Source organism: Streptomyces griseoruber (assembly GCF_001514205.1).
Lineage (GTDB): Bacteria > Actinomycetota > Actinomycetes > Streptomycetales > Streptomycetaceae > Streptomyces > Streptomyces griseoruber.
Window position 1 is genome coordinate 1 of the sequence record NZ_KQ948795.1, and the last position, 40,982, is coordinate 40,982.

Annotated in this window: 31 protein-coding genes and 1 pseudogene; 17 read left to right on the plus strand and 15 right to left on the minus strand. The window is 72.4% G+C overall.

Annotated features, from left to right (window positions below; translation table 11 throughout):
* Positions 1-380: 380 nt before the first annotated feature.
* Positions 381-743: a bifunctional 3-phenylpropionate/cinnamic acid dioxygenase ferredoxin subunit gene (locus tag AQJ64_RS43505; RefSeq protein ID WP_059203530.1), complete on the minus strand. Its 363-nt coding sequence runs from the start codon at positions 741-743 to the stop codon at positions 381-383.
* Positions 744-941: 198 nt separating this feature from the next.
* On the opposite strand from AQJ64_RS43505, the gene AQJ64_RS43510 reads away from it, so the two are divergent.
* Positions 942-1,442 (plus strand): lamin tail domain-containing protein, encoded by a 501-nt coding sequence (locus tag AQJ64_RS43510; RefSeq protein ID WP_059203531.1) that lies wholly within the window; start codon positions 942-944, stop codon positions 1,440-1,442.
* Between the two features lie 59 nt (positions 1,443-1,501).
* Here AQJ64_RS43510 and AQJ64_RS43515 read toward each other — a convergent pair whose 3' ends face one another.
* Together AQJ64_RS43515 and AQJ64_RS43520 are read right to left on the minus strand one after the other, a co-directional pair.
* A complete protein-coding gene (locus AQJ64_RS43515) occupies positions 1,502-2,563 on the minus strand; it encodes a PQQ-dependent sugar dehydrogenase (RefSeq protein ID WP_211286536.1) in 1,062 nt (353 codons plus the stop codon).
* A 5-nt stretch (positions 2,564-2,568) separates the two neighbouring features.
* Complete coding sequence (locus AQJ64_RS43520; protein WP_059203532.1) at positions 2,569-3,603, minus strand: glycoside hydrolase family 5 protein; 1,035 nt, start codon at positions 3,601-3,603, stop codon at positions 2,569-2,571.
* Between the two features lie 483 nt (positions 3,604-4,086).
* On the opposite strand from AQJ64_RS43520, the gene AQJ64_RS43525 reads away from it, so the two are divergent.
* The 3 genes from AQJ64_RS43525 to rsgA all read left to right on the plus strand — a co-directional run bounded on the left by AQJ64_RS43525 (position 4,087) and on the right by rsgA (position 8,455).
* Positions 4,087-5,562, plus strand: a complete 1,476-nt coding sequence (locus tag AQJ64_RS43525; RefSeq protein ID WP_059203537.1) for a glycosyltransferase family 2 protein — start codon at positions 4,087-4,089, stop codon at positions 5,560-5,562.
* Positions 5,563-5,740: 178 nt separating this feature from the next.
* Positions 5,741-7,267 (plus strand): APC family permease, encoded by a 1,527-nt coding sequence (locus tag AQJ64_RS43530; RefSeq protein WP_079062311.1) that lies wholly within the window; start codon positions 5,741-5,743, stop codon positions 7,265-7,267.
* A 78-nt stretch (positions 7,268-7,345) separates the two neighbouring features.
* Positions 7,346-8,455, plus strand: a complete 1,110-nt coding sequence (gene rsgA, locus AQJ64_RS43535; protein ID WP_055633123.1) for a ribosome small subunit-dependent GTPase A — start codon at positions 7,346-7,348, stop codon at positions 8,453-8,455.
* Positions 8,456-8,466: 11 nt separating this feature from the next.
* Here rsgA and AQJ64_RS43540 read toward each other — a convergent pair whose 3' ends face one another.
* Together AQJ64_RS43540 and AQJ64_RS43545 are read right to left on the minus strand one after the other, a co-directional pair.
* The gene (locus AQJ64_RS43540; RefSeq protein ID WP_055633122.1) at positions 8,467-9,111 is read right to left on the minus strand and encodes a histidine phosphatase family protein; all 645 of its coding nucleotides are present in this window, start codon (positions 9,109-9,111) and stop codon (positions 8,467-8,469) included.
* A gap of 37 nt (positions 9,112-9,148) precedes the next feature.
* Positions 9,149-9,901: an SDR family NAD(P)-dependent oxidoreductase gene (locus tag AQJ64_RS43545; RefSeq protein WP_055633121.1), complete on the minus strand. Its 753-nt coding sequence runs from the start codon at positions 9,899-9,901 to the stop codon at positions 9,149-9,151.
* A gap of 176 nt (positions 9,902-10,077) precedes the next feature.
* Here AQJ64_RS43545 and AQJ64_RS43550 point away from each other — a divergent pair, with 176 nt between their 5' ends.
* From AQJ64_RS43550 to AQJ64_RS43570, 5 genes are read left to right on the plus strand one after another with little or no spacing between them, the layout of a single operon-like run.
* Positions 10,078-11,394: an aspartate aminotransferase family protein gene (locus AQJ64_RS43550; protein WP_063788694.1), complete on the plus strand. Its 1,317-nt coding sequence runs from the start codon at positions 10,078-10,080 to the stop codon at positions 11,392-11,394.
* A complete protein-coding gene (locus tag AQJ64_RS43555; RefSeq protein ID WP_055633119.1) occupies positions 11,391-12,905 on the plus strand; it encodes a class I adenylate-forming enzyme family protein in 1,515 nt (504 codons plus the stop codon). The genes AQJ64_RS43550 and AQJ64_RS43555 overlap by 4 nt, the downstream gene beginning before the upstream one ends.
* Positions 12,902-13,954, plus strand: a complete 1,053-nt coding sequence (locus tag AQJ64_RS43560) for a ketoacyl-ACP synthase III family protein (protein ID WP_055633118.1) — start codon at positions 12,902-12,904, stop codon at positions 13,952-13,954. Before AQJ64_RS43555 ends, AQJ64_RS43560 begins: the two co-directional genes overlap by 4 nt.
* Positions 13,951-19,170: a type I polyketide synthase gene (locus AQJ64_RS43565; protein WP_059203533.1), complete on the plus strand. Its 5,220-nt coding sequence runs from the start codon at positions 13,951-13,953 to the stop codon at positions 19,168-19,170. The genes AQJ64_RS43560 and AQJ64_RS43565 overlap by 4 nt, the downstream gene beginning before the upstream one ends.
* Positions 19,157-19,921 (plus strand): alpha/beta fold hydrolase, encoded by a 765-nt coding sequence (locus tag AQJ64_RS43570; protein WP_244902734.1) that lies wholly within the window; start codon positions 19,157-19,159, stop codon positions 19,919-19,921. The genes AQJ64_RS43565 and AQJ64_RS43570 overlap by 14 nt, the downstream gene beginning before the upstream one ends.
* Here the strand turns inward: AQJ64_RS43570 and AQJ64_RS43575 are convergent.
* From AQJ64_RS43575 to AQJ64_RS43605, 7 genes are read right to left on the minus strand one after another with little or no spacing between them, the layout of a single operon-like run.
* Complete coding sequence (locus tag AQJ64_RS43575; protein WP_055633931.1) at positions 19,867-20,841, minus strand: Gfo/Idh/MocA family protein; 975 nt, start codon at positions 20,839-20,841, stop codon at positions 19,867-19,869. The genes AQJ64_RS43570 and AQJ64_RS43575 overlap by 55 nt on opposite strands.
* Positions 20,842-20,845: 4 nt before the next feature.
* The gene (locus AQJ64_RS43580) at positions 20,846-22,582 is read right to left on the minus strand and encodes a B12-binding domain-containing radical SAM protein (protein WP_055633932.1); all 1,737 of its coding nucleotides are present in this window, start codon (positions 22,580-22,582) and stop codon (positions 20,846-20,848) included.
* A gap of 50 nt (positions 22,583-22,632) precedes the next feature.
* The gene (locus tag AQJ64_RS43585) at positions 22,633-24,360 is read right to left on the minus strand and encodes a B12-binding domain-containing radical SAM protein (protein ID WP_055633933.1); all 1,728 of its coding nucleotides are present in this window, start codon (positions 24,358-24,360) and stop codon (positions 22,633-22,635) included.
* Positions 24,353-26,035, minus strand: coding sequence for a beta-ketoacyl synthase N-terminal-like domain-containing protein (locus AQJ64_RS43590; protein ID WP_059203535.1), 1,683 nt, complete (start codon positions 26,033-26,035; stop codon positions 24,353-24,355). The genes AQJ64_RS43585 and AQJ64_RS43590 overlap by 8 nt, the downstream gene beginning before the upstream one ends.
* Positions 26,032-26,958 (minus strand): glycosyltransferase family 2 protein, encoded by a 927-nt coding sequence (locus AQJ64_RS43595; RefSeq protein WP_055636269.1) that lies wholly within the window; start codon positions 26,956-26,958, stop codon positions 26,032-26,034. Before AQJ64_RS43595 ends, AQJ64_RS43590 begins: the two co-directional genes overlap by 4 nt.
* Positions 26,955-27,230, minus strand: coding sequence for an acyl carrier protein (locus tag AQJ64_RS43600; RefSeq protein WP_055636270.1), 276 nt, complete (start codon positions 27,228-27,230; stop codon positions 26,955-26,957). Before AQJ64_RS43600 ends, AQJ64_RS43595 begins: the two co-directional genes overlap by 4 nt.
* A gap of 32 nt (positions 27,231-27,262) precedes the next feature.
* Positions 27,263-29,164 carry a KedN5 family methylcobalamin-dependent radical SAM C-methyltransferase gene (locus tag AQJ64_RS43605; protein WP_157881040.1) on the minus strand — a complete coding sequence of 634 codons (1,902 nt, stop codon included), beginning with the start codon at positions 29,162-29,164 and terminating at the stop codon, positions 27,263-27,265.
* A 487-nt stretch (positions 29,165-29,651) separates the two neighbouring features.
* Here AQJ64_RS43605 and AQJ64_RS43610 point away from each other — a divergent pair, with 487 nt between their 5' ends.
* From AQJ64_RS43610 to AQJ64_RS49475, 3 genes are read left to right on the plus strand one after another with little or no spacing between them, the layout of a single operon-like run.
* Positions 29,652-30,623: a PIG-L deacetylase family protein gene (locus AQJ64_RS43610; protein ID WP_055636272.1), complete on the plus strand. Its 972-nt coding sequence runs from the start codon at positions 29,652-29,654 to the stop codon at positions 30,621-30,623.
* A gap of 36 nt (positions 30,624-30,659) precedes the next feature.
* Positions 30,660-31,295 (plus strand): hypothetical protein, encoded by a 636-nt coding sequence (locus AQJ64_RS43615; protein ID WP_055636273.1) that lies wholly within the window; start codon positions 30,660-30,662, stop codon positions 31,293-31,295.
* A complete protein-coding gene (locus AQJ64_RS49475) occupies positions 31,295-31,822 on the plus strand; it encodes a hypothetical protein (RefSeq protein WP_055636274.1) in 528 nt (175 codons plus the stop codon). The genes AQJ64_RS43615 and AQJ64_RS49475 overlap by 1 nt, the downstream gene beginning before the upstream one ends.
* Before the next feature lie 269 nt (positions 31,823-32,091).
* Here the strand turns inward: AQJ64_RS49475 and AQJ64_RS43625 are convergent, their stop codons facing one another.
* The gene (locus tag AQJ64_RS43625) at positions 32,092-33,171 is read right to left on the minus strand and encodes a methyltransferase (RefSeq protein ID WP_055636275.1); all 1,080 of its coding nucleotides are present in this window, start codon (positions 33,169-33,171) and stop codon (positions 32,092-32,094) included.
* A complete protein-coding gene (locus AQJ64_RS43630) occupies positions 33,171-34,250 on the minus strand; it encodes a radical SAM protein (RefSeq protein WP_240512781.1) in 1,080 nt (359 codons plus the stop codon). Before AQJ64_RS43630 ends, AQJ64_RS43625 begins: the two co-directional genes overlap by 1 nt.
* Positions 34,251-34,486: 236 nt before the next feature.
* Between AQJ64_RS43630 and AQJ64_RS43635 the strand changes: the two genes are divergently transcribed.
* From AQJ64_RS43635 to AQJ64_RS43650, 4 genes are all read left to right on the plus strand, one after another.
* Entirely contained in the window at positions 34,487-36,193 is a 1,707-nt protein-coding gene (locus AQJ64_RS43635) for a carbamoyltransferase family protein (protein WP_055636277.1), read from the plus strand.
* Positions 36,190-37,389: a DegT/DnrJ/EryC1/StrS family aminotransferase gene (locus AQJ64_RS43640; protein ID WP_055636278.1), complete on the plus strand. Its 1,200-nt coding sequence runs from the start codon at positions 36,190-36,192 to the stop codon at positions 37,387-37,389. The genes AQJ64_RS43635 and AQJ64_RS43640 overlap by 4 nt, the downstream gene beginning before the upstream one ends.
* A 37-nt stretch (positions 37,390-37,426) precedes the next feature.
* Positions 37,427-37,915: a glutathione peroxidase gene (locus tag AQJ64_RS43645; protein WP_055636279.1), complete on the plus strand. Its 489-nt coding sequence runs from the start codon at positions 37,427-37,429 to the stop codon at positions 37,913-37,915.
* Positions 37,916-38,140: 225 nt separating this feature from the next.
* Entirely contained in the window at positions 38,141-39,415 is a 1,275-nt protein-coding gene (locus AQJ64_RS43650; RefSeq protein ID WP_055636280.1) for an MFS transporter, read from the plus strand.
* Positions 39,416-39,530: 115 nt separating this feature from the next.
* Here AQJ64_RS43650 and AQJ64_RS43655 read toward each other — a convergent pair whose 3' ends face one another.
* Positions 39,531-40,463 (minus strand): LysR family transcriptional regulator, encoded by a 933-nt coding sequence (locus tag AQJ64_RS43655; RefSeq protein ID WP_055636281.1) that lies wholly within the window; start codon positions 40,461-40,463, stop codon positions 39,531-39,533.
* 123 nt (positions 40,464-40,586) lie between these two features.
* On the opposite strand from AQJ64_RS43655, the pseudogene AQJ64_RS43660 reads away from it, so the two are divergent.
* Positions 40,587-40,982: pseudogene (locus AQJ64_RS43660) on the plus strand (fumarylacetoacetate hydrolase family protein); the annotation flags it as partial.

Below are 40,982 nucleotides of genomic sequence, written 5' to 3' on the forward strand. Positions count from 1 at the left end.
GCGTCCTCGGGCACACCCCGCCGCTGGGACACCTCGGTCTGTGTGGGGGTCACGATCGCCCTCTTTTCGGCGTTCAGCCGCGGAACCAGTGCTGCGGCCGAGGATGGATGTTCTGCCAGATGTGTTCGGGCCACACATGATGTGTTGCGCATCGCGCATTGAATTGCTTGTGGTGGAACACCCTGGCCGCCGCGCGGACAGGCGTCAAGGGTTTGGCGGATGACGATTTGACAAGGGGCCGATCAGCCCTTGCCTCCTGACCGGCAGTACAAAAAAGCCACCCCGAACCCGGGGCGGACCTCGGCGAGTTCGGGATGGTGACGGGCTTCAGCGGCGGCGGGCGGATCAGCGGGCGGGGCGCCGGCCACGGCCGCCACGCCTCACGCGGGTCCCCCTGCCGGCCGGGACGCCGCACACGGCGGAAGGTTGGGAGCCGCCTCCGACACCTTGACGTAGACCGTGCCGTCCTCGACCACGACCTCGTGGGTCCGCACCGGCAGCTTGGCCGGCGGGGCGTCCACCGCGCCGGTGCGCAGGTCGAACCTGGAGGCGTGCAGCGGGCACTCCACCTCACAGCCCTCCAGCCAGCCGTCGGCGAGCGAGGCGTCCTGGTGGGTGCAGGTGTCGTCGATGGCGAAGAGCTCGCCGTCGTCGGTGTGGAACACCGAGACCGGCGGGTCGATGTCGAGCCGGACGGCCTCGCCCCGCGGGAGATCCTCGAGACGGCACGCGGGAATCATCATGACACCTCGATGCGCACAGCGAAACGGATTGCGGAAAGCGCAACGTCAGTCTGAGGTCGCCCAGAACCCCTGTCAAGGCCTCCGAGCGGCCGCCTCGGGCCCGGCACCTCTTCACGGAATGAACACGCAGAGCACACGCCTCCCTCACATTCGGTATGCTCCAGGCGCTCCAATCGCACCATTGAGGGGGGATTCCTCATGCCCGCGCGCATGCGTCACATCCTGGCCGCCGTGTCCCTGGCGGGCGCGCTCGCCGTGTCGACCGCCGGTCCGGCCCAGGCCACCGAGTACACCTCCGCGCTGAAACTCAAGGGCGTGCAGTACGACGCGCCCGGCGCGGACTCGAACCGCTGCTCCGGCGGCAACACCAAGGACGAGTACCTGACGATCAAGAACTACTCCCGGACCGCGACCGTCGATCTCCGGGGGTACGTCGTCAAGGACGCCACGGGCAACAAGTTCACCTTCCCCGCGAGCCACAGGCTCGAGCCCGGTGACCATGTGAAGCTTCGGGGCGGCCGGGGCACCGACTCCGACGCCGGGAACGTCGTCTACCGCCAGAACTGCAACTTCATCTGGAACAACGACAAGGACACCATCTACCTCGTGAAGCCCAACGGCTCACGGGCCGACGTCCACTCCTACACCAAGCGCGCGAACGACGCGGACGGCAACGGCTACATCAATTTCCACGGCTGACGCCCCGGGGTCCCCGGAGCCGGGTCGGTACGGCTCGGGGGACCCCGTTCGGAGCGCGGTCAGCCGAGGTCGACCTGGAGGACCCGGTCCTTGCCCGGGCCCGCCTTGTCGGTGGTGACCCACAGGGCCTGCCTGCCCGGGACCTTCACGACGTCCCGGAGCCGGCCGAAGCCGCCCGCGTAGTACGCCACCGGGGTGCCGAGGCTGGTCCCGTCGACCGGGACGCGCCACAGCCGCCGGCCGCGCAGCGCGGCCACGTACAGGGCGCCGTCGACGTGGACGAGGCCGCTCGGCACGCCCTTGACGGGGTACCACATGCGCTTGGGGTCGGTCATGCCGGCGGTGGAGCAGACACCCTCGCAGGAGGGCCAGCCGTAGTTCCCGCCGGCCTGGACCAGGTTCAGCTCGTCGTGGGTGTCCTCGCCGATCTCCGTCTCCCACAGGTTGCCCTGGTCGTCCCAGTCGATGCCTTCCGGGTTGCGGTGGCCGTAGGAGTAGACGAGGGTGCCGAAGGGATTGCCCGGGGCGGGCTTCCCCTCCTTGGTCATGCGCAGGATCTTGCCGTTGAGTGAGTTCCTGTCCTGCGCCGAGCCGGGGGTGTCGGCGTCGCCGGTGGTGGCGTAGAGGTAGCCGTCGGGGCCGAACTTGATACGGCCGCCGTTGTGCAGCCCCTTCTCGATACCGGTGACGAGCGGGGTGTACCCGGTGAGCCGGGAGCCGTCGAACATCATCCGGGCGATGCGGTTGCCGTCCTTCGCCTGGTGATAGACGAAGATCTGGTGGTCCTGGCCCCAGTGGGGGGACAGGGCGATCCCGAGCAGGGTCTCCCCGCTGCCGGGGACGGCGATCGGGGGTTCGGCCGTGACCTCGGTCCTGGCGCCCGCCGGGGTGACCTTGAAGACCTTGAGGGTGTCCCGTTCGTTGATGAGTGCCGTACCGTCCGCCAGCCAGTTCACACCCCAGGGGTTGGTCCAGCCGGACGAGACGGTCCTGATGCCCGAGGGGACCGTCGGTGACGCGGCCGCACCGCTTGCGGCCGTCGTGAGCAGCAGTGCGGCCACCGCGGTCGCGGCCGAGGCGGTGCGGGCCGCGACCCCGCGGCGGGTCGGGGCGACGTACACCGAGATCAGCCTCTGATCCGGTCGCGGACCCAGACGCCGTTGGGCGAGAGCGCGTCGGTGCCGAACTTGCCCGTGCTGCAGGCGCCCTTCTTGAACACCGACAGGTCCTTGTGGTTGTCGGAGAGGCTCCAGTTCGTCCAGCCGATCTTCTTCTTGGCCATGAGGTCGACGAACTTCTGGGCCATCGGGTAGTCGGTGCCCCAGCCGTTCCAGGAGGCGACGGCCCACTCAGTGACGAAGATGGGGAGCTTGTCCGAGGCGCGGTCCAGCAGCTTCAGGAACTGCTCCCGCCCGGCCGTCGCATAGAAGTGGTAGGTGTACATGACGTTCTTGTCGCGGACGGGGTCGGCGATGATGATCTTCTCGTTGGTGGCCTCGGCCGCGCCGAGCGTGGCCCAGCCGCGCGTCGGGACGAGGACGACGCTGCCGGGGGCGCGGGAGCGGATCACCGGCATGATCTTCGCGGCGTAGTCCTTGATGGTGGACCAGCTCACGCCGTGGGGCTCGTTGGCGATCTCGTAGATCACGTTGTTCTTGTTCTTGTGCTTCTCGGCGATCGCCTTGAAGAACGCGCGGGCGTTGTCGAGGTCCTCGTGGGGATCACCCGGGTGGATGGTGTGCCAGTCGACGATGACGTACATGCCGCGGGCGCTCGCCATGTCGACGAGCTTGCTCGCCAGTTCGGTGTATTTCTTCGGATCCGCGCGATAGGCGCCCTCGCGGGCGTACGTCGAGACCCGCAGCACGCTCGCCTTCCAGTCCCGGGCGACGGCGTCCAGCGCGGCGCCGGTGAGACACTGCGGATACCACTGGGTGCCATGGGTGCTCATGCCGCGGAGCTGGACCGGCTGGTCGGACTCGCCGCACAGCTGGGTGCCGCAGACATGGAGCTTGCCGTAGGTCTGCACCGGGGTCTTGGCCTTGGGAGCCGTTCCGGATCCGGCCGCGTGCGCCGGGCCGGCGGGGAGGAAGCCGACCGCCGCCGCGAGAACCAGCGAGGTCCAGGCGACGCGACGGGTGCGGGAATGCGTTGAGGGCATGGGTGCCTCCAGTTCCTGAGGGTGGGGACCAAAGGCAAATATGACGATACGACGGCGCGGAGGTGAGGGACCGTCACCGCGATTCGTCCGAGCTCCGGTCAAGGTTCACCCGAGTGCAGAGACTGCGTTCCGCCGCCCCCGCCGAGGCCCTCGCGGCCGCTGTTCAGCCGCTCCTCGCCGGGCGCCACTCCGGCGCATCCTTCCTTCGAGGGACCGGTGCAGCAATCAGCCCAGCGGAAGGCGCGGGTCACACCCTCCGTGGCTATCGGTTGGAGGTGACCGACCCCCTTCAAGGAGCACACCTTGAGCCTGGATTCCTTTGACCTCGCACTGGAGACCGACCGACGGCAGTCCATCCCGCGCATAACTCCCCGGTCCGGGCAGCAAGCCGGCGCCGTGCTGCCCCAGCCCCCGGACGACGAGGAGAAGTACTCCTACGCCAGACGTCGTCTCTGGGTGCTCACCGGCGCCTCGCTCCTCAGCATGGGCTGTCTCGTCTACAGCCAGTTCCGGCTGATCCAGTCGTCGCCCTGGCTGTTCGTCCTGCTGCCGTGCCTGGTCTTCAGCATCCTCTACTACCTGGCCTCGCTGCGGGTGAACGGGTTCACCCGTGACTTCGACCTGGCGGCCCACCGCGACCTGGTCCGGGACTGGCGCCCCGGGACCCATCCGACGGTCGCCGTCTTCCTCCCGGTGTGCGGAGAACCCGCCGACGTCCTGGAGAACACCTGGCGGCATGTGCGCCGGCTCGCCGACCACTACCCCGGCCGGGCCACCGCGTATGTGCTCGACGACTCCGCCTCCGCCGAACTCGCCGCGATGGCGAAGGAGTTCGGCTTCGAGTACGGGAGCCGGCCCAACCGGGGCTGGTTCAAGAAGGCGGGCAATCTGCACTACGGGCTCGGTATCTCCGACGAGGAGTACGTCCTCATCCTCGACGCCGACTTCGCCCCGCGGGCGGATCTGCTGGAGGAACTCCTGCCGTACATGGACCACGACCCGAAGACCGGCATCGTCCAGTCACCGCAGTACTTCCGCGTGGCCCGGCGGCAGACGTGGATCGAGCGCGGCGCGGGTTCCGTGCAGGAGCTGTTCTACCGGGCCATCCAGGTGTCCCGGCAGCGCCACGGCGGCGCCATCTGCGTGGGCAGCTGCGCGGTGTACCGGCGGGCGGCCCTGGAGGACAACGGCGGTACGACGCTGATCGAGCACTCGGAGGACGTGCACACGGGCTTCGACCTCGGGCGCCTGGGCTGGAAGCTGCGCTATGTGCCGATCCCCCTCGCCACCGGCAACTGCCCCGACAACGTCAGCGCGTTCTACCACCAGCAGTACCGCTGGTGCTCGGGGTCGATGAGCCTGCTGGCCAGCAAGAAGTTCTGGAGCACCAAGCTCCGGCTCACCACCCGGCTCTGCTACTTCTCCGGCTTCCTCTACTACATCCACACGGCGGTCTTCACGTTCGTGGCGCCGCTGCTGCCGATCGTGCTGCTGGTGGCCATGCCGGAGAAACTCAAGGTCGGCTACACGCTGCTGGTGCTGCCCAGCGTCGTCTACACCCTGCTGGTCTTCCCGTTGTGGCACCGGTGTCCGTACCGGATCGAGGCCTGGGCCGTACGGCTGCTGTACGGCTGGGCCCATCTGTTCGCCATCTGGGACATCGCCCGGGGCCGGCGCCAGTCCTGGCGGCCCACCGGCTCGGCGTCCGCGGGCCGCAACACCCATCTGCGCCTGCGCATCGGCGTCCGGGCGTGGAACGGCGGTACGGCGGTGCTGTGGGTGGGCGCCGCGGCCTGGCGCATGATCACCCTGTACCCGCCGGACTTCGCGCTGGTCATGGCCTGCGGTCTGTTCTACGCCGTGGTCGTGGGCCGGGTCCTCGTGCCGCACCGGGCCCCGCGGGAGGAACCCGTCGCCCCGGTCGCGCGCCGACGGCTGGAACCCGCGGAGGGCCACTGAGGCCCGCGCGACACCCGAACGAGGTCCTCGCAGCCCGGCCGACGCGGCTGCGGGGACCTCGTTCATGAGCCTGTGTAAGTAATCGTCAAGACTTGCTCTCGAACACTTGTGGGCATTTGGGGCGGCGGCCCATCATTGGCCGGATCCCGCCCGTACCACGAGCATCCAGGAGCCCCCGGTGGCCGCTGGCCAGATCCTCTCCGAGCCGGCCGGCATGCCGGCGGCAGCCCAGGCCGAGCGGCGGAAACTGCGCAAGCACTTCGGCCGCTTCGACATCCTCTTCTTCCTCCTGTGCACCATCGTCGGCGTGGACACGATCGGCACGGTGGCCTCCTCCGGCGCCGAGGCGTTCACCTGGCTCATCGTGCTGGCCGTCGTGTTCTTCGTGCCGTCCGCGCTGCTGATCGCCGAGCTGGGCGCCGCGTTCCCCGACGAGGGCGGCCCCTACATCTGGACCAGCCGGGCCTTCGGGCGCCTGGCCGGCGCCGTCAACAACTTCCTGTACTGGATCACCAATCCGGTGTGGCTCGGCGGCACGCTGTCGGTGTCCGCGGTCACCGCCTTCACCGCCTTCTTCCACGACGGCAAGGACCTGAGCACCCCGGCGTTCTACGTCTTCACCCTCGCGTTCGTCTGGGTGGGCGTGCTCGCCGCGATCCTCTCCTTCGACGTCGGCAAGTGGATCCCCACCATCGGCGCCTGGAGCCGTTTCGTCCTCCTCGGCCTGTTCACCGTCACCGTCGTGCTCTACGGCGTCCGGCACGGCCTGCACGGCTTCGGGCTCGGCGACTTCTCCCCGACGTACGCCGGATTCGTCGGCCTGGTCCCCGTCCTGATGTTCAACTACGTCGGCTTCGAGCTGCCGAACACCGCCGGCGAGGAGATGACGGACGCCCAGCGGGACGTGCCCTTCGCCATCTTCCGCAGCGCCCTCCTCGCCGTCCTGCTCTACGCGCTGCCGATCCTCGGCATCCTGCTCGTCCTCCCGGTCAAGGCCGTCACCGGGCTCGGCGGGTTCATCGACGCGATCCGCCAGGTCTTCACCGTCTACGGCGGCTCCGTCGCCGGCGACGGCACCGCCACCCTCAGCGGCGCGGGCAGTGTGCTCGGGGACCTCGCCGCGATCCTGTTCATCCTCACCGTGCTGTCCTCCGGCGTCACCTGGGTCATGGGCTCCGACCGCGCCCTCGCCGTCTCCGGCTACGACGGCGCGGCGCCCCGCTTCCTCGGCGTCATCTCCAGCCGGTTCGGCACCCCGGTACGGGTCAACATCCTCAGCGGACTGGTCTCCACGGTCGTCCTGGTCCTGGCCCACCAGCTGACCGGCGGCAGCGCCGCCAAGCTCTTCGGTGCCGTCCTCGGCCTCGCCGTCTCCACCACCCTGGTCAGCTATCTGGGCATCTTCCCGGCCCTCGCGGTCCTGCGCCGCAAGGCCCCCGACACCCCCCGCCCCTACCGGGCGCCCCTCGCCCGCACGATCAGCACGGTGCTCACCGTGCTCGTCCTGTTCGCGAGCGTGCAGCTGATCGCCCCCGGCCTCGGCGACCACTGGTTCGGCCCCGCCTACGCCCCGGACGGCTGGACCCACGCCGAACGCTGGAAGTACCTGCTGACCGAGGCCGTCCCGCTGGCCGGTTTCATGCTCCTCGGCGTCCTCTTCTGGGCCCTGGGCACACCGACCCGCACCGCGGCCGCCAAGCGCTGACCCACCCGACGGGGAAACCCGGGGGTCAACGGCCGAGCGGCCGGCTGTTTGGGCAGGGTCGGCCGGTACAGTGGTGGCTTGACCTCCTCCCCCGCCGCCCCGCACCCGCTCCTCCCCTACGGCTGGAGCGACGCCGTCGCGACCGGATTCGCCCGAGCGGCGGCACAGGGGCTGAGCCCCGGCCGGGTGGTGCGGGTGGATCGCGGGTCCTGCGAGGTGGTGACCGTCGGCCCGGGCGGGCGGGCGGAGTGCGTGCGGGCGGGTACCGGGGCGCCGGCCTCCGCCGATTCCACGGGCCATCCCTGTACCGGTGACTGGGTGGCGGTCGACGGGGAGCAGCACGTCGTGCGGGCGGTGCTGCCGCGGCGTACGGCGTTCGTGCGGGCCGTCTCCTCGCAGCGGTCGGACGGGCAGGTGCTGGCCGCGAACATCGATCAGGTGCTGATCGCCGTGTCCCTGGCGGACGAGCTGGACCTCGGGCGCGTCGAGCGGTTCCTGTCCCTGGCGTGGGAGAGCGGCGGACAGCCGGTGGTGGTGCTGACCAAGGCCGATCTGGTGCCCGACGCGAGGACCCTGTCGTATCTCGTGGAGGACACCGAGCGGGTGGCCCCCGGGGCGCGGGTGCTGCCGGTCAGCGCGGCCACCGGGCAGGGGATGGACCTGCTTGCCGCCCTGGTCCGCGGCGGCACGGCCGCGCTGCTCGGCCTGTCCGGTGCGGGGAAGTCCACGCTGGCCAACGCGCTCACGGGGACGGACGGGCAGCGGGTGGACGCCACCCGGGACGGCGACGGCAAGGGGCGGCACACGACCACGACGCGTGATCTGCTGCCGCTGCCGGGCGGCGGGGTCCTCATCGACACGCCGGGGCTGCGCGGTGTGGGACTGTGGGACGCGGACGGCGGTCTCGCCCAGGCCTTCACCGATGTCGAGGCCCTCGCCCGGGACTGCCGCTTCCACGACTGCTCGCACCGGACGGAGCCCGGCTGCGCGGTGCTCGCGGCCGCCGAGGACGGGACCCTCCCGCTGCGGCGGCTGGAGAACTACCACAAGCTGGCCCGGGAGAACGAGCGGATCGCCGCCCGCAGCGACGCGCGCCTGAGCGCGGAGCTGCTGCGGGACTGGAAGCGGAAGAAGGCGCTGGGCCGTCACATGATGGAGCGCAAGCGGGGGCCCCGGCAGGACGGTTGAGGCGGGCGCGCTCAGGCCTCGTCGAGATGCCGTGCGTCGTCGAAGCGGCCCAGTCTCCACCGGGTACCGTCGTGGACGAACTCGTTGATCGAGGTCACCGCCGGGGTCGCGTCGGTGAACAGCGTCTGCGGCACCACGTCCAGCAGCGCGGACATCACCGCGACGATGAGACCGGCGTGGCAGACCACGACGGCGGACCCGCCCCGGTGCCGGGACAGCAGCGTGTCGGCGGCGCGGCCGGCCCGGATCCGGAACTGGTTCCAGGTCTCCCCGCCGGGCGCGAAGGGCCGGTCGGGATCGGCCGTCATGTCGAACGAGCCGTGGCGGCGCAGGTGTTCCTCGACGGACAGCCCGTCGGCGGCCCCGAAGTCGAGTTCCCGCACCTCCCGTTCGACGTCCGGCGCCCCGACGCGCAGCCCCCTGGCGAGGATGTCGGCGGTCTCGCGGGCCCTGCGGACGGGGCTGGTCAACAGCGCGTGCGGCCGCAGCCGTTCCGCCGCCAGCCGGGCCGTGAGACGCGCGGCCTGTTCCCGGCCCCGTTCGGTGAGCCCCCGGCAGCTGCGGGAGCCCGCGATCAGCTTCTTCACGCTGGCGTGCGACTGCGCGTGCCGCACCAGCAGGACATGGGTGGAGGAGCCGTGTGCGCTGTGTTCCATGCGTGTGGTGGTCCTTGGATCGGCCTGGGGAAACAGGTCAGTGGAGATCCCAGCCGCCGTCGACCGTGAGGCTCTGGCCCGTGATGAAACCGGCTTCCGGGGAAACCAGAAACGCCACGGCCGCCGCCACGTCCTCGGGACGCCCATGCCGTTTGATGCATTGGCGGGCGAATTCCCGTTCACGCCAGGCCGGGTAATCCGGATGAGAACGTTGCCGGGCACTGAGTTCGATCGGCCCCGGTCTCACGGAATTCACTGTAATCCCATGTGGGCCGAGTTCGCGGGACAGAGCGCGCACGAATGCCTCGAGCCCGCCTTTCGCGGCGATGTAGGGGGCGAGTTCCACGCGTCCGATCCGGGTGAGCACGGTGGAAACGGCAACGATCCGGCCAGACCCGCGCGCCACCAAATGCGGGGTGGCGGCCCGTGCGCAGGCGATATGCGCGAGGAGATTGATGTCGATGGCCGATCTGACCTCGTCCCAGGTTGTTTTCTGCCATGGCGCATATGTGTATGCGCCGGCATTGCAGACAAGGACATCCAGCCTTTCCCGGCACCGTGCCATGACCTCCCCGAGCCGTTCCACGGTCTCCTCACGGGTGAGGTCCCCGGGCACGGTGGCGACGACGTCCGCACCCGCCGCCGTCACCTCCTCGACGGTCCTGACCAGGCCGGAGTCCTGGATCAGATGGGTCAGCACCAGGTCATGGGTGGCGGCGAGCCGTACGGCGACGGCGGCCCCGAGGCCCGAACCCGCCCCCGTGACCACGGCGACGCCCCGAGAAGACATCACATTCCTCCTCCGCAACGCGGCCTGATCACCCGTCCGATCCTGCCACCCAAGACTGGCCGATCACCCCCCGTGATCCGGCCATTCCGGCAAGGGCCGCTGTCGACCGTCAAAGCTCTGCGGCATTCTGTGGTTTCGGATCAGGCCGACGAAGCTGGAGGTTTTCAGTGGGTGCCATGGACGCCGAACGTCGGACGAATACTGATTACCTGAAAAGCATCAAGGAGGTCGTCGCCGGGGGCGTCAGCAGCAGCATGCGTGCCACGGCGGTACCCGTCCCCCTCGTCGTACGGCGCGCCCACGGCTGTTCGATCCGGGATGTCGAGGACAGCGAGCTCGTGGACTTCAACATGGGCTACGGTCCCCATCTCTTCGGCTACGCGGACCCCGATGTCGCGGAGGCCGTGGCCGATCAGTTCACCCAAGGTCATATGACCGGTCTGCCGCACGCATTGGACGCCGAGGCCGGCGGACTCGTCGCCGAACTGGTGCCCGGCGTGGAGCAGATCCGGTTCGCCAATTCCGGCACCGAGGCGGTCGCCTCCGTCCTGCGCCTCGCCCGGACCGTCACGGGCCGCTCCCTGGTGGTCACCTTCGAGGGGCACTACCACGGCTGGAGCGAGACCGTGCTGCGCGCCGGCAAGACCACGCTCCAGATCGCGGGCACCCGGCCGACGGACGTCGTCCCCGGGGCACCCGGGATGATCCCCGAGGCACTCGCGCACACCGCGCAGCTTCCGTGGAACGACACCGACGCCGTCCGGGAGTTCTTCGCCCGCAACGGCGACCGGACGGCCGCCGTGATCCTGGAACCGGTGCTGGCCAACGCCGGGGTGATCCCCCCGGCCCCCGGCTTCCTGGAACTGCTGCGCGACCTGACCTCGGCCTGCGGAGCGCTGCTCGTCTTCGACGAGGTGATCACCGGCTTCCGGGTCGCCCGCGGCGGGGCGCAGGAGCGGTACGGCGTCGAGCCCGACCTCACCGTGCTGTCCAAGGTGATGGGCGGCGGCTTCCCCGTCGCGGCGTTCGGCGGACGCAAGGAAGCCATGCGGCTGCTCGCCACGAACGAGGCGCACCACGCCGGTGTCTACGCCGGGAACCACGCCGCCCTGCGCGCGGTCGTCGCCATGCTCACCAAGATCCGCGCCCGGCCCGGACTGTACGACGAGCTGGAGGCGATCGGCGCCGACGCGGAGGCGGCGCTGCGCGAGGTGTTCGCCGCCGAGAAGCGACCGGTGCACATCAGCCGGGTCGGCACCCTGATGTGCGTGGCGCTGCTGCGCAAGCCGCCCGAGCGGCACGGCACCCTGCGCGACCTCGCCGACGCCGTCGACTTCTCCCGGCACCGCCGCTTCCAGACCCTGGCCCAGCGCGAGGGCGTCTACTTCCACCCCAACGCGCTGGAACCGTGGTTCCTGAGCACCGCGCACACCGGCGAGGTCCTCGACAAGGCGGCAGGGGCGTTGCACCGCGCGCTGACCGAGCTCGGATGACGGCCGCGCGCACGGAACTGCTCTCCCTGCTGCGCGAGCGGGCGGCCCGGCTCGGGGACACACCGCTGATCAGCGACGAGAGCGGCAGCACCGGTGCGGGGGAGCTGGTCGAGCGGGTCGACGCCAAGGCGCGGGCGCTGCGGGCGGCGGGCGCGGGCCCCGGAGTCCTCGTGGGGACCCTGGGCGGGCCCGCGGCCGAGTTCGTCAGCGAGGTGTTCGCGATCCTGGCCACCGGGGCGGTCGCCGTACCGCTCTCACGCCGGCTGACCCCGTGGGAGCTGGGGCGGCTGGGTGAGCGCTGCCCGCTCGACCTCCTGTGGACCCCTCTGGAGTCGCCGTCGGCGCTCCCCTTCCCGGCCGGGGACTGCGGGGCGCGCCGCCTGACGAGCCACCGGGAACCGTCGCGCCGGCCGCCGGGCCCGGCGGAGACGGCGCGCCGGCCCGCGTTCGAGGCGGCGGCGACGGCCCAGCTCACCTCGGGCACCACCGGGCATCCCCGGGTCGCGCTGCGGTCCGCCGCCGCGCTGCTCGCCGAGGTGGAGAACTACCGCGCGGCCCTCGCACTGGGCCCGGACAGCCGGCTGTTGTGTCCGGTGCCGCTCCAGCACGCCTACGGCTTCGGGCTGTGCGCCCTCGCCGCGCCCCTGGCGGGCGCCCACGTCCGCTGTACGGCCCCGGACAGGCCGCGGCTGCTGCTGCGCGAGATCGCCGACGACGGGGTGACGCTGTTCGTCGGGGTGCCGCCCTTGCTGCGGCTGCTCGCCCGGTCCGCCCGCTCGCTGCCCCCCAAGGGGCGCCCGGTGGGGTTCCTCTCCGCCGGGATGGCGCTGGACGCGCACACCGCCGAGCTGGTCGCGGCCCGGCTCGGCGGACACGTCGGCCAGGTCTACGGCACCACCGAGACCGGTCCGATCTGTGTGACCCGTCCGGCCCCGTGGCGGCCGGAGGTCACCGGCCCCGGCGCCCCTCTGCCCGGGGTGGAGGTCCGGCTGTCCCCCGTCCCGGACACCGGGGACGACGCCGGGAAGGCCACCGGCACGGGACGACTGGTCACCGTCGTGTCGCGGTCGGCGATGCTCGGTTACGCCGAGCGGGACACCGTCGACACGACACCGCTGCGGGGCGGGTTCACCACCGGTGACCTGGCCCGCTGGGAGGAAGGGCGGCTCGTCCTCACCGGGCGGCTGTCCACCTGCATCAACGTCGCGGGCGTCAAGATCGGCCCGGAGGAGATCGAGGCGGTCCTGCTCGCCTTCCCGGAGGTCGTCTCCTGTCTCGTCTCCGGCGCCGACGACCCGGTCCTCGGGCAGCGGATCGTGGCGACGGTGACCCCCGGGACGGTCGACCTGGCGAAGCTGGAGCGCTTCTGCCGGGAGCGTCTGTCGCCCTCCTGGGTCCCGCATGCCTTCGCCTCCGTGGCGCACCTGCCCACCACCGAGACCGGGAAGGTCATCCGACCGAGGACCGGACCGCCGGGACAGCCCGGACGTCCGGACAGTGAGGACAAGTGAACGTGCGAACAGAGAACCTCTTCCTGGCAGGCACCGGCGCGTACATCCCGCCCAGGGCGAGTGTGGCCGAGGCGGTGCGGCGCGGGGCGTACGACAGGGAGCGGATGGACTCCTGCGGGTGGCGGAACATCGCCGTGTCCGACGGGGTCTCCGCCCCGGACATGGCGGTGGCGGCCGTACGGCAGGCGGTGCGCCGCTCGGGGCTCGGCCCGGAGGACATCGACCTCCTCGTCCACTCCTGCGCCTACCACCAGGGACCCGACGGCTGGTCGGCGCCGCACTACATCCTGCGGTCCACCCTCGGTTCCACCGTGCCGGCGCTGACCGTGGAGCAGGGCTGCAACGCGTTCCTCGCCGCCCTGGAGATGGCCGCCCAGTACCTGCTGTGCGCCTCCTCGCGCAACGGGGCCGTGGTGAGCGCGGCGGACAACTTCGGTGCCCCGTCCGTCGACCGGTGGTACGCGCACCGGGACGCGGTGCTGGCCGACGCGGCGACGGCGGTCGTGCTGTCGAAGCAGTCCGGCTGGGCCGCGCTGCGCTCGGTGGAGTCGGTCTCGCTCCCGCACTTCGAGATCCTCAACCGGGGCCACGAGCCGATCTTCCCGCCGGCCGTCACCACCGGGCGCGCGCTCGACATGAACGAGCATCTGGAGGCGATGGTCGAGGAGCTGGGCCCGAAGGCGTCCGAGATCGTGCAGGAGTACGGGGCGAGCGGGACGAAGCTGGTCGAGCAGGTGACGGCCGAGGCGGGGATCGCCGTGGCGGACGTGTCCCGGGTGCTCCATCTCGGCGCCGCCACCGCGGACTTCCTGGACAGCCATCTGCGGCCGATGGGGCTGGACGCCGCGCTGGGCGCCGTCGACTTCTTCCGCGACGTGGGGCACGCGGGCGCCACCGACGTGGGACTCCAGCTCAACCACCATGTGGAGGCCGGTGACCTGAGCGCGGGCGATCATCTGCTCCTGCTGAGCGCCGGGCCCGGACTGATGATCACCGCCGCGGTCGTCACCGTGCTGGAGACCCCGGGTTCCGAGGGGAGGGACGCGTGACGCGGGCCCACGTCCCCCCGGCGGCCGGGCCCGAGGAGCCCGTCGCCGTCGTCGGGCTGAGCTGCCGGTACCCCGGTGCGGCCGACTCCCCCGCCGCGTTCTGGGACCTCCTCGTCGAGGGGCGGGACGGCATCGGGGACGGAGCGGAGCGCTGGGCGCCGTACGCGCAGGCGGGGCCCGAGCAGGAGGCCGTCGTACGGGCCACCACGAGCCGGGGCGGTTTCCTCGCCGACATCGCCGGTTTCGACGCGGAGTTCTTCGGGATCGCGCCGCGCGAGGCCGAGCTGATGGACCCGCAGCAGCGGCTGCTGCTCGAGCTGGCCTGGGAGGCCCTGGAGGACGCGGGGATCCCGCCCCTGGGCCTCGGCGGCGGCGACTGCGGGGTCTTCGTGGGCGTCGGATCGGACGACTACGGGCGGCGGCTGCTGGAGGACCTCCCCGGCATCGAGGCGTGGACCGGGATCGGCGCGGCGCTGTGCGCCACCGCGAACCGGGTCTCCCACAGCCTCGATCTGCGCGGCCCGAGCCTCGCCGTGGACACCGCCTGCTCGGCGTCCCTGGTCGGCGTCCATCTGGCCCGCCGGAGCCTGCTGTCCGGGGAGTGCGACCTGGCGCTGGCGGCCGGGGTCAACCTCATGGTCGCGCCGGGGCTGTCGGTGACCCTGGACCGGGCGGGCGCCACCTCGCCGGACGGCCGCAGCAAGCCCTTCGACGCCTCGGCGGACGGCTACGGCCGGGGCGAGGGCGCGGGCGTCCTCGTCCTGAAGCGGCTGCCGGACGCCGAGCGGGCGGGCGACCGGGTGCTGGCGGTGATCCGGGGCAGCGGGGTGAGCCAGGACGGGCGTACCGCCGGCATCATGGCGCCCAGCGGCGCGGCGCAGGCGGACCTGCTGCGCAGGACGTACGAGCGGTGCGGGATCGCGCCCGCCGGTGTGGACTACGTGGAGGCGCACGGGACCGGCACCGTGGCGGGCGACCCGCTGGAGGCCGGGGCGCTCGCGGCGGTCTTCGGCACGGGCCGGCCGGCGGAGCGCCCGTGTCTGATCGGGTCGGTGAAGGGCAACATCGGGCATCTGGAGGCCGGTTCCGGAATCGCCGGGATGATCAAGACGATCCTCGCCCTGGTGCACGAGGAGATCCCGCCCAGCGTGCACTTCTCCGCGCCCAACCCGCGCATCCCGTGGGAGGAGTCGCGGCTGCGGGTGACCCGGGAGCGCACCCCGTGGCGGCGCGGGCAGCGGCCCCGGCGGGCGGGCGTCTCCAGTTTCGGCTACGGCGGCACGATCGCCCACGTCGTCCTGGAGGAGGCGCCCGCCGGGCCCGTGCCGTCCCCCGCCGAGCGGGACGCGCCACCCCGGCTGTTCCCGCTCTCCGGGCGGTCCGAGGCGGCCGTCCGCCAGGACGCGGCCCGGCTCGCCGACTGGCTGGCCGGGCCGGGCGCGGACGTGCCGCTCGGCATCCTCGCCCGGGACCTCGGGGCGCGGCGCAGCCATCTGGACCGCCGGGTCGCCGTCGTCGCCGCCGGTCCCGGTGAACTGGAGGGCGGGCTGCGCCGGTTCGCGGCGGGCGGGTCGGCCCCGGGAGTCGTCGAGGGCCCGGTGGCGGGCGGCGGCGACGGGGTGGTGTGGGTGTTCTCCGGCACCGGCGCCCAGTGGCCCGGCATGGGCCGTGAACTGCTGGCCACGGAGCCCGTGTTCGCCGAGGCGGTCGACCGGATCGGACCCGTGTTCGCCGAGGAGATCGGCGCGACGGCCCGGGAGCTGATCGAGAGCGGGGACATCGGCCGCGTCGACGTCGCCCAGACGATGATCTACGCGGTCCAGCTCGGTCTGGCCGCCGTCTGGCGGTCGCTCGGGTTCACGCCGTCGGCGGTCCTCGGCCACTCGATGGGCGAGATCGCGGCCGCCGTGACGGCCGGGATCCTGTCGCCGCAGGACGGTGCGCGGCTGGTGTGCCGGCGCAGTGTGCTGCTGCGGCGGGTGGCCGGTGCGGGCGGCATGCTGATGATCGGCCTGCCCGCCGAGGAGACCGAGGCCCGGCTGGGCGGCGCCGGGGGAGTCGTGCCGGCGGTGTTCGCCTCGCCCACGTCGACCGTGGTGGCGGGCGGGACGGCGGAGATCGACGCGCTCGCCGGGGAGCTGGCGGGGGATCCGGCCCTGCTGGTGCGCCGGGTGGACAGTGACGTGGCCTTCCACAGCCCGCAGATGGAGCCCCTGGCGAAGGAACTCGCGGAGGCCGCCGCCGACCTCGCCGTCCGCGCCCCCCGCCTCCCCGTCTACGGCACCGCGCTCGCGGATCCCCGGGACGCGGCTCCCCGCGACGGCGCCTACTGGGCGGCCAATCTGCGCAACCCGGTGCGGTTCGCCGGGGCGGTGACCGCGGCGGCCGAGGACGGGTTCCGGACCTTCCTGGAGGTGTCGGCCCATCCCGTGGTCCGCCACTCCGTGCAGGAGAGCCTGGAGGCGGCCGGGGCCGACCGGCACTGTGTCGCGGGGTCGCTGCGCCGGGACGGCGGCGGGCTCGCCCAGCTGCTGGCGAACGCGGGACTGCTGTACTGCGCGGGAGCGGCCGTGGACTGGCCCGCCGGCCCCGGCGCTCCGCCCCTGTCCCTGCCGCCCCGGAGCTGGCGGCGGCAGCGCCACTGGCGGGAGCTGACGGTCCGCCGGCCCGACCGCGGCCGGCCCGACCGCACACGCCGCACCCTGCTGGGGTCGCGCAGCACCCTGGCCGGAAGCAGCCCGCTGGACCTGTGGCGCACCCGCGTCGACGTCCGGTCACGGCCGTATCCGGGCAGTCACACCATCCACGGCGTCGAGATCGTCCCGGCGGCCGTCGTCCTCCAGACCTTCCTGGACGCGGCGGGCCGGCGGGGTCTGTCGGGGGTGTCGTTCGGGCTGCCGCTGACCCTGGCCGAGGCCCGGGACGTCGACGTGGTCGCCCAGGACGGCGTCGTACGCCTGCTGTCCCGGACCGTCGAGCCCGACGAGGCCGGTACCGCGGACCCGGGCGAGGGCGGCCGGCCGTGGCTGACCCACGCCACGGCCTCCGCGTCCGACGAGCCGGCGCCACCGGCCCTTCCCGCGGCCGACGGCGGGCCCGGGGCGGCGCTCGCCGCGGACCGGATCGTCGCCGAGCTGGCGTCGGTCGGGGTGCCGTCGATGGCCTTCCCCTGGCGCGTGGACCGGCTGGAGCGTCTCGCCGGGGGGCTGCGCGCGGACGTCGTCGCGGCCGACGAACCGGTCTGCGCGGCGCGGACCTGGGCCCCGCTGTTCGACGCCGCGCTGTCCATGGCGGCCGTCGCCTTCCCGGGACCCGCCGCGCTGCGCGTGGTGGCCGGGGTGGGGCGGGTGTGGACCATGGGCGAGCCGCCGGTGCGCGCCCGGATCGAGGCGCTGGTGGACGGAGCGGTCACCGCCGCCGGGGGCACGGTGGGCGTACGGGTCTCGGCGGAGGACGGACGGACCGTGGCCGTGCTGGCCGGGGTGCGGTACGCGGGCGCGGAGGCGGAGCCCCGTCCCGGCGCGCCCGGGCGGCTCCTGTTCCGGACGGACTGGCGGCCCCTCCCCCACGGGGGTCCCGCCCTCCCCCGGACCCTGGTGGCGATCGGCACGGACGGCGCGCTGGCCGCCCAACTGCGCACCACGGCCGACCAGTTGGGTGTCGCGTGGCTGCCGGCGGAGGATCCGGACGCGCTCGACGGGCTGCGCGGACGGGTGTCCGGGCCGGTGGACGTCCTCGTGCTGCCCTGCGCGGAGCCGCTGACGGCCGGGGACCTCGCCGGGCGGGAGGCGTGGCGGCTCGCGTGGGCGGCGCAGCGGCTCGGTGTGTGGCCGCCCGGTACGGCGCGGCTGTGGTCGCTGACCACCGGTGTCCGGGAGGCGGACCGGCTGGAGGCGGTGGCCCAGGCGTCCCGGTGGGGGCTCGGCCGGGTCGTCGGGGGCGAACACCCCGGTCTGTGGGGCGGCACCCTCGATCTCGGTCCGCGGCCCACGAGGGACGACCTGGTCACCGCGGTGCGGGTGATCGCCCGGAACCCGGGCGAGGACGTGGTCGCGGTCCGCGAGGGCGAGGCCTTCGTGAACCGGCTGGTCCCCGCCGGTCCGGGCGCCGGCCACGCCCCGCCCCGGTGCCGGCCGGACGGCACCTACCTCGTCACCGGTGGCCTGGGCGGCCTCGGGGGCGAGATCGCCCGGTGGCTGGTGGAGCGGGGCGCGCGCCGTCTCGTCCTGGCAGGACGCGGTGGTCTGCCGCCCCGGTCACGGTGGGACGCCGTGACGGATCCGGCCCTGGCCCGCCGTATCGAGACCGTACGGACGCTGGAAGCGCTCGGGGTGACCGTGCGGGTGGTGGCCCTCGATCTGGCCGACCCGGAGGCCGCGGCGGCCGCGCTGTCGCCGGACGCGCTGGGCCTGCCCCCGATCCGCGGGGTCGTGCACGCGGCCGGGGTCCTGCACGACCAGCTCGTCGACCGGCTGGACCCGGCGGCGCTGGCGGCGGTGCTGCGGCCCAAGGCCGGTGGCGCCCTGACCCTGCGCCGGCTGTTCCCGCCGGGGTCGCTGGACTTCCTGGTCCACTTCTCCTCGTGCGGCCAGTTCCTGGGCCTGACCGGTCAGGCGGCGTACGCCTCCGCCAACGCGTTCCTCGACGCCCTGGCCGCCCACGACCGTGCCCAGGGGGTGGCCGGCAGTCTGAGTCTGGCGTGGACGTCCTGGCGGGGCCTGGGCATGGCGGACAACGCGGCGGTCGACGCCGAACTGCGGGCCCACGGGGTCGGGGACATCACCGCGGCCGAGGCCTTCGGCGCCTGGGACCTGGCCGTCCGGTCCGGGGACGCCGCCCTCGCCGTGCTGCGGACGGTGCCGCTGCCGCCCGGGGCACGGCGGACGGGCCTGCTGGGCGAACTCACCGACGACCCGCCCCCCGAGCCGGCCGGGCCCGCCGGGATGCCGCAGGCGGCGGACCTCACCGAGGAGGCGCTGCGGCAGCTGCTGCACGAGCAGACGGTCTCCGTCATCGTCAGCGAGATGAAGCTGGACCCGGCGGAACTGGACCCGGACCGGTCGCTGCTGAGGACGGGGCTGGACTCGGTGATGGCGATCGTCATCCGGCGGCGGCTGGAGCGGCTGCTGGAGCGCAGGCTGCCGGCCAATCTGGTCTGGCACCAGCAGACGGTCACGGCCATCGTGGACTACCTCGTGACCAGTGCCCGTTCCTGACACCGCGGTGACGTTGGCCTGCCGGATCACCGGTGATCCGGCGGGGCGGCCGACCGTGCTGCTCCACGCCCTGGGCGACACCGGGCGCGGCTGGGACCGGCTGGTGTCCGCGCTGCGGCCCCTGGGGCGCCGGGTGTTCGTGCCGGACCAGCGCGGGCACGGCCTGAGCCCGAGGGTCCGTGCGGACGCGTACACCTTCGAGCTGATGTACCGGGACGTGCTGGCGTTGCTGGACCGTCACCGTCTGGACGGCGTCGACCTGGTGGGGCATTCCATGGGCGGTCATGTCGCCTGGCTGGTCGCGCAGCGGCAGCCCTGGCGGGTGGGCCGGCTGGTGATCGAGGACACGCCTCCGCCGCCGCGCGACGGGGCGGCGGAGGCGGAGCTGCGGGCCCGGTCCCGGCAGGCCGGCGACCGGGCGCCCGTCGTCTCGCTGTACCGGGAGTTCCGTGAGCTGCTGCGCACGGGAGAGCTGGACGGGGCCGCGGTGCGCCCGGTCATCGACGGCCTCCGGCGGGCGGATCCCGGCTGGTGGCGGCGGCTGCCCGAGGTCACCGCCGAGACCCTGGTGATCAGCGGGGGCCGCTCCAGCCCGGTGCCCCGGTCCCTGCTGGCGGAGGTGGCGGCGGCGGTGCCCCGGGGGCGGCTGCTGGCGCTCGACGCGGGCCACTACGTGCATCGCGCGCAGCCGGAGCGCTACTGCGCCGAGGTGGCCCGCTTTCTCGGCCGAGGCCGACGGGCGTGCTCGTAGGCCGACTCGACGAGGAGCTGGAGCGCCAGGGCGTCTTGGGCGCCCACCTTGGCGTGCGGGCCGCCGGCCGCGCCCGTCATCCGGTCGAAGTACGCCGAGACCGCCGCGAGTTCGGGCCGCTCGCCCCCCTTGTCGACCGTGCCGTCCGCCCGGCGCAGTTCGCCCCGGCGCAGATCGAGGACGTGGTCGCCGCCGGGGGTGGTGACGGTGACCGAGGTCTCCAGCCGGCGCGCGGCCCGGTCGATGTCCAGGGTCGCCGGCAGGCCCCGGAAGGACAGGTCCAGCCGGACCCGCTCCTCGACGTCCGGCGCGTCCACCTCGCACCGCTCGACCTCGGCCGGGCCGAACACCGTGGTCAGCAGGTCGAGGGCATGGGGTCCGAGGTCGAGCAGGGCACCGCCGCCGGCCCTGCGGGCGTCGCCGTACCAGGGGGTGCGGGCCCGCCAGACCCGGTTGCCGGGAGTGGCGAAGGAGAACGCGACGCGCCGCGCCCCCGGTCGTGCCGCCTCGGCGAACGGCTCGAGGAGCGGATGGAAGCGGAAGGGCATGTTCACCCCCAGCAGCTCCTCGGCGGCGGGATGGGCGGCGATCCGGCGCGCGTCCGCCACCGTCGCGGCGAGGGGTTTCTCGCACAGCACCGCGATACCGGCGTCCAGCGCCGCCAGTACCGGTGCGGCATGGGCGTCGTTGGGGGTGCAGACGCTGATCAGGTCCGGCCGGGTCTCCTCGATCAGCCGGTCGACGCGGGTGCCGGTCCACACCCCCGGCCGGTCCGCCGTCAGCTCCCTGGCCCGTTCGACGTCGGTGTCCACCACGCCCACCAGGTGCATCGCGTCGCGTTCGTCGGCGCAGGGCAGGTGGTAGCGCTCGAACACCCTGCCGCAGCCCACGGCCGCGAACCGGATCCGCTCGCCGGGCATCCCCTCAGCCCCTCACCTGGGCCAGGGCGTGCTCGCCGCACGCCCGCGCCGTCTCGACGACGAAGTCCGGGAAGGCCAGACCGAGGTGCTCGCGGTCGTACGCGACGATCATGGCGCGCAGTTCGGTCTCCAGCCGGGCGGCGAGCCCGGGCGGGTTCTCGTCGGCGAGCAGCAGTCCCGCGTTGAGGAAGGCCACGAGCAGCCCGGCGAGACCCTGGTCCCAGTGGCGCAGCCGGCCCAGCAGGGGGCGCAGGGAGGCGGCACCGGTGCCGCGCCGGGCGCGTACGGCGTCGGCGATGCTCTGGGCGAGGAAGGGGACCTCGTTCTCCTTGCGGTCGTTGATCTCCGAGGAGACCCTGCTCCAGGCCGTCCAGAGGTGCTCCACACGCTCGTCCTCGACGCGGTAGTCGCGGCGGGCGTGCCGCAGGACCTCCCGGGCGGCGCCCTCCACCCCGGGGATGTCGGGCTCCTCGTACCGGGTGGCCTTGTCGTAGATCTCGGTGCCGCGCAGGGCGATGGCCCGGTTGATCAGGAAGAACGGGTTCTCGCTCTCGTGCACCCGGGCGGCCACGATGAATCCGAGGTTCTCCCAGAGCTCGTCGAGGGTGGTGCCCGGTTCGATCATGATCCAGCCGGGCTCCAGCTCGATGTGCTCCTCCTTGAACAGCCGGGCGGCGTCGAGGTTGTACTCGACCGTGGTGCCCTTGCGGAAGCGCTTCATCATGCCGGGCGAGCCGGTCTCCATGCCGAGCAGTGCCAGGTCCATGCCGGCCCGGCGCAGGGTGCGCAGCGCCTCCCGGTCGATGAGGCCGGTGTCGACGCGGAACTCGCAGTGGAAGCTGATCTTCAGATCGCGGCGCAGGACCTCCTCGGCGAAACCGACGGCGTGGCTGTAGCCGTCCTGGAAGGCGCCGCCGAAGTTGTCGTCGTTGAACCACAGGAACCGGGTGCCGAACTCCCGTTGCAGGAACTCGATCTCGTCGACGGCGTCCTCCACCGGCCGCACCCGCCAGGGGCCGCCGACCACGCCGGGCTGCCGGGGGGCGTAGCAGAAGGTGCACTTGGCGTGGCAGCCGCGGCTGGTGTACGTCGACGCGCGGGGCGTGGGGATGCCGTTCCTGCGGTGGTGGACGAGCAGGTCACGGGCGGGCCAGGGTTCGTTCGCGAGGTCGGGGAGCCTGGGTGAACCGCTGCTGCGGACCCGGCCGTCCTGCCAGAACCACAGCCCCGGCACACCCCGCCAGTCCCGCCCGGCCGCCAGACACTCCATCAGCCCCTCGACGGTCAGCTCACCCTCACCGAAGGCCACACAGTCCGCCTCCGGGATCCGCTCCGCGATGAGCTTCGCGTTGTACGTGCAGAACGCCCCGCCGATCGCCACGAACACGGAAGGATCGGCCTCCCGCACACACCGCAGCAACCGCACCGCATCCACGATATGCAGGTCGTACATGATGCTGATCCCGACGAACATCGGCCGCTCCCGCCGGATCAGATCCGTGATCGCCTCATCGCTCGGATTGCGCCCGTGCAGGTTCAGCGCCCGCACCGCGTACCCGCAGGACCGCAGATGACCGGCGATGCACGCCACACCCAGGTTCTCCCTCACCCGCTTGTAGAAGAGGCGCATCGCGGGGTCGAGGGACAGGTACTCCTCGTCGTTGATCATGACGTTCTGGTTGTTCAGGCTCGCGGCGCCGGTGGGGATCTCCCGGGGGGTCAGCAGGACCACATCCGCCATGGCCGGTCTCCTCTCTCCTGTTCATGTGCCCATCCCGAGAACCGGGCGCGTCACCCGGCCATGGCCTGCTCCCCGCACAGCCTCCTGATCCGCGCCACGAACACCGGATAGGGATCGCCCAGGACCCTCCGGTCGTAGGCGTCGACCAGGGCGCGCAGTTCCGTCTCCAGCCGTTCGGCGAGCCGGGGCGGGTTCTCGTCGGCGAGCAGCAGCCCGAGGTTGAGGAAGGCGACCAGCAGCTCCGCGAGGCCGTCGGCCCAGCCGCGCAGCCGGCTCAGCAGCGGCCGCAGGCCCGGTTCGCCCCGGGTCCTGCGGGCCCGGGTGGCGTCCACGATGAGCTGGGCGACGAAGGGCAGCTCCTCCTTGCGGTCGGCCACCTCCGCGCTGACCTTGCTCCAGGCCGCCCACACGTCCTCGACCCGCCGGTCCGGGATCCGGTACTCCCGGCGGGCCTCCAGCAGCACGGCCCGGGCCGGCCCCTCGACGTCCGGGAGCTCGGGCGGCGTGGGGTCGGCGATCCTGTCGTACATCTCGGTGCCGCGCAGGGCGATGGCGCGGCTGATGAAGGAGAACGGGTTCTCGCTGACGGCGATGTCGGCGGCCACGATGAACTTCAGGTTCTCCCAGAGCTCGTCGAGGGTGGTGCCCGGCTCGACCATGATCCAGCCGGGCTCCAGCTCGATGCCCTCCTGCTTGAACAGCCGGGCGGCGTCGAGGTTGTACTCGACCATGGTCCCCTTGCGGAACCGTTTGGCCATGCTCGGCGCCCCGGTCTCCATGCCGAGCAGCGCGGAGGCCATGCCGGCCCGGCGCAGGGTGCGCAGCGCCTCCCGGTCGACGAGACCGGTGTCCACCCGGAACTCGCAGTGGAAGGAGATCTTCAGATCACGCCGGAGGATCTCCTCGGCGAAACCGACGGCGTGGCTGTAGCCGTCCTGGAAGGCGCCGCCGAAGTTGTCGTCGTTGAACCACAGGAACCGGGTGCCGAACTCCCGTTGCAGGAACTCGATCTCGTCGACGACGTCGACCGGTGAGCGGACCCGCCAGGCGTTGCCCGCCGTGACACCCGGCGCCCTCGGGACGTAGCAGAAGGTGCACTTGGCGTGGCAGCCGCGGCTGGTGTACGTCGACGCCACCGGGGTGGGGATGCGGTTGCCGCGGTGGTGGACCAGGAGGTCGCGGGCGGGCCATGCCTCCTTCGCGAGGTCGGGGAGCCTGGGTGAACCGCTGCTGCGGACCCGGCCGTCCCGCCAGAACCACAGCCCCGGCACACCCCGCCAGTCCCGCCCGGCCGCCAGACACTCCATCAGCCCCTCGACGGTCAGCTCACCCTCACCGAAGGCCACACAGTCCGCCTCCGGGATCCGCTCCGCGATGAGCTTCGCGTTGTACGTGCAGAACGCCCCGCCGATCGCCACGAACACGGAAGGATCGGCCTCCCGCACACACCGCAGCAACCGCACCGCATCCACGATATGAAGGTCGTACATGATGCTGATCCCGACGAACATCGGCCGCTCCCGCCGGATCAGATCCGTGATCGCCTCATCGCTCGGATTGCGCCCGTGCAGGTTCAGCGCCCGCACCGCGTACCCGCAGGACCGCAGATGACCGGCGATGCACGCCACACCCAGGTTCTCCCGGACCTTCTCGTAGAAGAGGCGCATCGCGGGGTCCAGTCGGAGGTACTCGTCATCGTTGATCAGTACGTTCTGGTTGTTGACACTGGAGAATCCGGTGAGGATCTCGCGGGGTGTCATCAGCACCGCGTCAGCCATCCGTACTCCACTCCCCGCGCCCGGTCGCGTCGTCTGTCAGGAGCAGGGCGGCGTTGTTGCCGCCGAACCCGAAGTTGTTCACCAGCACGGAGCGCGTCCCGTCACCGGGCTCCGGATCGCGCAGCACCCGGACGTGCGTCGCGTCGAGGGGCTTGCGCAGTCCGGGTGTGCCCGGCAGGACCTGGTCGCGCAGCGCCCGGACCGCCGCGACGACCCCGGGGAACACCGAGGCGTGCAGCAGATGGCCGGCGGCGCCCTTGTACGAGCTGACCGGGACGCCCCGCCAGCCGTGCTCGGCGCCGACCCGGTCCAGCGCGAGCAGTTCGGCCTCGTCGCCCTGGCGGGTGCCGGGGGCGTGGCCGTGGACGAGGTCGACGGTGGTGAGCCCGGCCATGGCGAGGGCCTCGCGCACACAGGCGGCGCCGATGTGCGCGTCGAGCCGGCTGACGCCCTGGCCCGCGACCCGGCAGGAGATCCCGCCGACCGTCGCCCACGGGGTGTGTCCACGGGCCGCGGCGCGTCCGGCGGTCTCCAGCACGATCGCCCCGGCGCCCTCCCCGACGGTGACACCGGAGCGGTCCTCGTCGAAGGGGCGGGCGACGGTCGTACTCGTCGCGCGCAGGGTGTCGAGGCAGGCGTAGTCGTAGGTGTTGAGGGACGACACCCCGGTGACGACGGCCAGGTCGGCCAGCCCGCACAGCAGCCACTCGCGGGCCAGGGCCAGTCCGAAGGCGCCCGACGCGCAGGCGTGCGCCATCAGCACCGCGTTGCGCGCGGGGATGCCGAGGCCGTCGCCGTCCCAGTCGGGCTCCAGGGCGATCTCCTCGATCCGGGGCGCCCCGGCGACCTGCGGGAGGTGCGGGACCACACCGGCGAGGACCAGCAGCGTGCGGGACGGCAGCTCGGCGACACCGGCCTCGCGCAGGGCCTCGGTGCGGGCGCGGTCCAGCAGCGCACGCCGTACCGGCTGACCGGGCGGTGGTGCGAGCGGGGTCTGGCAGACGGTCCTGCCGCGGAAGCGGGACGCGTCGAAACGGGTCGGCTCGGTCAGGGCCCGGTTGCCGTCCAGCAGATTCCGCCAGAAGGTCTCGCCCCCCTCGCCGAAGGCGGTGACCAGGCCGGTGCCGGAGACGACCACCGACGTGTCCTTCGTCCGTGCGGGGCCGGGGGCGGCGGTCACGGGGACGGCCGTGACGCGGTAGCCGTCGCCGTGCGGATCGCGCAGGAGTTCACAGACGACCATCGCCCGGTGCAGGCCCGCCGCGACCGTGCCCCAGGCCCAGCGCCAGGCCTGGAAGGCCGCCGCGCGCGGGCTGATCAGCACATGGCCCCGCCCGTCCCAGTCGCCGGCCGCGGCCAGTTCCTGGAGGAGCTGGGCCGGTTCCGGGGTCATGGCCTCGGTCGGCCGCAGTCTGCGGCCGCCGGCCTCCGCCTCCGCACACCGGGTGACGTACCGGGAGGTGGCCGCGACGCAGTAGTCGGTGGCCGCCATGACCACGGGTGCGGCGGCGCGGGCGGCGGCGGGGAGGCGGTCCAGCGCGGCGGCCAGCACCTCGACGAAGGCGGTGGTCAGGGAGGTGCGGGCGGGGAGGACGACGAGGTCCGGGCGGAGGGCGTGCGGCGGGAGCGGCGCGGTGCCTCCCACGATCACGGCGGTCGCCGTCGGCGCGGTCATGACGCCGCCGTCCTTGCCGTCAGCACGTCCTCCGACGGGCCGAGCCGCTCGGCGAGTTCGTCGAGGGAGAGCCGGCCGGTGAGGTAGGCGCCCACGTCGGCCAGCCGGGGGTCGCCGTGCCGGTCGGCGACCCGTCGCCAGAAGCGGGGCAGGAGGTCGCCGGTGTCCCGGCGGGCGGTCGGGAGGTGGTACGAGACTGTGTCGAGGAGGTCGAAACCGGCGCCGGAGGCCGCGAGCCGCAGACCCAGTTCGAGGTCCTCGCCGCCCCACAGGTCGCCGTAGTGCTCGTCGAAGCCGCCCACCCGGGCGAAGAGCGTGCGCCGGACGCTGGTGCCGGTGCCGATGCAGGTGAGCCAGCGCAGCGCGGTGTGGCGGGGCGAGCGGATCACCTTGCGGGCGGTGCGCTCGATGAAGGAGCGGCGTGGCCCGAGGAGGGGGACGGCCGTGTCGAGGTCGGCGAGGGTGGCGGGCTCGATCCGCCGCCCCCGCGCGCCGACGAGGGCCGGCCGGAGCGGGTGCGGGTCGGGGGTCAGGGCGAAGGCGGAGAGATCGGTGACGCGGCTGTGCAGCACGGCGGCCTCCGCGTGTGCGTGGGCCGCGAGGTGCGCCTCCAGCAGCCCGGGACCGGCCACGGTGTCGTCGTCGAGGAACAGCAGGAGCTCTCCGCGGGCCGACCGTGCCCCGGTGTTGCGGGCGTGGGCGGCGCCGCGGCCGGCCGTGGCCGCGGCGCGGATCGGCAGCCCCGGCGGGAGGGCCGACAGCACCTGTGCGACGGCGCCGGGGTGCGGGGCGTCGTCGACCAGGACGACCTCGAACCGCTCCCGGTCCAGCGTCTGCCGTCCCAGGGCCGTGAGCGTGAGCAGGAGGCGCGTGGTCCGGTCACGGGTCGGCACGACCACGCTGACCGCTATGTCACCGGTCACGTCAGGGAGGGGCTCTCGCCGGTCCTCTGGTCCAGGATGTAGGTGGCGAGGCCCTCGATGGAGAAGAGGGTCTCCTCCGTCAGATCCTCGTCCTCGAACACGACATCGAACTTCTCCTCGAGGATCAGCAGGTACTCCAGGGCGTCCAGGGAGCTGAACCCGTACTGCTCCACGAGGCTGGCGTCGCCCTCCCCGGGCGACTGCCGGTGCTCGCCCTTGGTCATGCCCGCCGCTATCTCGTGGAGTTCCCGAATGAGCCCGGCGCGGTCCATCGTCTCTGTCTCCCGTGAGGTGGGGTTCTGGGTCAGGCCTGGGTGAACTGTTGCTCCAGCTGCTGCTCCGTCAGCCCGCGGTAGCGGTCCATGCGGAAGTAGTGCTGGACGTCACCGCCGAACTCGGTGCGGTAGTAGAAGTCCGCGGTGTGGCGCTCGGGTTCCGTGCTCACGCTCTCGCCGCGCCGCAGGGCGGCGATCAGCCGGGGCACGGGGTGGGTGAACTCCGTGTCGCTGCGCAGGTACCAGCGTTCGCCGTGCCGCGTGACGACCGGGAGGTCCTCCTCGGGTCCCGAGCCGTCGGGCAGCGGGCGCACGGGCTGGCACATCAGGTCGTAGCGGAACACCTCGTCCAGAAGCGGCAGCAGCTCCTCGGGCAGGTCGGGGCGCAGGGCCTCCTCCCACCACAGCCTCAGCAGCCGTTTGGTGAGCAGCCGCCAGACGTTGGGGTCGACGTTCTCGCTGGCGGAGCTCGCGGGCCGGGCCAGCGTGTGCAGCTCCCGGGCCTCGGGGTCCTCGCTCTTCTCGATCCAGTCGGAGAAGCTGAGGATGACGCGGGACTGGGGGACGCCGGCGAGTTCGCGCAGCGCGACCCAGATGTGGTGCAGCCACAGACTGCGGGCCAGGACCCGGTTCCAGCAGATGAAGCGGAGCATGCGCTCGTTGTCCGCGAGGGTCATCGTGCGGTGGGCGAGTACGTAGTCGAAGTCGTCCTGCTCGCCGCGCACGGTCACCATTCCGTGCTGTTCCTTCTTGTCGTGGTATTCGGTGTTCGGCAGCAGCATCAGCGGGTGGACGGCGATGAACGGGGTGTGCCGGGCGGCCCGGTCGTAGCCGTCGAGGAATGAGGCGACGGTCTCGCCCGGCGCTCCCCAGATCAGCTCCAGATACGGGGTGATGCCATGGTCGGTGAGCCAGGCGACGAGGCTTTCCCAGTCGTTGAGCTTCATGTTCCGACGGCGCATCAGATCCAGCACGGAATCGTCCATGGTCTGGAGGGCCAGGATGAACGCGCTGTGCATCCCGGACTGCTTCATCTTTTCCATGATGCGGTAGAAACCGGGCGACTTGTTCTTGGCCCAGGAGGTTTCCAGCCGTCTCGGGAAGCCGTATTTCCGCCGCACCCGGAGAAGATCGTCGAGGAATTCCTCGTCCTGGCGCAGGAGTCCGAAATTGGAGTCGGCGAGCATGAGGATTTCCGCGCCGCGCCGGCCGAGGAGTTCCAGTTCCGCGCGCAGCCGCTCCCGGGAGAACGCCCGCATCTTCTGCCCGGTGGCACCTCCCCAATAACAGAAGGCGCACTTGTACGGGCAGCCCCGGTTGGTCTCCATGAGGGCGTAGTCGTAGAGGAAGCGGCCGCCCCGGTCGACGAGCGGCACCGCTCCGGTGAGGATCGGCGAGGGCAGGATCTCGAGGTCCTGGATCCGTTCGCGCTCGGGGGTGGTGACGAGGTCTCCCCCGGCCTCCCGGAAGGAGATGCCGGCGATCTCGTGGAGTCCGTCGCGGACGGCCCCGTCCAGGTAACCGTTCATCAGGTCCCGGAAGACCAGCTCCCCTTCGCCGTTCACCACCACGTCGACCTGCGGGAACGTCCGGAAGACGCGCTCACCCTGGTGGGCGACGTGGTTGCCGCCGAAGACGACCCAGCCGTTGGGGTTGAGCTGCTTGAAGGTCTCGGCGAGGGCGCCGAAGGCACGGAAGTTCCAGCCGAGGACGGAGAAGCAGAGGATGTCGGGGCAGCCGTCCCTCACGAGGTCGCGGGCCATGGCGTTGAGTCCGGCGTCGCCGGGGTAGTTCCTCAGGGAGATGTCCATGCGCCGTCGAATGCGTTCGTCGGCCTCGGCGTAGGCCTTCAGGTAGCCGATCGCCAGCGGCATGGACACCGCCGAATTCCCCCAGACTCCTTGCTGAACCAGTAGTACGCGCGTCGCCATTCCCTGCCTCGTCCTCTAATCGATCCGACAGGCCAAATCGCACTTCGAGGCTACAGGAGAAGATCCCCGGCGCAATGGGGCCGCGGCAACCCGGCCGACGTCATGGCCAATCGTTCCACCCCTGTTCGGCCAGGCCGGGCGCCTTGCCGAAGGCCACCGGCCGGGCGCGGTACGGCGACGCACAACACCTCCCGGTGCAGGGTGGTTGACGTGGGAAATCAGTGGGTGACACCCGGTGCGCCCGCAGCACCGGATACGGAGTGCGGGACGCCGGGTGATCAGGCTCTCCGGGGCGGAATGAATGACCGGAAACCTATCGCCCCGCATCCCGTCGAAAAAATGATCAGCGCAACGGGTCGGAATATTTTCGGCCACCGCTCCCCCATTTTCTGCCGCTCTGGAACGCGCCCTGTGCGCGCGTGGTGGTGATCGGTATGCTCCGGCCTTATTACGGCTGTCATTCCTCACCGCCCGGGCTCGGAGATACATGACAGAGATTCCTGACACCTGGTGCCCGATCACGCTGCCGCATGTCGAGACGGTCGACGGCCGGCTGTGTTTCCTGGGGCACGCGGTGGACGCCGACGCCGCGCTGCTCGCCCGCTGCGACGGCGGACACCCCCTCGCGGCCTTCACCCCGGCGGAGCGCGAGACCCTCGGGCGCTGGCGGCGGCTCGGGCTGCTGCTCCTGGCCCCTCCGACCGCACCCGCGGATCCCCTGGCGCCGGTCGTCGTGTCCCCGCACCCGGACGACGCCGCGCTGGCACTCGGCGGCACGGTGGCCCGGCGCGGCGGCCGGTTCCTCGACGTGTTCAGCGTGGAGACCTGGACCAAGGACCCGTACTACGCCGCACGCCCGGAGCTGACCCGGCGTCTGCTGCTCGCCGAGGAGACGGTCGCCGCCCGGGTGCTGGGCGCCCGGGTGGAGCTGCTCGGGTTCGTCGACGCGGCCGACCGCGAGCTGAGACGGGAGGCGTTCTTCACCGACCCGGCCTGGTCCGACGGCTTCGCGCGCGAGGAGCCGGAGCTGTTCGACGCGGTCACCGCGCGCCTGGCCACGGCGTTGGCGGGCGCCGGCCTGGTCTGCGCGCCGCTCGGCGTCGGCGGTCATGTCGATCACCTCGCCTGCCGGGAGGCGGTGCTGGCGCTGGCGCGCGGCGGCCGGCTCGGCGGGGCGCGGCTCGTCTTCTACGAGGACCAGCCGTACGCGCTGTTCTCCTCGGCGGAGGAGACCGCACGCAAGCTGGGCGCCCGGCTGGCCGAGGCGGGGCTCGGGGACCTGCACCCCGAGCTGTGGCCGGTGGACGGGACGGCGGCGCTCACCAAGTCCGAGGCGCTGGGCGCCTATCGCATCCAGGTGCGCCGGGGCATCGTCCGGCGGATCCACCGGCACGGCACCCGTCTGGCGGACGGCTCGCGCGGGCCGGCCGCCGAGCGGGTCTGGCGGCTGCGCGGCTGACCGGCCCTCCCAAGAGAACTCCGTGAAGGGTTTCCCATGTATGCACTGGCTCAGTCCCTGGCCCCGGCGGACCTGGAGGTCCTCGCGGACGCCTGCGCCGAGGTGGGTCTCACCCTGGCGGTGACCGATCCCGAGGCGGGCCACGCGCCGCCGCCCGGCGCCCAGTTGGTCGCCTTCCACCGGGTCGCCGCCACCGGGCCGGACGACCTCTCCGTGGAGGAGCTCAAACGCAGGGGCGGGTACGCGATCGCCGTCCTGGACCGCATATCCGCGACCGAGGTCCTCGCGGCGGTCTCGCGCGGCTACGGCTTCACCCTGGCCAGCCCGCTGCGGCGGGCCCGGCTGGTGGAGACCCTCGGCTACCTCAAGAACGTCACACCGCCCGAGAACACCCAGGTGCTCACCCTCGACGGCAGGGGCACGCTCAGCTCTGCCGCGAAGTCGGCGCCGGTGACCGACGCCGAGGCGGGGCTGCTGCGTCTGCTGGCGGGGCGGCCGGGCCAGATCGTCTCCCGCGAGGAACTCGGCCGGGCGACCGGCGGGGAGGACGTGAACAAGGTGACCTCCGTGCTGAAGCAGAAGTTCCTGGACATCGACTCCGGGGCGAAGCTCCTGAAGATCCCTCATCTGGGCTTCCGCCTGGTGGGCACGGTCCGCGAGGACGCGCACTGATGCGCGTCGTGGTGATCACGGGGGCGCCCGGGGTCGGCAAGACCCGGCTCGGGCATCAGCTGGTGACGCGGTACGGCGTCCCGGCCGCCGCGATGGACTGCGACCCCGTCGTCCATCCCTGGGACGGGGGCGCGGAGTTGTACGACCTGATGGCGGCGAGCCTGCGCGCCGCCCTGCCGGTGTACCGGACGTGGGGGGCGCGGGTCGTGGTCGTCACCGGGGTGGTCCTCGCGGGCCGTGCCTACGAGCGCTTCCACCAGGTGTTCGGGGACCTCGGAGCGCACCCGGTCTACTACGGGCTGCGGGCCGACGCGGACGCGCTGGCCGCCCGGATCGAGGGCGACGCGGGCGGCCGGTTGTTCGTCGAGGGCCGGCTGGCGGAACGGCACCTGGACGGGGAGGTGCCCGACGTGCCCGGCATCCGCCTGGTCGACACCACCCGCCTGACCCTGCTGGAGGCGACGGACGCGGTCGCCGCCCTGGAACGCGCCGAGCTGGGACCGCGGTGGCTCGGGCCGGCGGCCTGACCGGCCGGGGCGGGCCGCGTACGCCCCGGCCTTGCCGGGCCGGTCACCGGCATCTCCCGGCCGGTCACCACCATCCCTCGGCCGGCCGACGGCATCTCCCGGCCCTTCACCAGCACCCACCGACCCGGCACCGGAATCTCCCGGCCCGACACCAGCACCCACCAGCCCAACACCGGCATCTCCCCGTCCGGCGCCAGCGCCCATCGGCCGGTCGCCGGATCCACCCGTGCTCCCCGGTTGGCTCCGGGGCCCCGCCCCTGCGCCTCGGCTCAGCGGAAGCGGCCCACCTCCAGGCCCTCGCCGGTACGGCGCGCCGAGAGGACGAAGCCGTAGTAGTGGGTGGCGCCGATGCTGGTGACATAGGCGCGGACCTCGTCGCCGAGGGGGCCGGTGAGCTGCTGGTGTGCGTCGCGCGGGGCGAAGGCCGGCCAGCGCGGGGGTGTGGAGGGGCGCAGCAGGAGCCGGCCGGAGAGGTTCAGCCGGCGCAGTTCGGCCTCGAGTTCGTGGACGAAGAACGGGCCGTGCTCGTCGCCGTAGGCCGCGGCCTGGAGCAGTGCCTCACCGGCGTCGGTGAGGAGCCGGGGCACCTGGCGCAGGAGTTCCCAGAAGAACTCCAGGCCGTCCAGGCCCGCTTCGCCGGCGAGCCAGCCGAGCGAGCCGCGTCGCAGGGGCAGACAGGGCGGGTTGGAGACGACGAGGTCGAACCGGGAGCCGAGGGAGAGGGACATGATGTCGGCCTCGGTGGCGGTCAGCCGGCCGGCCAGGCCGTTGAGGTGGGCGTTGAGGGTGGTGGCCGCGGTGCACTCCGGGTTGACGTCGACCGACAGGACCTCGGCGCCGCCCCGGGCGGCGGACAGGCCGAGGATGCCGGTGCCGCAGCCGAGGTCCAGGGCCGAGCGGACCCCACGGCGCGCGGCGACGAGCCGGGAGAGGGTCATCGAGTCGGTGCCGACCCAGGGCGCGTACGACCCGGTGTCCCGTCCCGCCGCCCGCCAGGCGGCCAGCAGCACCAGGCCGTCCCCGCGGACCAGGCAGTAGTCGGCCGACAGTTTCCCGGCGTCCTCGGTGAGGACCCGGGCCCGCAGCAGCAGGTCGAGCAGCGGCCCGGGGACCTGCGCGCGGGCCTCGGACTCGGCGACCTGGTCGCCGAAGACGAACAGGGAGGACAGCACCGACTCGGCGGACAGGCTGGTGGAGATCGCCGCGAGGGTCTCGGCGTCCCGCCAGGGTGCCAGTTGTCCGAGCCAGTCCCCGGCGAGGGTGAGCAGATCGTGCTGCGGAAGGGTGCGCAGCCGCTGCGGTCCGGCCGCCGCGATCTCGTCGGCGGACATCCCGTCCAGGGAAATCATCACGTCTCCTCACGGCCTCGGTGGGCCGGCTCGAAAACCGGTGCGAACGCCGATTTCAGCTCCCGCAGCCGCTCCAGCGCGCGGGGTCCGGCGTACGGGGCGCAGCGCGCGATTTCCTCCTCGGTGATTCCGCCGAAGAGATAGAGATTGACGACGTCGATCGGTCCGGTGCAGCTCTTGCAGTACGGAAAACGGGGCCGGGGCTGCATGAACATGTCGTAGTGCTGATGATTTCCGAACTGCTCGGGTATGAGGTCGGGATTCTCCTTGATGTTTCCCATGGGTTTGAGCCAGGCGTACGGGCAGCAGGAGACGTCTCCCTGGCCGAAAAGCTGGACCGTGGTGGCCGTGGCGTAACAGCGCAGGGTACGGACTCCGGTGCGCAGTTGATTCCCGATGTGTTCCACGAACGCGCGCGGTGGAAGGACGGCGGACAGTTCGTCGTAGCGTTCGAGCAACGGCGCGAAATGGTCGCCGAGCGGCGGTGCGTGCGTGGTTCTGGTCTCCCCGCGCACGGGAAAGAAGTAGAGCATCACTCCGCGCCCGTAACGCTCCGCCAGGAACGCGGCGAACTCGGCCTGCCCGGTGGCGTTCAGATCGGTGATGACCGACTGGATCTCGATGGGGATCCCGAGTTCCACCGCGTGGTCCAGGTGCCGCATGATGACGTCGAAGAGCCGGTGCTGTTTGGGCGGCAGCCGATGGCCGTTCATCTCCAGCGTGTGGCCGTCGAGGGACAGGCACAGCTGGACGTTGCCCAGCTCGGCGAGGGCCTGGAGCCGATGCGGCGTCAGGAAGGCGCCGTTGGTGATGACCTGCACGACCTCGTACTTCTCACTGCATTCCGCGACGAACTCGGTGGAGCCCTTCAGCCAGAAGAACTCGCCGCCGCTCAGCCGCATGACCGGGCTGTCGACATGCCGGTGATAGGCGTCGAGGATCTCGTGCCAGTCGGCGCGCCGGTCGGTGGTCAGCCGCAGTCTCGCGTCCGGCACCTGCATCAGGAGATTGAAGTCCTCGGTGAGGCAGTAGGAACACCTCATCTGGCACAGCTGCTCCTCTATCACCATGTCATTCATGAGGAGCTTGAGACGGTTTTGGCCGTCGCGATGCGCGAACATCGTCTCGCGATAATCACGTTTCAAGGCCATGCCGCGAGTCTAAGTTCACCCCGAAGACAGGGTCAATGATCGCGAGCCGATCCGTCCTGAGGATGGCTCATATGCGTCTGACGACGGGCCGGTTGGCACGGGGTAGCGTTATGCCGACGTACTCGCCAAATCAGTGTGCCTGAACGGGCAGTAAGGACGGCAGTATGCTCGCTCTGGGACTCGGCGGTTCCAACCACGACTTCTCGGCCTGCCTCGTCGAGAACGGTGAGATCGCCGTCGGTATTGAAGAGGAACGGCTGACGCGACGCAAATACGCGGTCAATGTGAATTCTCTGGCGAACCAGTGCTGGCGTTACTGCCTGACCGCGCGCGGGGTCCGGCTCGGCCAGGTGGAGGCGATCGTCGCCGACGACACCCTGCTGCCGAGCTGCTACTTCCCGTTCCGCAGCCGTACGACGCTGATCCGGCATCATCTGGCGCACGCCGCCAGCGCCTTCCACCCCTCGCCCTTCCCGGAGGCCGCGATCCTGGTGGTCGACGGGGCGGGCAGCCTCTTCGACGGACAGGGCGTGGAGACGCTGACGATGTCGGTGGGCAGCGGCACGGAGATCACCGAGATCTCCAAGGTGTTCGGCACCAACTGGAGCACCGACGGACTGCGCGACACCCGGGTCTACCAGGCCGGCGACAGCGACCATTCACTGGGCTTCCTGTACAAGGCCGTCAGCAGGGCCATCGGCTTCACCCTCTACGAGGAGGGCCGCTGGTACCTGACCGAGGACGGCAAGACCATGGGCCTCGCGCCCTACGGCACCGACCGCTACCGGAGCGAGTTCCACCGCCACCTCGACCTGCTGCCGGAGGGCCGGTACACCCTGCACCTGAAGGACGGCGGGCTGCTGGACTTCGTCGAGCACGCGCTGGACGGGTTCGAGGGCGACGAGCGGTTCGCCCGGGGCGCCGATCTCGCCTGGGCGGCCCAGGACCTGCTGGAGACCGCCGTCCTGCACGCCGCGCACTGGCTGCACCGGGAGACCGGGCTGACCCGGCTGTGTCTGGCGGGCGGGGTCGCCCTCAACTCGGTGGCGAACGGCAAGATCCTGCGGGACACCCCGTTCACCGAGATCTACGCCCAGCCCGCCGCGGGCGACAACGGCTGCGCGGTCGGCTGCGCCTACTACGGCCACCATGTCCTCGGCGGGCATCCGCGCCCCCGCGCTCCGCGGGCCCGCGGGTCGGCACCGCGCCCGCAGACCCACACCTACCTGGGCCGTTCGTACGGCACCGAGGAGATCCGGGCCGCGCTCGACGCCTCGGGCCTGCCCCACCGGCGGGTGGCGCGGCCGGCCCGGCTCGCGGCCGAACTCCTGCCGCAGGGCGCGCTCATCGGCTGGTTCACCGGAGGGTCCGAGTTCGGGCCGCGCGCCCTCGGCCACCGCAGCATCCTGGCCGATCCGCGCCGCGCGGAGATGAAGGACATCCTCAACAGCAAGGTCAAGCACCGGGAGGCGTTCCGCCCGTTCGCCCCCGCCGTCCTCGCCGAGCGGGCCGCCGACTACTTCGAGCTCGACATCGAGTCGCCGTACATGCTGATCGTCGCGCCGGTCCGGCAGGACAGGAGGCGGGAGATACCGGCCGTCACCCATGTCGACGGAACGGCCAGGGTGCAGACGGTGACCCCGGAGGCGAACGGCTCCTTCCACGAACTGGTGGCCCGGTTCGGGGAGATCACCTCGGTGCCCGTCGTGCTCAACACCTCCTTCAACGACCGCGGGGAGCCGATCGTGGAGACCCCCGGGCAGGCGCTCGCGTTCTTCGGCCCGAGCCAGCTCGACTATCTCTTCCTGGAGGACTTCGTGGTCGCGCACAGCGCCACGGACCTGGACGCGGTGACCGAGGTGGCCGGGTGAGCGACGGGCCGGGGATGCGGTACGAGACCTGGCGGGCCCTCGCGCTGTGGGGGGCGGAAGAGGAGGCCGCCGCCCTGGAGGTGATCCGGTCCCGGTCGCCGTTCCGCTACTACGGGCCGGACCTCGCGCATCGCACCGACGCGTTCGAGGCCGCGTTCTCGGAGGTGGCGGGGGTCGCGCACACGGTCGCGGTGTCCTCCGGCACCGCCGCGCTCACCGCCGCGCTGATCGGTCTCGGGATCCCGGCCGGCGCGGAGGTGATCGTGCCCGCCGTGACCTTCGTCGCCAGTGTGGGCGCGGTGGTCGGCGCCCGGGGCGTCCCCGTGTTCGCCGAGGTCGACGACTCCCTCACGCTGGACCCGGCGCGGCTGGAGGAGCGGATCACCGGGCGGACCTGGGGGGTGATGCCGGTCCATCTGAACAACGCCGCCGCCGACATGGATCCGATCACGGAGGTCGCGCGCCGGCACGGGCTGCGGGTGGTCGAGGACGCGGCACAGGCCGCCGGGATCCGCTACCGGGGCCGGCCGGTCGGCGGCCTCGGCGACGCGGGCGCCTTCAGTTTCCAGCTCGACAAGAACATCACCGCCGGCGAGGGCGGCGCGGTCACCACGTCCGACGCCGATGTCCACGACCGGGTGGCCCGCTACCAGGACCAGGGCGGCCAGTTCACCACCGCCAGGGGCGCGACGCGCGGCACCGCCGACGCCCCGCCGTTCGTCGGCACCAACCTGCGCATGACCGAGCTGACCGCGGCCGTGCTCGGCGCCCAGCTGCCGCGGCTGCTCCCGATGTGCCGGCGGCTGCGGGACGTGGCGCGCCGGGTGCGGGCCGGGACCGCCGATCTGCCGGTGCGCTGGCGCAGACTCCCCGACGAGGAGGGCTCGGGCGGCGACCTCACCCTGCTCCTCGGCTCGCGTCTGGAGGCGCGCGGTGTCGTCGCCGGCCTCAACGCCGCCGGGATCCCGGCGCACACCCTGTATCAGGGCCAGCCGGTCACGGCCAACCGCGCGGTACGCGAAGGACGTACGCCCTGGGGCGTGGAGTGGGAGCGGCCGCCGCGCCTGCGCACCAGCGAGGCGCTGCTCGGCCGCTCGGTGACCATCGCGCTGGGCGCGGCCATGACCGACGACGACGTGGACGCCGTGGTCGACGCCGTCCGCAAGGCCTGCCAGGGCATCAGCGCGGCCGGCTGAGCCGTACCAACCGACCGGAGCGGAGCGAGACACCGACATGAGCCTGTACGACATCCCCGTCCGCACCCTCGCCGGGGAACCCGGCGATCTGCGCCCCTACCGGGGGACGGCCCTGCTCGTGGTGAACGTGGCCTCGCGGTGCGGGCGCACCCCGCAGTACGCGGCGCTGGAGGAACTGCACCGGCGCTACGGCCCGCGCGGGTTCGCCGTCCTGGGCTTCCCCTGCAACCAGTTCGGGCAGCAGGAGCCGGGCACCCCCGAGGAGATCCAGGAGTTCTGCTCCACCGCGTACGACGTCACCTTCCCCCTCTTCGAGAAGGTGGACGTCAACGGTGTGCGGCGGCATCCGCTCTACGCGCTCCTCACCGCCGTGCCCGACGAGCGGGGGGTGGCCGGGGACGTCGAGTGGAACTTCGAGAAGTTCCTGGTGTCGCCCGAGGGCGCGGTGGCGCACCGGATCCGGTCCCGGGTGAAGCCGGACACCCCCGAGATCGCCGGGCGGATCGAGGCCCTGCTGCCGGCCTGAGCGGCACCGCGCGCGGCCCCGGCTCATCCATGACGTGGATGAGCCGGATACGGGATTCGGATCACCCGGAGGATGGCGGCGGGCCGTTCGGCCGCCCATAGTCGTCCCTACCCGCACGCCGCTGTCCGGACCAGCCGCCGGTGTGCGGTGGTCCGCAGCATGCCGTGCTCCCCAGCATCTCCGACACCGGCATGCCCGCTCCCGTACACCGTCCCTGGAGTCGCCATGCCCGGTTCCGCACCGCAGCCGTCCCCCGCCGCGGTCGACGACGCCGCTCCCTCTCCCGTCGCCGTCTCCGGCCCTGCCCATCTGCTGCGGGTCACCCTGCTGATGGCGGGCAGCTGTCTGCCGATCCTGGGGGCGGTGCTGATCGCCCCGGTGCTGCCGAAGATGCAGGACCACTTCGCCTCGGTCCCGGGGGCCAAGGCGCTGGTGCCGCTGGCGCTGACCGTGCCGGCGCTGGCGCTGGCGCTGCTGGCGCCGTTCGCCGGGGTGATCGTGGACCGGCTGGGCCGCAAGCGGCTGCTGGTCGTGGCGACCGTCCTGTACGCCGGGTTCGGCACGGCCCCGCTCTGGCTGGACTCGCTCGGCGGCATCATCGCCAGCCGTGCCCTGGTCGGGGTCACCGAGGCCGCCATCATGACCTGCTGCACGACCCTGATCGGCGACTACTACACCGGCCGGCGGCGGGTGAAGTACCTCGCGCTGCAGACCATGTGCGCCTCCGCCTCGGCCACCGTGTTCTTCGTGCTCGGCGGGGCCGCCGGGTCGGCGGGCTGGCGGGTGCCGTTCTGGGTGTACGCCGTCAGCCTGGCCCTCGCCCCGCTGATGGCCTCCGCCCTGCCCGGCTCGACGGTCCGCGCCGAGGCCGAGGAGGCCGCGGCCGAGGCACCGGCGCGGCACTCCTTCCCCTGGCGGCAGCTGGCGGGCATCTGCGCCCTCACCTTCTTCGGCGCGATGGTCTTCTACACCGTCCCGGTGGAGATGTCGTATCTGCTCGACGACCTCGGGGTGGAGAACTCCGGGGTGATCGGGCTGGCCACCGCGATCGCGAGTGCCGCCACGGTGGCCGGGGCGATCACCTTCGCCCGGCTGAAGCGCTCCCCCGAGCCGATGCTGCCGGCCGTGCTCGCGGTCTGCGCGGCCGGTTTCGGGGTGATGTTCCTCGCCGGGAGCGCCCCGGTGCTGGTCGTCGGCGCGGTGGTCAACTGCGTGGGCACGGGCATGCTGCTGCCCGCCCTGCTCACCAGCGCCATGTCCCGGCTGGCCTTCGCGGACCGGGGCCGCGGCACCGGGCTGTGGACGGCGGCCTTCTTCGGCGGCGAGTTCGTCTGCCCGCTGGTCCTGCTCGCCCTGGAGTCGGCGGTCGGCAGCCTCGCCGCCGCCGTCGGCCTGCTGGGACTGGCCGCCGCACTGGTCGCCGCGGGGCTGCTGACGGCACGCCGCCGGATCGCGGACGCCCCCGCCGACCCCCGCCCGCTGCCCGAACAGCTGGCCTGAAACGCGGCCTCCGCTTCCACCGGAGGCCGCCGGCCCGTCCCCGCACGGTGCGGTGACGGGCCGCTTCCCTGCCGGGCGTGCGCCTCTCCCCGAGGCGCCTTGCGGGGCACCACCGCTATACCGCCGGCGAGACCTCGGGCCCGTGGTCCGTCAGGGTCGCCCCCACCTCCACCGCCTTCCGGCGGAGCCAGATGTGGGCGGCGTCCTGGGCGTGGACCGGGTGCCACCACAGGGCCTCCTGGACCGGGACGGCCTCGAAGGGGCAGGGCAGGACGCGGACCGCCGCCGCGCGGACCGCCTTGCGGGCCAGACGCTCCTGGATCATCGCGACCCGGCGGGTGCCCTCGACCATGTGGGGCAGGAGCTGGAACGTCTGCACGGACACCTCCACCCGGGGGCTGATGCCGAGCATGCTGAGCTGCCGGGCGACCGGAGCGTCGTAGGGCCGCTGGTAGACCGCCCAGGGCAGCCGGGCCAGATGGTCGAGGGTGATGTCGTGGCCGACCTCGGGGTTGTCGTCGGCGACCAGGCACAGCCAGCGGTCCTGGTGGAGGTCGACGGCCGGGAAGCCGTCGATGACGCCGTGCGGCAGCAGCAGCCCGTCGACGGTGCTGAGGGTGGTCGCGGTGTTCTCCACGACACCGGGCGCCGGATGCTGGAAGGTGAACCGGATGCCCGGCGCCTCCTGGTGCACGGCCCGGGCCAGCGCCGCCCCGAACACGGCCGCGCCGTAGTCCGAGGCGAGCAGCGTGAACTCCCGGTTCTCCGCGGCCGGTTCGAAGTCGGCCTGGCTGGAGAACACCCGCTCCAGCAGATCGCACGCGGTCGCGCTGCGGTCCCGCAGGGCGACCCCGAGCGGGGTCAGCTCGTAGGCGTTGCCGGTGCGGGCCAGCAATTCGTCGTCGAAATGGCGCCGCAGCCGCGCCAGCGCCGCGCTCATCGCGGGCTGGCTCAGCCCGATGCGCTCGCCGGCCCGGGTCACATTGCGCTCCTCCAGCAGGGCGCGCAGGGCGACGACCAGGTTGAGATCGAGTCGGGACAGGTTCACCGCGGGCACCGCCTAAGGAGCGAAGAGACATCCACACCGTGGATGAGGCAGATCCACAGGATTGATTTCCGTGATTTGCCGATCGAGGTCAGAGTAGACCGCACCCCAGCAGGAGGAAATCTCATGGCAACGCTCGCGCAACCTGCCGGCCCATTCGCGCTCGGCACGTTCTCCGTCCGGGAAGCCCGGGAGGAAGCCCCGGCCGGGCAGACCTTCCCCGGCCTCCTGGCCGAGGGACGGGTGCTGGACCTGAGCCGGGCACTCGGCTTCGCGCCGGCCGGACTGCGCGCCGTGGTGGAGCGCTGGGAGGAGACCCTCCCGGTCCTGCGCGCCCTCACGGACGACGACACCCTGGACTGGCGCCCCCTGGAGGGCCTGCGGGTGCACGCCCCGCTGGAGCCCCGGCAGATCTTCCAGTCCGGCGCCAACTACCGCCAGCACGTGATCGACCTGGAGGTCGCCCACCGCTCCCCCGACGACCCGCGCACGGTGGAGGAGGCCCGCGCCGAGATCGCCGCA

What these genes read in the sequence shown, in the direction of transcription:
- AQJ64_RS43650 (WP_055636280.1), top strand. Translation starts at nt 38,141, where the DNA reads ATGCCCGGTTCCGCACCGCAGCCGTCCCCCGCCGCGGTCGACGACGCC.
- AQJ64_RS43520 (WP_059203532.1), bottom strand. Translation starts at nt 3,603, where the DNA reads ATGCCCTCAACGCATTCCCGCACCCGTCGCGTCGCCTGGACCTCGCTG.
- AQJ64_RS43575 (WP_055633931.1), bottom strand. Translation starts at nt 20,841, where the DNA reads ATGCCCGGCGAGCGGATCCGGTTCGCGGCCGTGGGCTGCGGCAGGGTG.
- AQJ64_RS43625 (WP_055636275.1), bottom strand. Translation starts at nt 33,171, where the DNA reads ATGATTTCCCTGGACGGGATGTCCGCCGACGAGATCGCGGCGGCCGGA.
- AQJ64_RS43585 (WP_055633933.1), bottom strand. Translation starts at nt 24,360, where the DNA reads ATGGCTGACGCGGTGCTGATGACACCCCGCGAGATCCTCACCGGATTC.
- AQJ64_RS43555 (WP_055633119.1), top strand. Translation starts at nt 11,391, where the DNA reads ATGACGGCCGCGCGCACGGAACTGCTCTCCCTGCTGCGCGAGCGGGCG.
- AQJ64_RS43580 (WP_055633932.1), bottom strand. Translation starts at nt 22,582, where the DNA reads ATGGCGGATGTGGTCCTGCTGACCCCCCGGGAGATCCCCACCGGCGCC.
- AQJ64_RS43550 (WP_063788694.1), top strand. Translation starts at nt 10,078, where the DNA reads ATGGACGCCGAACGTCGGACGAATACTGATTACCTGAAAAGCATCAAG.
- AQJ64_RS43590 (WP_059203535.1), bottom strand. Translation starts at nt 26,035, where the DNA reads ATGACCGCGCCGACGGCGACCGCCGTGATCGTGGGAGGCACCGCGCCG.
- AQJ64_RS43510 (WP_059203531.1), top strand. Translation starts at nt 942, where the DNA reads ATGCCCGCGCGCATGCGTCACATCCTGGCCGCCGTGTCCCTGGCGGGC.
- AQJ64_RS43505 (WP_059203530.1), bottom strand. Translation starts at nt 743, where the DNA reads ATGATGATTCCCGCGTGCCGTCTCGAGGATCTCCCGCGGGGCGAGGCC.
- AQJ64_RS43605 (WP_157881040.1), bottom strand. Translation starts at nt 29,164, where the DNA reads ATGGCGACGCGCGTACTACTGGTTCAGCAAGGAGTCTGGGGGAATTCG.
- AQJ64_RS43610 (WP_055636272.1), top strand. Translation starts at nt 29,652, where the DNA reads ATGACAGAGATTCCTGACACCTGGTGCCCGATCACGCTGCCGCATGTC.
- AQJ64_RS43545 (WP_055633121.1), bottom strand. Translation starts at nt 9,901, where the DNA reads ATGTCTTCTCGGGGCGTCGCCGTGGTCACGGGGGCGGGTTCGGGCCTC.
- AQJ64_RS43615 (WP_055636273.1), top strand. Translation starts at nt 30,660, where the DNA reads ATGTATGCACTGGCTCAGTCCCTGGCCCCGGCGGACCTGGAGGTCCTC.
- AQJ64_RS43600 (WP_055636270.1), bottom strand. Translation starts at nt 27,230, where the DNA reads ATGGACCGCGCCGGGCTCATTCGGGAACTCCACGAGATAGCGGCGGGC.
- AQJ64_RS43635 (WP_055636277.1), top strand. Translation starts at nt 34,487, where the DNA reads ATGCTCGCTCTGGGACTCGGCGGTTCCAACCACGACTTCTCGGCCTGC.
- AQJ64_RS43645 (WP_055636279.1), top strand. Translation starts at nt 37,427, where the DNA reads ATGAGCCTGTACGACATCCCCGTCCGCACCCTCGCCGGGGAACCCGGC.
- AQJ64_RS43540 (WP_055633122.1), bottom strand. Translation starts at nt 9,111, where the DNA reads ATGGAACACAGCGCACACGGCTCCTCCACCCATGTCCTGCTGGTGCGG.
- AQJ64_RS43630 (WP_240512781.1), bottom strand. Translation starts at nt 34,250, where the DNA reads ATGAATGACATGGTGATAGAGGAGCAGCTGTGCCAGATGAGGTGTTCC.
- AQJ64_RS43525 (WP_059203537.1), top strand. Translation starts at nt 4,087, where the DNA reads ATGGGCTGTCTCGTCTACAGCCAGTTCCGGCTGATCCAGTCGTCGCCC.
- AQJ64_RS49475 (WP_055636274.1), top strand. Translation starts at nt 31,295, where the DNA reads ATGCGCGTCGTGGTGATCACGGGGGCGCCCGGGGTCGGCAAGACCCGG.